Source organism: Luteimonas galliterrae, assembly GCF_023374055.1.
Lineage (GTDB): Bacteria > Pseudomonadota > Gammaproteobacteria > Xanthomonadales > Xanthomonadaceae > Luteimonas_C > Luteimonas_C galliterrae.
In genome coordinates this window covers 1200919-1254996 of the sequence record NZ_JAMBEP010000001.1, presented here as the reverse complement: position 1 = coordinate 1254996, position 54078 = coordinate 1200919, and the positions used below count along the sequence as shown (strand labels likewise).

Here is a 54078-nt window from a genome sequence, read left to right as displayed (position 1 = left end):
CTGCGTCCGGCACGGCCGCCTATCCCGCGCCGCAGGTCAAGATCGATGCGCAGGCGCAGACCGCGACGTTCTCTGTGCCGCAGCCGCTGCCCGTCGGCCAGTACAAGCTGTCGATGGACTACACCGGCAAGATCGGCACCCAGGCCAACGGCCTGTTCGCCATCGACTACGACACCCAGGCCGGCAAGAAGCGCGCGTTGTACACGCAGTTCGAGAATTCCGACGCGCGAAAGTTCGTGCCTTCCTGGGACGAGCCCAACCACAAAGCCGTCTTCGACCTGACCGTCACCGTGCCCGCCGCGCAGATGGCGGTGAGCAACATGCCGATGGCCGAAAGCGCCGATCTGGGCAACGGGCTCAAGCGCGTGCGCTTCGCCGCCTCGCCGAAGATGTCGACCTATCTGCTGTTCTTCGGCTTGGGCGATTTCGACCGCGCCACCGCCAAGGTAGGCGATACCGAAGTCGGCGTGGTCACGCAGAAAGGCAAGGCCGACCAGGCCGCCTTCGCGCTGGAAGCGTCGCGCGTGGTGCTGAAGGAATACAACGACTATTTCGGCACGCCCTATCCCCTGCCCAAGCTCGACAACGTCGCATCGCCGGGCCGCAGCCAGTTCTTCGCGGCGATGGAGAACTGGGGTGCCATCTACACTTTCGAGTACGCGATGCTGATGGATCCCAGCATCTCCACCCAGGCCGACAAGCAAGGCATCTTCTCGATCGCCGCGCACGAGATCGCGCACCAGTGGTTCGGCGACTTGGTGACGATGAGCTGGTGGGACGACTTGTGGCTCAACGAAGGCTTCGCGTCGTGGATGGCCAGCCGCACCACAGAAAAACTGCATCCGGAATGGAATACCAAGCTCTATAGCGTAGGTTCGCGCGAATCCGCGATGAACCGCGATGCGGTCGCCACCACGCATCCTGTGGTGCAGCACGTGGAGACGGTGGAGCAGGCCAGCCAGGCTTTCGACGCGATCACCTATTCCAAGGGCGAAGCGGTGATCCACATGCTGGAAGGCTACGTCGGCGCCGACGCCTGGCGCGAAGGCGTGCGCCGCTACATGAAGGCGCATGCCTACGGCAATACCGTGTCCGACGATCTTTGGAAGCAGATCGAAGCCGCGGCCGACAAGCCCATCCTCGCCATCGCCCACGACTTCACCCTGCAGCCGGGCGTCCCGCTGATCCGGGTCGAGTCGGCGCAATGCAGCGGCGGCAAGACCGCGCTCAAGCTGAGCCAGGACGAGTTCACCAAGGACCGTCCCGACAAGAAACCGCTCGCCTGGCGCGTGCCGGTGATCGCGCAAACGCTGGGCGGCGCGCCGGTGCGCACGATCGTCGCCGGCGGCAAGGCCGACATGGCATTGCCCGGTTGCGGCCCTGTCGTCGTCAATGCGGGCCAGAGCGGCTACTACCGCACACTGTACGCGCCGCAGCCGTTCAAGGCGGTGAGCGAAGGTTTCGCCAACCTGGAACCCATCGACCAATTGGGCCTGATGAACGATGTCTGGGCGTTGGGCCTGGCCGGATTGCAGCCCGCATCGGATTATCTCGACCTGGCCAAATCGACCCCCATCGATGCCGACCCGCAGATCTGGGCCGACATCGCCGGCAGTTTCGCCAGCCTCAACGCCTACTATCGCGGCGACAATGCCCGGCAGGCCACATTCCGGAAATTCGCGATCGCGCGCCTGGCGCCGGTGTTCGAACGCGTCGGCTGGGAAGTGCGCGCCGACGAAGGCGACCCGACCACGATCCTGCGCGCGCAGCTGATCGAAACGCTGAGCGATCTGGGCGACGAGAAAACGATCGCCGAGGCGCGTCGCCGCCACGCTGCCGAGAAGAGCGACCCGAAGGCGGTGCCGGCCGAGTTGCGCAAGACCATCCTCAGTGTGGTGGCCAAGCACGCCGATGCCGCCACCTGGGACGAATTGCACGCTGCGGCGAAGGCCGAGAAGACGCCGCTGGTGAAGGATGAGTTCTATTCCTTGTTGTCGTCGGCAGACGACGACATGCTGGCCAAGCGCGCGTTGGACCTGGCGCTCACCGACGAGCCCGGCGCCACCAATAGCGCGGACATGATCGCCACGGTGTCTTACGGACACCCGGACATGGCCTTCGACTACGCCGTCGCCCATCGCACGGACGTGGACAAGCTGGTCGATTCCACCTCGCGCAGCAGCTGGTATCCCGCGCTGGGCAACAGTTCGCTGGATCCGGCGATGGCAGGCAAGATCAAGGCCTACGCCGACGCCCATATCGCGGCCGGCTCGCGCCGCGCGGCCGAAACGGCGATCGCCAACATCGCCTACCGCAGCAAGGTGCGCAAGGAGCGCCTGCCGGAAGTGGATGCCTGGTTGAAGAAGAACGGCGCCTGAAACCACGGACGCTTTCGGCATGAAAAAGGCCCCGCGTCGCGGGGCCTTTTGTTTGCGTGCGAGCGGCTTCAGTCGATGGCGACCACGCCCTCGGATGCCATTCCGGCGGCGGAAGACGCTATCGGCAGCGAGTGGCGGGGCAGGTCGATGGTGAAGACGCAGCCTGTGCCGGGAATATTGCGGACGCTGAGTATGCCGTCGTTGGCTTCCACGCTGCGGCGCGAAATGGACAGGCCCAGCCCCAGGCCGCTTTTGTCTTCGCCGCTCTGCGTGAAGGGCAGGAACATTTTTTCGGCGTCGCCCGGCGGCAGGCCGCCGCAATGGTCTTCGACATCGATCAGGATGCGGTCGGCCATCGCGTAGGCGTTGAGCGTGACCTCACTGTGCGCATGCGTGAATTTGAAAGCGTTCTGCAGCAGGTTGCCCAGCGCCGACAGAAGCAGATCCCGGTCCGCGTCGACGGCCAGCAACGGATCGACCACCGAGACGGTCAATACGCAACCCTTGATCTGCGCCTCGAGCGAGGCGGAAAGCTTCACTTCGGCGATGAAGTCGGCGAGCGAGAACAAGCGGTGCTGCAGCGGCATTCCCGCCGTCATCCGCACCTCGGCCAGAGAGCGGTCTATAAGGTTGCCCAGGCCTACCAGCGCGCGGTCCAGCACCGCACCCGTGGCGCCGGTCAAGCCCACGTTGCCTTGCTTGATGACAGAAAGCGCGAGCGTGGCCGTGCACAGCAGGTTGCGCAATTCGTGCGCGAAGAACCCCAATCGTTCGTTCAACGCGTCGGCTTGCCTGTCTGCGACGACGAAATCGTGCTGGTAGCCGAACTCGGTGACGGCGTTGGCGATGGCATTGTCCAGGCAGCGATTGAGCGTCCTGAATTCGTCGATCTCGATCACGGCGCCTTGTTCGAAGGCCAAGTCGGTGATCGACTGGCAGAGGTCGCCGTAGTCGTGGACGACTTCCTCGACAGTGAAACCATGCAGCAGCAGTTCCTTGCCGTGCTGCGCCGCCGATTCGCCGATTTCCGATAAAGCCGGTTTGCCTCCGCCCGTGGGCCCGGACACTTTGCGGCTGAGCATCGGCTGCGATGTCTGCTCCACCTGCAACGTCTTGATGAGTTGTTCGAGAAAAACGGTTATGCCGTGTTCCAGTTCTTTCTCGGGCACGCCGGGCGGCGCGCGCTGGGCCACCTTCGCCCTGCAACGGGCAATCAGCTCGCTCCGGTTCTCGGTAAGGAAGTGATGCATCATCCAGGCACCATACGCCCCATTTGGGTCGGTTCCCCGCCATCGTCCCGGTTTGGGCTGGCGGGCCGATCAACGGTACCGAGAGGCGCCTCGCGGGCCAGTCTTGCTGAACGCGCCGGTCTGGGCTGGCGATCGCGCTCGCTGAGGATGGCCAGGGTCGCCGTGAGCATGGAGGCGGATGCCGGTGGGCTGGGGCGGCCGGACCCTCACATACCGCGCGCAGCATGCGGGCTGCGCCTGCTTTTCGCCTCGAAGGCCGCGTATAGCGCCGAGGCGGCGATCAGCGGCGCCAGATAGTAGAACGCGCGATAGACCAGCAACGCCGCGACCAGTTGCGGCTGCGCGACGGTTTGGCCGAGCAGGGCGATGAAGACGGCTTCGAGCACGCCGATGCCGGCGGGAATGTGCGCGATCGCCGTCGCCACCGCGCCCAACAGCAGCACGCCGAGCACCATCGCGTAATCGACCCGGTATTGCAGCAGCAGGTACAGGATCGCCGCCATCGCCGACCAGTTGGCCGCAGCCAGCGCCAGTTGCAGCAGGGCCAGGCGCGGCGACGGCAGACGGAAATGGTGGCCGCGCACGTGGAAGACGCGGTCGTGCGACCACCAGCAGGCGATGAGGTAGGCCAGCACCGTCGCCAGCATCGCTACGCCCAGCGCCTGCAGCCCGGCCACGCCGATTTTCCAATCGGCTGGCAGCGCCACGCTGCGCGTGCCGAACAGCGCGCCGGCAAGCAGCAGATAACCCAGCCAGTTGCTCGACACGCTGAAGGCGACGATGCGGTTGATCGTGCCCACGGCCAGACCCGAGCGCGAATAAAGCCGGTAGCGGAAACCGGCGCTGCCCACTGCCGCGCCGATGTTCAGGCTGAAGGCATAGCAGATCGCCGCGATCAGCATCACCCGGCGCGCCGAAAGCGCATGGTGCGCATAGGCGCGCGCGCACAGGTCGTAGCCGCCGTAGATCAGGTAACTCGATAGCGCCAGGGCAACGGCCATCGCCAGCGTGGCGGCATCGTAGCCGGCGATCGCATCGGCCACGGCGTTCCAGTCGATCGAGCGCGCGTAGCGCACCAGCAACACGGTCACGACGACCAGGAATGCGATGAAGGCGATCCGGCCCGCGCGCCGCCAATAGGGGTGGCGGGTCTTCATGGCGTTCGGCCGTTATCCGCGTCCGCAGGCGCGGCCACCAGGCGGGTCTTGGGCGTGTGCGCGGGCAGCCAGCCGGCCCAGTCGGGAAAATGGCGCAGGCAGTGGAACAGCAACGGCCGCGTTATGGATTGCAGGACGCTGTACGGCGGCACATCGGCCGGATCGACGGCCTGGCAATGCTGCGTCATCAAGTCCTGCAGCTTGCGGCGCAGCTCGCCGACGAACGCGGCATCGCGGATGAAGACATTCGCTTCCAGGTTCAGCGACAGGCTCAACGGATCCAAGTTGCTGGAACCGACCGTGCACCAGTCGTCGTCCACCAACGCGACTTTGCCATGGAAGGGGCGCTCGCAATACTCGTAGATGCGCACGCCGGCGTCGACCAGATGCCGGTACAGCGACCGCGCCGCCGTCAGCGCGAGCTGCGTATCCGGCTCGCCCTGGAAGATCAGCGACACCGCCACGCCGCGGCGGGCGGCGTGGCGAAGCTCGCGAAGGAAGCCGTAACCGGGGAAAAAGTACGCGTTGGCGATCAGCGCTTCGCGACGGGCGCCGCGTATCGCGCGCCGGTATTCCTGCTCGATGGCGTCCGAGCGGCCAGCGTTGTCGCGCAACAGCAGCATCGCCCTGGCGTCGCCTGCCGCGGCGGCGCCGGCTTCCGGCGCGGGATTCCAGGATGCGCCAACGCCGCGCGAGGAGATCGAGGCATGGACGAAGTCGCGGATGTCGGCCGCTACCGGCCCTTGCAGCTCGACGGCGTAATCCTGTTTGGCCGTCGGCCCGAAATCCGCCAAGTGGTCGGCCGAAAAATTGATGCCGCCGGCGAACGCCAGGCGGCCGTCCACGGCCAGCAGCTTGCGGTGCATCCGGCGGAAAACGTGCAGCCGGACGCCCAGCAGCGGACGGTGCGCGTCGAAACTGCGGAAGCTCACGCCGGCAGCGGAAAGTTCCGACAGGAATTCCGGCGAGAATCGCGGCGACCCGTAACCGTCCACCAGCACTTCCACGCGTACGCCGCGGCGCGCCGCGGCGACCAGCCGGCGATGCAGCGCCAGGCCGACCTTGTCTTCGAAAAGGATGAAGGTTTCCAACAGAATTTCGCGTTCGGCGGCTTCGATCGCTGCGAAAGCGGCTTCGAAGAATTCTTCGCCGTTCTCCAGCAGGCGCACGCGGTTGCCGTCCCGCCAGACGCCATTCCGGGCGGTCGTTTGCTTCACAGTGCGACCCCTGCGAACAGCGGCGCATGGTCGGACAGGTGCGACCACGGCCGCGAGGACAGCACGCGCGGCGCCACAGCGCGTGCGTTGCGCAGGTAGATGCGGTCCACCGGCAGCACCGGCCAGCGCGCCGGGAACGTGCGGGCGACGCGCCCCTGGGCTTCCTCGAAGGCCTCGTGCAGGCCGCAACGCAGCATCAGCGCATGGCCGCGCACGCGCCAATCGTTGAAGTCTCCGGCGACGATCAGCGGCGCGTCCGCCGGGATTTCCCTGTCGACGATTTCGCATAACAGGCCGAGTTGGCGGCGGCGATGGCTTTCGCGCAAGCCCAAATGCACGCAGACAGTGTGCAACGCGGTCTTCGATGCGGGGATTTCGACCACGCAATGCAGCAAGCCGCGTTCCTCGTGGCCGTGCAGGGAGACGTCGCGGTTTTCGTACGACAGGATCGGAAATTTTGACAGCGTCGCGTTGCCGTGGTGGCCGTGCGGATACACGGCGTTGCGGCCGTAGGCGAATTGGCCCCAGATGCTGTCCGCCAGGAATTCGTACTGGGGTCCCTGCGGCCAGTTCAGATGGCGTTGCGCATGTCGGGCATGTTCGCCGAGCACTTCCTGCAGGAATACCATATCCGCCGAGACGCCGCGTATGGCCTCGCGCAATTCCGGCAGGATGAAACGCCGGTTGAGCAGGTTGAAACCCATGTGGGCGTTCACGGTCAGCACGTTGAGCGCGGGCATGCGCGGGCCTTCGCCGGGATCCGTTGCGCATTGTCGGCAGGCGGGCGTGATGGCCGCGCCATGCCGGTTGTTAGGCTTTTCGTAGGAGCGGCTTCAGCCGCGAGCTTTTTTCATGCGCATATCGCGGAAAAAGCTCGCGGCTGAAGCGGCTCCTGCGAAGAGCGGGTCGCGATAAAAAAAGCCCCGCGATGCGGGGCCCGAAAAATCGGTGGTTGAACCGACCAATCACATCACGTTCGGCTCGCTGAACGCCTCGATCTCGCCGGCAAAGGCTTCGATCGGCACGCAGCTGCAGAACACGTTCTTGTCGCCGTAGACGTTGTCCACGCGCGCCACCGGCGGCCAGTACTTCTGCTGCTTCAGGACCGGCAGCGGGAAGGCGGCCAGCTCGCGCGGATAGGCGTGGTTCCACTCGCTGCCTGCGACCATGGTGGCGGTGTGCGGGGCGTGCTTGAGCGGATTGTCTTCGCGGTCGAGCTTGCCTTCCTCGATCGCGCGGATCTCGTCGCGGATCTGGATCATGGCGTCGATGAAGCGGTCCAGTTCGTGCAGCGATTCGCTTTCGGTGGGCTCCACCATCAGCGTGCCGGCCACCGGGAAGCTCAGGGTCGGCGCATGGAAGCCGAAATCGATCAAACGCTTGGCCACGTCCTCGGCGCTGATGCCGGTGGCGTCCTTGATCGGGCGCAGATCCAGGATGCATTCGTGCGCGACCAGGCCGTTGCGGCCGGTGTAGAGCGTTTCGAAATGCGGCGCCAGGCGCCTGGCGATGTAGTTGGCGTTGAGCAGGGCGACTTGCGTCGCCTTGCGCAGGCCGCTGTTGCCCATAAGCGTGACGTACATCCACGAGATCGGCAGGATCGAGGCCGAACCGTACGCGGCGGCACTGACCATGCCCACGCCAAAAGCCGTACCCTCACCTTCGTTCGCTGCGCTAACATTTTCCTCTCCCGCAAGCGGGAGAGGAGCGGTGCGCGGCAAGAACGGTGCCAGGTGCGCCTTGACCGCGCACGGGCCCACGCCCGGGCCGCCGCCGCCGTGCGGGATGCAGAAGGTCTTGTGCAGGTTGAGGTGCGAAACGTCCGAGCCCCACTTGCCGGGCTTGGCGACGCCGACCAGCGCGTTCATGTTGGCGCCGTCGGTGTACACCTGGCCGCCGTGCTTGTGCACGATCTCGCAGATCTCGACGATGTCTTCTTCGAACACGCCGTGCGTGGACGGGTAGGTGATCATCAGCGCGGCCAATCGGTCGCCGTATTTCTCGGCGGCGCGGCGGATGTCTTCGACGTCGACGTTGCCGTTGGCGTCGCACTTGGTCACCACCACGTTCATGCCGCACATCTGCGCCGAGGCCGGGTTGGTGCCGTGCGCCGATTCGGGGATCAGGCAGATGTCGCGGTGGCCTTCGTTGCGCGAACGGTGGTAGGCGCGGATCGCCAGCAAGCCGGCGAACTCGCCCTGCGCGCCGGAATTGGGCTGCAGGCTGACCGCGTCGTAGCCGGTGCACTCGACCAGCATAGCTTCGAGCTCTTCGACCAGTTGCTTGTAGCCGGCGGTCTGCGTGGCCGGCGCCAGCGGGTGCATATTGCCGAATTCCGGCCAGGTGACCGGGATCATCTCCGCCGTGGCGTTGAGCTTCATGGTGCAGGAACCCAGCGGGATCATGGTGCGATCCATCGCCAGGTCCTTGTCGGCCAGCGAGCGCATGTAGCGGAGAAGTTCGTGCTCGCTGTGGTGGGTGTTGAAGACCGGGTGCTGCAGGAACTTGGAAGCGCGCAGCAGGCCGCCCGGCAAGGCGTCTGCGGTGGCCGCGTCGAGCGCGTCGATATCGTCGATCTGCGCATCGAACAGGGCCGCCAACGCGATCACGTCCTCGCGCGTGGCGGTTTCGTCCAGGCTGATGCCTACGCTGCGCGCATCGATCTTGCGCAGGTTGATGCGCGCCTTCTCCGCCTTGACGTGGATTTCGGCGGCGTCGACGTCGATCACGTGCAGCGTGTCGAAGAAATCCGGGCCGACGGTGACGCCGCATTTGCGCAGCGACGCGGCCAGGATCGCGGCCAGTCGGTGCGTGCGGCGGGCGATGCGGGTGAGGCCTTCGGGGCCGTGGTAGACGGCGTACATGCTGGCCATCACGGCCAGCAGCACCTGCGCGGTGCAGATGTTGCTGGTGGCCTTCTCGCGGCGGATGTGCTGTTCGCGGGTCTGCAGGGTGAGGCGATAGGCCGGCTTGCCTTCGGCATCGATCGATACGCCGATCAGGCGGCCGGGCATCGAGCGCTTGAACGCGTCGCGGCAGGCCATGAACGCGGCGTGCGGGCCGCCGAAACCGAACGGCACGCCGAAGCGCTGGGTATTGCCGACCACGATGTCCGCGCCCCATTCGCCGGGCGCGGCGATCAGCGTCAGCGCCAGCAGATCGGTGGCCACCGCGACCAGCGCGCCGCGCGTGTGCACCGCGTCGGCCAGCGCCTTGTGGTCGTGGATCTGGCCGTAGGTGTCGGGATATTGCAGCAGCACGCCGAAACTATCGGTATTGGCCGCTTCGCTGTCGTCGCCGACGCGCAGTTCGATGTCCAGGCCGTCGGCGCGCGTGCGTAGCACTTCCAGCGTCTGCGGATGCACGTTGCGCGATACGAAGAAGACGTTGGACTTCGACTTGGCCGAACGCTTGGCCAGCGTCATCGCTTCGGCGGCGGCGGTGCCTTCGTCCAGCAGCGAAGCGTTGGCGATCTCCATGCCGGTGAGGTCGGCGCACAAGGTCTGGAAGTTGATCAGCGCTTCCATGCGGCCCTGCGAGATCTCCGCCTGGTAGGGCGTGTACGCCGTGTACCAAGCCGGGTTTTCGAGGATGTTGCGCAGGATCACGTTCGGCGTATGGGTGCCGTAATAGCCTTGGCCGATGAAGCTGCGGAACACTTCGTTCTTGTCGGCGATGGCACGGATCTTGGCCAGCGCTTCGACTTCGGTGACCGGGTCGGGCAGGGCCAGGGGCGACGGCGACTTGATCTTGCCCGGGACGATGGCATCGGTCATCGCATCCAGCGATGCGTGGCCGACGACGCGCAGCATCTGCGCGATCTCGCCGTCGTTGGGGCCGATGTGGCGTTCGATGAACGCGGAATGGTGTTCGAGCTCGCGCAGGCTGGGCGTAGCGTTCTGGGGCATGACGGGCGTCCGGTGGTGACGTGCAAGCTGCACGTAGGGCGCCCCTCTGTCCTTTTGCCTGAGAGTTTCAAAACGCAGGGGGAGGGTCCGCGTTTCTTGCCCCTTCGGCGCCGGATTCAACCGGTCTCTCCAGAGTGTGTGGCACGCGGCGGTCTGGGGCCTGAGCGATTACGGGCGTTGCGCCTTCGGCAGCGGCCCGGCCCATCCGGGCTGGCCGCTTCTCCCACCACGTGCAGCCCGGCGATTATACCTGCCCGGGCGCCGTGTCGCCGGGCCGGTTCAGGCGCGGCGTTTAACATGGCGGTCCGTCTTCCGGAGCCGTTCCATGAGCATTCCTTTCCGACTGCAGCAGATCGACCACATCGTGCTGCGCGTGCGCGACGTTGCGGTCATGCAGGCCTTCTATTGCGACGTGCTCGGCTGCAGCGTCGAGCGCGATCAGGCGGAGATCGGCCTGCTGCAATTGCGCGCGGGAAGCTCGTTGATCGACCTGGTGCCGGTCGACGGCAAGCTAGGCCGCATGGGCGGGGCGGCGCCGGGCGCCGAAGGCCGCAATCTGGACCATCTGTGCCTGCGCGTGGACCCGTTCGACCGCGACGCCATCGTCGCCCACCTGCGATCGCACGGCGCGCGTCTGGGCGATTTCGGCGCCCGCTACGGGGCCGAAGGCAAAGGCCCCTCGCAATACTTGTTCGACCCGGAAGACAACATGGTCGAGCTAAAAGGTCCGCCCGCCTAAGCGACCGGCAACGTCCGCCCTCTAGAGCGGAGCTCTCCCCGCTGCCTAGGTCTTGCTCTGACTTTTGCTCCGCCTTTGTAGAACGGGGCTTGCCCCGCTGCTCTTGCTCTTAAGCCCTCCGCTCTTAAGCCCTTCGCTCTTAAGCCGTTGCTCTTAAGCCGTCATCCCAGCGAACGCTGGGACCCATGTTGCTCTGGCGCTTGCCCCTTAAGCCGTCATCCCGGCGAAGGCCGGGATCCAGGCCCGCGTCCTGGCGGCTTGCGCTGCGACTCGCGCCATGGATAAAGGCTTCCGCGCTGCGCGCGGGTCACTTTCTTTGCTGGCCCAAAGAAAGTAACCCAAGAAAGGGCCTGAACTGCGGTGCGATGGGTCGCACCTGAAAGTTCGCCAGCGGACCTGCTTTCGTCGTGGGTGACCTTCTTACGCAGGTACTAGATTTTGATTCGCAGCGTATGGGTGACGTGGCTTTTGCGGAGTTGCGCTAAGGAGTAGTTCTGGTCGATCGCCTCGGATCTAAATATCGAAGCGACGGAGGAATCCCGAGGGCCGGCGAGAAGGGCTAAGAACACGGGGTAGTCCCATCGCTGGGATCCCTTCCAAAGGCCCTTTTTCTTTGGTGACTTCTCTTTTTGGGCGCCTCAAAAAGAAAGTCACTCGGCCGCGGTTTTAGCGGACGAAACCCCGGCCTGAAAGGCCGGCAGATCGCGAGAACCCCAACAGCCAAGGCAGCGGGGAAAGCTCCGCTCTACACAGAGCAAGGGCAAATCTTCCCCGGCCGCTGTTTTCCAAGGAGGGGAGACAAGCAAAGTCCTTTCGATTCTCGCCACGCTCGACGGTCAGAGCCAATGCCACGCCAAAGCCAGAGCCAATGCCATGACGCTGTCGACTATCGGCGTTCCGTGTTCGGCCTTATCCTTGCATGGTGAACGATCCGAAATCCACGCCGGAAACACCCAGCGCCGCGCCGAGGATTTCGCTGCGTAGCCTGGCCCTGCTGTTGGGTGGGCTGGCGATGTTCGGTCCGTTCTCGATCGACACCATCTTCCCGGCGTTCGAGCACATGGGCCGGCAGCTGGGCGCCGACAAGGTGGCGATGCAGCAGACGATCAGCGTCTACCTGCTGGCCTATGCGCTGATGAGCGTGGTGCACGGACCGCTGTCCGACGCGATCGGCCGGCGCAAGGTGATCATCGGCGGACTGATCGTCTTCACATTCGCATCCGCGGGCTGCGCGCTGTCGCGCGATCTGCCCACCTTGCTGGCGTTCCGCGCGCTGCAGGGACTGTCGGCGGGGGTGGGCCTGATCGTAGGCCGCGCGCTGATCCGCGACGTGCTGCACGGTCACGATGCGCAGCGTCTGATGAGCCAGGTCTCGATGATCTTCGGCGTCGCGCCGGCGATCGCGCCGATCATCGGCGGCTGGATCCTGGGCTGGGGGCACTGGTCGGCGATCTTCTGGTTCCTGGTCGGTTTTTCGCTGCTGCTGCTGGTCGCGGTGTGGATCGCGCTGCCGGAAACGCATCCGCCGCAGGCGCGGCTGTCGCTGGCGCCCAAGCGTCTGTTGCGCGACTACTGGGCGATCTTCGTCAATCCGCGTTTCCAGCGGCTGGCCGCGTCGGGCACGTTCAATTTCGGCGCGCTGTTCTTGTACATCGCTTCCGCGCCCGCGTTCGTGCTGGACCTGTTGCGGTTGAACGAGCGCCAGTTCGCCTGGTTTTTCGTGCCGATGATCGGCGGGATGATGCTGGGCGCGTACACGTCCGGCCGCACGGCCGGCAAGATCAGCGGCGCGCGGCTGGCGAACATCGGTTTCGCTTTTTGCGGCCTCGGCGCGGTCGCCAACGTGGCCTACAACGCGTTCGTGCCGGTGATTTCGATCCCGTGGGCAGTGATGCCGATGATGATCGGCTCGTTCGGTATCGCGCTGGTGTTTCCGATCCTGACCCTGGCGGTGCTCGACATGTATCCGCGCCAGCGCGGCTCGGCGTCGTCGCTGCAGGCCTTCACCAGCCTGGTGATGAATGCCATCGTCGCCGGCGTGCTGTCGCCGCTGCTGAGCCACAAAGGCCTGCATCTGGCGCTGGGCGCGGCAGCGTTCTCGCTGCTCGGCTGGCTGTTCTGGCGATGGGAGACGCGGTCGGGGCAGGGCGTGCCGGAATCCGCGCCGGAAGCGGCGGCGGCATTGGAACCGACCGAACGTTTCTAGGCGGCTTCGTTGCGCGGCCGGCGGTTGCGCCACTGGTTCAGCCAATGGAACGGCAGGCCGAACAGCACCAGCACGGCGCCCCACAACAGCGCTTCGGCGCCGGTGCCGATCAAGGCGTACACGCTGTAGAGCAGGGCGAGCGCGGCCACGATCCGGCCGCTGCCGTCGTTGCGGCGCAACCACGCCGCACTGCTGACGACGTAGGGCAGCAGGCAGGCCGCCGTCGACAGCAATATCGAAAACGTGAACAGGTGCACCAGCGAACGCGTGTAGTTGGAGATCACCAACGCACTGGCCAGCGCGCTGCTGACCACGACGCCGAACGCCGGCGTGCCGCCCTTGTCCAGGCGCGCGAACCGCGCCGGAAGAAGTCCGTCGCGCGCCGCCGCGAGCGGCACCTGCGCCGATAGCAGGACCCAGCCGTTCAGCGCGCCGAAGCACGACACCGCGGCCACGGCGGCCACGCCGATCGCCGCGCCCGGGCCCCACAACGCACGTGCGGCCTCCGCCATCGGCGCCGCGGAATCCTTCAACCGGTCGGCGGGCAGCAGGCCCAGCACCGCAGTGCAGGTGAGGATGGTGGCGACGCCGGCGATCAGCGTGCCGATCACCGTCGCGCGCGGAATGGTGCGCTTGGCGTCGGCGATCGACCCCGCCGGCACGGTAGCCGCTTCCAGTCCCAGGAACGCCCACAGCGTCAGCGCCACCGTCGCCTGGATCGCATGCGGCAGCGACTCGCCGCCTCCGGTTTCCGGCAGGCGCAGGTTGTGCGCATCCATGAACCAGATCGCGATGCCGCCGAACAGCAGCAGCGGCACCACTTTCAGCAGCGTGGTGAGCACCTGGGTGAAGCCGGCTTCGCGCACGCCGACCAGATTGATCGCGGTGCAGATCCACAGCGCCGACAATGCGCAGATCGCACCGCGCGCGGGCGTGGAAACCAGATCCGGGAAGATCGCGCCGATACTGCCGGCGAAACCCACCGCGATCGCCGCGTTCGCGCACCAGATCGAAATCCAGTAGCTCCACGCGATCAGGAATCCCGGCGTCTCGCCGAACGCATTGCGCGCGAAGGCATAAGGCCCGCCGGTTTGCGGCCAGTGCGTCGCCAGCCGCGCGAAAGTCAGGGCCAGCAGTAGCGCGCCGCCGAGGGTGATGCCCCAGCCGATCAGGCTGACCGCGCCGTACGGCGCCAGCGACGCCGGCAGCAGGAACACGCCGGAGCCGATCATGTTGCCGACGACCAGCGCGGTCGCGGCGAGCAGCCCCAGCGGTTTGGCCGGATTCATTCGGCCTGCGCTTGCCGGTAGGCGTCGCGCAGCAATTCCTGGAAATGGTGCACGGCGTTTTCGCGCAGCGGGTTCAAGCGTCCGGGCACATAGGAGCCCGACGCGAGCCCGCGCTGCACGTCCTCGCAGATGCCCAGGTCCTCGTGCTGCACTTCGTCGCTGAAGCCCAGGTCGGCCTCGCGCTTGGCGCGCGCTTCGCTGGAGTCGTCCAAGGGGTAATAGAAATCGAACTCGACCCGGCAACGGTCCACGCCCTTGGGCACGATGCGATTGGTCTGCAAGCGGCCCGGCAGGATGTTGAGCGTGGTGTTGGGCCATAGCCAGTAGTACAGCGCGTCGCCGCTGCCATACAAGCCCTCGCTGCTCTCCAGCGGGCTCCACTGCAGCGAATGCCACTGCGCGGTTTCGGTGACGTAGCTGCGGTAGTCGAGCATCCGATTCAGTGCCGGATGCACGTGCGGCACGTGGTAGCCCTCCAGGTAATTGTCGACGTAGACCTTCCAGTTGCAGGCCACGTCGTAGCCGACGCGCTGGTGGTGGCCGTAATCGGCCAGGCCGCGTTCCGCGCCGATGCGCGCATCGATGCCGGCGACGAGATCGTCGAACGGCATCGGATCGTCGCCGGTGCAAGCGAATACCAACCCTTGCCACAGGCGCGCGGGCAGTTGCGGCAGGCGCACTTGTGCGACATCGAAGTCGACGGCCGTGCGCATTTCCGGCGCGGACTTGAGCACGCCGTCCAGGCCGTAAGTCCAGCCGTGGTAGCGGCAGCGCAGCGATTTGGCCGCCAGGCCGTCGCACTGCGCGATCGGGCCGGCGCGGTGACGGCAGACGTTGTGCATCACGCGGATCTCGCCGTCGGCGCCGCGCACGGCGATCACCGGCAGCCCGGCCAGATCCGCCACCACGTGGTCGCCGGCGTCGCGCAGCTGGCAGACGTGCGCGACGACTTGCCAGCCGCGATCGAAAATCGCGCTGCGGTCGATGGCGGCCATCGCCGGATCGGCATAGAAGCGCGCGGGCAGGGCGGTCGCCCGCTCCAGCGGCTGCGGTGCGAGATCGGCGGGCGTATCGGCGGCAGTGGGACGGTCCATGCCTGAAGTATGCCGCTTGCGGGCCGCTTCGGGAAAACCAAAAGGCCGGCTGGCGCCGGCCTTTTTATCCGAAGTGGCCAGCACGGCAGCCAAAAAAGGCCCTCTGATTGAAGGGGGCGAGCCGCCTTTCGCCGATGTGTGGCCGCATGACCGGGCTTGACATTAGATCCGAGGCGATCGACCCGAACGCCTCCTTAGCGCCCATCCGCAAAAGCCACGTCACCCATAGGCTGCGAATCAAAATCTAGTACCTGCGTAAGTAAGGTCACCTACGACGAAAGCAGGGCCGCTGGCGGACTTTCAGGTACGACGCATCGCACCGCAGTTCAGGCCCTTTCTTGGGTTACTTTCTTTGGGCCAACAAAGAAAGTGACCCGGCGCAGCCGGAAGCCTTTGCCCATGGTGCGAGTCGCAGCGCAGCTGGCCAGGACGCGGGCCTGGATCCCGGCGTGCGCCGGGATGACGGCTGAGGGGCAAGGGCAAAAGCAAGATGGGTCCCAGCGTTCACTGGGATGACGGCCTAAGAGCGAACGGCCTAACAGCGAACGGCCAAAGAGCGAACGGCCAAAGAGCGAACGGCCAAAGAGCGAACGGCTAAGAGCGAAATGCAGCGGAGCAAGCTCCGCTCTACAAAGCAGAGCCAGAGCAAATCTCTCCCGGCCCTCTTTTCGATGAGGAGGGCAGGCAAAAGCAGTGGAGCAAGCCCGCTCTACAAAGCAGGGCAAGCCTCAAGAGGGGGCAAGCAAAGGCAAGGGCGAAGGGGGTCCCAGCGTTCGCCGAATACGATGGCTACTGCACCCGCGCCGTGCTGCCGACCCTGACGGAGACCGTCTTGGGCGCGCTGAAGCTGCCGTCGGCATGCTTGATCACCACGGTGTAGTCGCCCAGGGGAATGCGGCGCATCTGGTACTTGCCGTCTTCCTTGAGTTCCATCTCGCGGTGGAAGCCGTTGTCGGGGCCGCTGATGATCACGGTGTCCCCGGCTTTGCCTTCGCCGATGAGGTTGCCGGAACTGGATTGCGCCATGGCGGCGGCGGAAAACGCCAGTCCGAAAACCGCGATGGCCGCGAGTTGGTTGAACCCTTTGCGCAAAGCTCCCCTGTTCATGCGTTTTGTCTCTGGTCGGTGGTCGGAAAACGCCGGTAGATCCGGCCGAGTCTAGGCCGCACGGAAAACCGGGCAACCGTGCCGGAAGTCATTGTCGTGTAGGTCGGAGCAACGTCCCCGACGCCCGGCGCGGCATTCGAATCGGCCGCACGTCGGGCACGTAGGCCCGACCTACGATTCCGCGGCGGGTTTCGTCTCCGATGCAGCCGGGCCGGGCGCCGGTGTCCGCCAACCGCACTGCTGGCCCTCGTTCTGCTGCTTCAGCCAGGTCTGCAGCGGCGCGAAGTATTCCAGCATCGGCGCGGCATCCATCTTCTGGCCGCCGGTCAGCTCCTGCAGGGTGTTCTGCCACGGCTGGCTCGCGCCCTTGCCGAGCATCGCCCAGAACTTCGCGCCGGCGGCCTTGTTGCCGTAGAAGCTGCATTCGTTGAGCGGGCCCTTGTGGCCGGCGGCGTCGCACAGCGCCTTGTAGAACTGGAACTGCAGCACGTGCGACAGGAAATAACGCGTGTAGGGCGTGTTGCCCGGCACGTGGTACTTGGCGCCCGGGTCGAAGAACTCCTCGCCGCGCGGCGTAGCCGGCGCCACGCCCTGGTATTTCGCCTTCAGGTCCCACCACGCCTTGTTGTATCGATCGGGCTTGATCGATCCGTCGAACACGCCCCAGCGCCAGCGGTCGATCATCAGGCCGAACGGCAGGAACGCGACCTTGGCCAGCGCCATCCGCATCTGCGAATTGATCAGCGCTTCGTCGCTCTGCTGCTGGGCGCCGACCAGGCCGATGGAATGGAGGTACTTCGGCGTCATCGCCAGCACGATGGTGTCGCCGATCGCTTCGTGGAAGCCATCGTTGGCGCCGCCCTGGAACATCGGCGGCAGCTTGTTGTAGGCCATGTAGTAATAGACGTGGCCCAACTCGTGGTAGATGGTGGTGAAGTCCTCTTCGTTCGGCTTGGTGCACATCTTGGTGCGCACGTCGCCGGCCATGTTCATGTCCCAGGCGCTGGCGTGGCAGACCACGTCGCGGTCGCGCGGCTTGATGAACTGGGTTTTCTGCCAGTAGCTTTCCGGTAGTTTCGGCATGCCGAGCGAGGCGTAGAAATCCTGCGCGCGTTCGGTCATCTGCTTGGCCACGTCCAGCTGCGCGGCGTACTCGAGCTCGACCTGCTGCTCGGGCTCGGGTTCGCCGGCGAACTGGCGCTGCCGTTCCCGATAGTCTTCCTGGTACATCGTTTCCAGTGCGCCGCTGATGTCGAGGTTGCCGGCTTGCGCCTCGCTGTACGGCGCCAGGATGTCCCACAGGTTGCCCCAGTCCTGTTGCCAAAGGTTGCCCATCAGGTGCGCGGGCAGCAGGCCGCCGGCGACTTCGCCCTTGCCGGCGCCGTATTTGGCGTTGAGCTTGGTGCGCGCATAGCAATGCAATTGTTCGTACAACGGCTTGACCTGGTTCCACAGCCGGTCGGTTTCGGCGGCGATCTCGGCGGGCGGCATGTCGTAGCCGGAGCGCCACATTTCGCCGGCGTCGGCGAAGCCCAGGTCGCGCGCGCCCTGGTTGGCCAACTCGGCGAAGCGGGTGTACTCCTTGCGCATCGGCACCGAAATCGTGTGCCAGCCCTGCCAGGCGTCGAGTTGCGCGTCGTAGTCGCGGTTCTTGCGCAGCACGTCCTCGAGTTCGCCGATCTGGCGGCAACGTTTTTCGCCGTCCTCTTGCTTGCAGTAGGTGCCCGCGCCGTACATGCCTTCGAGCTTGGTGGCGATCTGGGTGAGCTCTTCGAGCTTGGCCGGGTCTCGCGGCGGCGGCAGCGACGTGGACAGCTTGAGCAGCCGGATCGTACGCGCGGTATCGGGCGACATCTTCTGGCCTTCGAATTTCTTGGCCTGTTCGATCCAGCTGTTGAGCTGGCTCAGCCAGCGCTCGTTGGCCTTCGAGGCCAACAATTGGCTGTCGTCGTTGATATAGGTGTTGGACAGCCACTGCGCCGCGCTGAGCTCCGGGTACATCTTACGGAATTCATCGTTGACCCGGGCAATGAACTGGTCCGCCGTTTCGCCTTCCGGCGTGGCCTGCGCAGGCGTGCGCGTATCGGCTGCGGGCGTGGGCGTCTTCTTGCACGCGGCGAGCGGCAACAGGCAGGCGACGACGGCCAGGGCGAGCAGGGCGTGGCGATGGATCACGGCGGCGTTTTCCCGGATGGCATGAAGCGGGCAGGCTAGTGCGCGCGGCGCGGTGCCGCAAGTTTTCACTCTCTGGCGACGGTCGTGCGGCGATATTCGGCGCGAGTCTTCGCCTGCGGCGGGCGCAGATCGCACGATCGGTCTGGCGGACCGCCGCGGACGGGCCCACGACCCATCCGCAGTCAGGAGTCCCCGATGCCCAGCAAGACCACCAAGAAGCGCGCCGCCAAGGCCAAGCGCGAAGGCAAGTCGCCCAGCACGCAGGCGGGCGAATACGTCCACGAAGAAATCGAGCACGTCCGCGAGGGCAAGCACGGCGCGCGTTCGGCCAAGCAGGCGATCGCGATCGGCTTGTCCAAGGCGCGCCGGGCCGGTGTGAAAGTGCCTGCCAAGAAAGGCGCGAAAAAGGCGACCCGCAAGAAAGCCGCGCAGGACAGCGCAGCCGCGAAGAAACCGCGCAAGAAGGTATCCAAGAAGCGTTCGACCGCGGTCAAGAAAGCGTTGAAGCGCGAGGGGCGCAGCGCCGCATCCAAGACCGCACTGTCGCGCCAGGCGCGCAAGGCCGCCAAGAAGCGGACGGCGTCGAGCCGGTCGGCCGCGGCCAAGAAAGCGGCGCGCACCAAGGGCGCAAGCGCCCGTTCGGCCGCGGCGAAGAAGGCGGCACGGACCCGCAAGCGCAAGGGCTGAGCCGATGGCCACCCGGAAGGCGAGCCGGTCCGGCGAGCGTTGGTCGCAGCGCGTTACCGAGACCAGCGACGCGCTGGACCTGCGCGAGGGCGTGTTCGAATTGGACGATCCCGCCGCGATCGCGCGTTCGCTGAAGCGTTCGGCCGAGCGCAGCCGGCGGCGCAAATCGGAACCTTTCCGCTCGGCGATGTCGATGCTGACGTTCTACACCAACCGCGCCGGCAAGCGGTTGCCGGCGCGGCGGCGCAAGAAACTGGAGACCGCCAAGGACGAGTTGCGCGAGCTGTTCGGCCGGCCGCGACGCGGCTGATCCCGGATCTCGCCCAACGGGCCGCTTCATGTTTCGCTCTTGTAGGTGCGAATTCATTCGCACGCTTCTGCGCTTTCGGCATAGAGCGTGCGAATGAATTCGCACCTACGAAAAGCAGCGGAGCAAGCTCCGCTCTACGGAGCCGCTGGCGGCGGCGCCAGGCGACGGTCCTCGGTCGCCAAGCCGCGTGCGATGAGCCAGGACCAGGCGGCCTCGGCATCCCGCTGCACATAGGCGCGCGCGCTGCCGAGGCGGAAGGTGTAGCCCCACGCGTCCATGTCGGCCAGTACGCGCGGGCTGCCGACGCCAGGCAGGACGTCGGCGAGCAGCGACTGCAATACGCAGACGGCGTCTTCTTCCTCCACAGAATCGGTGGCATCGGTATGCACCTGCGCACGGCGTTCGGGCGGCAGCACGATCAGGTGCGCGGCCTCGTGCAGCAGCGAATGCACCGGCGTGTCGTTGCGGGCGTAGACGGTGTCGCCGATCAAGCCCGCTTCGGGTTCGCCCCAGAAACTGCCGGGGATCGGTGCGCCGTCGTCGACGCGCGCGAGCTTGATGCCGTAGCGGACGAGCAGGGCGGCGGCGTCGGCGAATGCGATGTCGCGCAACAGCAACACGCCGTCTTGTTCTTTTGTAGGAGCGGCTTCAGCCGCGAGCTTTTGATGTTCCATGGCGCTGACCGAAAAGCTCGCGGCTGAAGCCGCTCCTACAAATCAATAGCGGCTCAGGCCGCGCTGGCGCGGCCGTCGGGCAGGGCCACCGAGATGTCGAGCACGTCGTGCTCGCCTTCCTTGACCAGGTCGACCTTCACCGCTTCCACGTCGACATTGACGTATTTGCGGATCACTTCCAGCAGCTCGCGGCGCAGCAACGGCAGGTAATCCGGTCCGCCGTGCGAGGTGCGTTCCTGCGCGATGATGATGCGAAGGCGGTCCTTGGCGATGGAGGCGGTGTTCTTCTTGGCCTTGAGGAAATCGAAGAGTCCCATGCCCTCAACCCCCGAAGAGCTTGCTGAAGAAGCCCTTTTTCTCGAACTGGGTGAAGCGCATGGGCCTGGATTCGCCCATAAGACGCGCGACGGCGTCGTCGTAGGCCTGGCCGGCCGGGGATTCCATGTCCAGGATCACGGGTTCGCCCTTGTTCGATGCGTTGAGCACGTCCGGCGATTCGGGAATCACGCCGATGGTCTTCAAGCCCAGCACTTCCTCCACGTCGCCGATCGACAGCATTTCGCCGCCTTCGACGCGTTGCGGGCTGTAGCGGGTCAGCAGCAGGTGTTCCTTGACGCGCTCGCCGTTCTCGGCGCGGCGCGTCTTGCTCGCCAGCAGGCCGAGGATGCGGTCCGAGTCGCGCACCGAGGACACTTCCGGATTGACCACGACCACCGCTTGGTCGGCGAAATACATCGCCAGGAACGCGCCCTTCTCGATGCCGGCCGGCGAGTCGCAGACGATGTAGTCGAAGCCGTCTTCGGCCAGGTCGTCGAGCACCTTCTGCACGCCTTCCTTGGTCAGCGCGTCTTTATCCCGGGTCTGGGAGGCGGCCAGCACGTGCAGGGTGTCGAAGCGCTTGTCCTTGATCAGCGCCTGCTTGAGCGAGGCCTCGCCCTGGATCACGTTGACGAAGTCGTACACCACGCGCCGCTCGCAGCCCATGATCAGGTCCAGGTTGCGCAGGCCCACGTCGAAGTCGATCACGGCCACTTTCTTGCCGTGGCGCGCCAGGCCGCAAGCCAGGCTCGCGCTGGTGGTGGTCTTGCCTACGCCGCCCTTGCCTGAGGTGACTACGATGATTTCGGCCAAAACACTTCTCCTTTGATGCGCCTAATCAAGCGCGGCGATGTTGAGTTGCTCGTTTTCGAGCCAGATCTGCACGGCCTTGCCGCGCAACTCCTTCGGGATTTCTTCGAGCACTTTGTAGTGGCCGGCGACCGCGACCAGTTCGGCGTGGAATTCGCGGCAGAAGATGCGCGCCTTCTCGTTGCCTTGCGCGCCGGCGAGGGCGCGGCCGCGCAGGGCGCCGTAGATGTGCACCGAGCCGTCGGCCAGCACTTCGGCGCCGGCGCCGACCGAGGTGAGCACGGTCAGGTCGCGGTTGTCGGCGTAGATCTGCTGGCCCGACCGCACCGGCGCTGTCTGGATCATGCCGGGCTGGCCGCCGTGCGGCGCGGGCGCTGCGGCAGCCGCTTTTGCGGGCGGGGCGTCTGCGGCGGCATGGTCGCGGCGCGCGGCGGGCGCTGTCGGCGGCTCCGTCGGCGCTCCGCCTGGCGTTTCGTACTGCGCGCGGAACTTGGACAACAGCGGCAGGCCGAGTTCGACCGCGAGTTTTTCGTTGTCGCTGCTGCCGTAAGCCAGCGCCACCGGTATCACGCCTGCGCCGCGCAGCGCATCCAGCAGCGCGCGAGCTATGGCGGCGTCCGGCGTTTGCGCCAGGCCGCCGAAGTCGACGATCACCGCCGCGCGTTCGAACAGCTTCGGCGCGCGCTGCACGCGTTCGCGCATTTCCTGCGCCAGTTGCGCCACGTCGAGCGTGCGCACGCGCAGGTTGGCGATGCCGACCTGGCCAATCTTGAGTTCGCCGGCCTGGGCGTAGTCGATCTGCGCGGCCGCCATGTCAGGTGCCCGTCGGCCGCTGTTCGGCGCGCGCGACGCGGCGCGACTGGCCGGTCCAGGGCACTTCCGGCAGCGCGTCGCCGTAGGTGTCGCGCACCCAGGCGTAGCTGCACAGTTCCTTCATCAGCATGCTGGCGCGGACGCCGACGTCGGGCATCACGTTCTGGCCGACCTCGCGGAAGCCGAAGCTGCCGTGGAAGAGCAGGGCGGGATCCGCGCCGTGGTCGAGGAACACTTCGCAGGCCAGTTGCGGGCAACGCAGTTCGGCATAGCTCTGCACATCGGCGTACAGCGCGCGGCCGACGCCGCCGCCGCGGCGCCGGCTGGCCACCACGATGCGGTCGATGTAGAAGAAGCTCGGGAAGCGCTCGCGGAACCACGCGAAATTGCTGCTGTCGTGCTGCGCCTCGGAACCGAAGCCGACCAGGAAGCCCGACAGGTTGCCGTCGCGCTCGGCGACGCGGAAATATTCGGCGGAGTCGTAGAACTGCCGCAGCTTGGCCGCATCGAGCGGCAGGATGGCGGGGCCGGCGGCGTTGTTGAGGGCAAGGACGGAATCCAGCTCGTGCTCGCGCACGTCGCGGACAACAATCGACATTACTGACTCCGTTTTGTTCTTGTTCGTGCTGCTTCGTACTGCAATTCGGCGGCCGTCGGCGCGACCTTGGGGCGGATTATCGCATGGGCGGGCCGCCCTGGGCATGCCGAAGCCGGCTGGAACATGACTTTCGGTGCGTACGGCCGGCGCCGTATTGGGCCTAAGATGGCGCCATGTTCGGGCGCCTCAGCCATACCCGTTTGCTGCGCTACGCCGGCCTCTTCACCTGGGCTCTGGTGGGCGTGCCCTTGATTTATACCGCCCTCTTCTTGGGGGGCGCCCAGGACGCCTCCCAGGCGCCGCAGATGAACTGGCAGGGCTGGATGGCCTATGCGGTGTTCGGCGCGCTCTATGTCTGGCTGACCCGCGCCATGGACGGCCGCCGCATCCGTCGCGCCGACTATTTGCTGCTGCTGATGCTGACCGGTTCGGCGATCGCGGTCAGCTATTACAGCCTGAGCGGCCTGGGCAGCATCCTGCTGATGGTGGTGGCCTGCGTCTTGCCTTGGCTATTGCCGTTGTCGCTGGGCATCGCGGTGTTGCTGCTCAGCCAGTTCGCGATAGCGCCCGTCTACGTGATGGGCCTGGAGTTCGACCTGGCCTCCGCGATACTGCAATCGGCGTTGTACGCCGGCTTTTGCGGCTTCATCTTCGTCACCAGCCTGGTCGCCCGCCAGCAGGCGCAGGCCCGCGACGACCAGCGCCGGCTCAATTCCGAATTGCGCGCCACCCGGGCGCTGCTGGCCGAAAGCGCCCGCGTCAACGAGCGCACCCGCATCTCGCGCGAGCTGCACGATCTGCTCGGCCACCATCTGACCGCGCTGAGCCTGAACCTGGAAGTGGCCAGCCACCTGTCCGAAGGCAAGGCGCAGGAACACGTGCGCCAAGCCCATACCTTGGCACGGCTGTTGTTGACCGACGTGCGCGAAGCCGTCAGCCAGCTGCGCGAAGGCGGCGCGATCGACGTCGGCGCGGCGTTGCGGCCGCTGGCGGAGAACGTGCCGGCGTTGGACATCGAAATGCAGATCGACGAGCCGCTGACCATGGACGACCCGGAACGCGCTCACGTGCTGCTGCGCTGCACGCAGGAAATCATCACCAATACCGTGCGCCACGCCAATGCCGGCAAACTGTGGATCGGCGTGCACCGCGAAGAAGGCCAGATATCGATCGAAGCCCGCGACGACGGCGACGGCGTCGAAATCATCCTGCCCGGCAACGGCTTGCGCGGCATGCGCGAGCGCCTGCAGCAATACCAAGGCACGTTGCAGGTGGAATCGCACCCAGGGCAAGGCTTCCGGCTGCGCGTCTGCCTGCCCGCCAATACCGTCCAGAGCATCGCCGAAGGAGTTCCCGCATGATCCGTGTCTGCCTGGTCGACGACCAAACCCTGGTGCGCCAGGGCATCCGCTCGCTGCTGGCGCTCGCCGACGGCATCGAAGTCGTGGCCGAAGCGGCCGACGGCAAACAGGCGGTGGAGCTGATCCCGCAGATCCGCCCCGACGTGGTGCTGATGGACATGCGCATGCCGACCATGTCCGGCCTGGAAGCGTTGCAGGCCCTGTCGCGGGCCAACGCCCTGCCGCCGACCATCATCCTGACCACCTTCGACGACGACCAGCTGGTGCTGGCCGGCCTCAAAGCCGGGGCCAAGGGCTATTTGCTGAAGGACGTGTCGCTGGAGCAGCTGGTCGGCGCGATCCAGACCGTGGCCGAAGGCGGCTCGCTGGTGCAGCCGGCCGTCACCCAGCGCCTGCTGTCGGGCCTGGAGCACATGCGCAACGAGTTCGTCAGCCTGGACCGGCCCGATCCGCTCACCGACCGCGAGACCGAAATCCTGCGGCTGATGGCCAGCGGCTTCTCCAACAAGGAGATCGCCAATTCGCTGGGCGTGGCCGAAGGCACCATCAAGAACCACGTCTCCAACATTCTTTCCAAGTTGGGCGTGCGCGACCGCACCCGGGCGGTGCTGAAGGCGTTCGAGTTGCAACTGGTCTAGCGGCGCGCCTTCGCACTTCCTTCTCCCTTCGGGAGAAAGGTGCCCGAAGGGCGGATGAGGGTACGGTGTGCGATGGCTGTGCCGTGCTCGCGCCGAACCCTCATCCGGCGCTGCCGCGCCACCTTCTCCCGATGGGAGAAGGGACAGCACGCATTCCGCGCTGCGTTAAATTTTCGAAAAGGTCAAGGGCCAATTGCGGCCGCGAGTGCGAAGCCGCGCGAAAAGCCGGCCCCTCTCCCTGGCCTTCGGCCTGTCCCTCTCCCGCAAAGGGGAGAGGGAAAATCGGTTGGCGACTGCCGAATCGTGCCGGCCGCGTCGAAGTCGCTCGCCCGATCGCGGGTCTGTTTGTTACGATGCGAAATTCGCGACCTGACCCGCGCCTGGCCCCGGCCAGCTCTGGAGAACCCTGAATGACCCGTGTTATCGAGTTCCTGATTTCGCTGGCGATCGTGGCCGTACTGTTCCTGATCGTCGGTCTGCTGTTGCCGTCTTCGCGTCATCTGGTCGAGAAGACCGAGACCAACCGCAAACTGACCATCGTGTTCGACACGCTGAACAGCTTGCGCCGCTTCGACGACTGGAACCCGCTGGTGCTGCGCGATCCGCGCCTGCAACTGAAACTGTCCGGCCCGCCGTCCGGCGTCGGCGCGCGGTTGGATTATTCCTCGCAAGAAAAGGGTTTGGGCGAAGGCAGCTGGACGATCACCGAGAGCGTGCCGAAGCGCCAGATCACCTATGCGGTGGAAAATCCGGAGCGCGGCCACAACAAGCGCTTCACCTTCAGGCTCGAGCCCACCGGCCGCAACAACCGCAACGTCGAAATCACCCAGATCTACGATGTGGACTACGGTTGGAACATCCTCGGCCGCTATTCCGGCATGTACGTCAGCCGCTACGTCGGCGACGACATGAAGATGGGCCTGGGCCGCCTGACCAACGTGCTGGCGACCGTGCCCAACGTCGACTACGCCGTATCCGGCAGCAAGCTGGCCAACCTGGGCGTGGTCGAACTGCCGGCCGAAGACATCCTGTTCGTCAATTCCGGCGCCATCCAGCGCGGCAACGAGCCGATCCAGGCGTCGATGAACGCGAACATGGAATGGATCAAGCGCACCATGGCCGCCAACGGCCTGCAGCCGGCCGGTCCGATGCGCATCATCACCAACGATCTGGGCCGCGTCACCTACAACTTCGACGTCGCCCAACCGGTCCGCAAAGGCGGCCCGGCGCCTGCGGCCGACGCCAAGCCCAAGGCGGACGAAGAAGGCGAGGCCGATGCCGCGACGACGCCGACCCCGGCCGTCGCACCGGTCGACGCCGGCGCGCAGCCCGAGCTGACGCTGACCATGCAGGGCCCGGTGAAGTACATCCGCACCCAGCCGGGCCGTTACGCGCATGCCAGCTATACCGGTTTCATGCCGGAGCTGGAGAACGTGCGCAACGCGCTGCGCGCCTGGGCGCTGACCCAGGGTTACGAAGTCACCGACCGCGCGTTCGAGATCTACAAGAGCGGCGTGACCGATTCGTTCGGCGCGGACGGCCAGTTCGAGGTCTACTGGCGGATCAAGTAAGCTCCGCTCCACGCCGCACACGCTTCGCACGCGCCGCGCTCATCCCGCGGCGCGTTGCGTTTGGGAATCACGGATACGCACGGGCGCCTCATGACGATGATCGACTCCGATCGCAAGCCGGGCCGTTGGCTGGCCGCCAACGGCGCCGTGTACGCCGCTGCAGCGGTCGCTTTGTCCGCGTACGCGGCGCATGCCGTGCAGGGGCCGGCGCAGGCGCGGCTGCAGACCGCGGCGTTGTTCGCCTTCGGCCATGGCGTGGCGCTGGCCGCCCTGTCGCGGCAATCCCAACGCATGCCCGCCCGTTTCGGATTGGCGATGCTCTACGCAGGCGTGCTGCTGTTCTCCGGCAGCCTCGCGTTCAATGTGCTCGCGCAATGGCCGACCACGCTGGCGCCGTTCGGCGGCTGTCTGCTGATCGCGGGCTGGTTGCTGTACGCCGTCGATGCGGCGAGGCGCTGACATGCCCCGTCATACGCGCGGATTCGATACCGAAGCGGCGTTCGAGCACCTGTCGCGCCGCGACCGCAAGCTCGGCGCCTGGATGAAGCGACTCGGCCCGATCGAAGCCGATCCGCGCTGGCGCAAACGCTTCGATCCGGTCGACGCGCTGGCGCGCGCGATCCTGTACCAGCAGCTCAGCGGCAAGGCTGCGGCGACGATCGTCGGCCGCGTCGAGACGGCGATCGGAAGCGAACGCTTCCATTGCGACACGCTCGCGCGCATCGACGATGCGGCCCTGCGCGCCTGCGGCGTATCGGGCAACAAGACGCTGGCTTTGCGCGATCTGGCTTTGCGCGAATCGCAAGGCGAAATCCCCGACCTGCGCCGCATGTCGACCATGGCCGAGGACGAGATCGTCGCCGCGCTGGTACCGATCCGCGGCATCGGCCGCTGGACCGTCGAGATGATGTTGATGTTCCGCCTGGGCCGCGCGGACGTGCTGCCGGTCGACGATCTGGGCATCCGCAAAGGCGCGCAGACGGTCGACAAGCTCGATGAGATGCCTACGCCGAAGGAACTGGTCGCGCGCGGCGAACGCTGGGGACCGTACCGCACCTACGCCAGCATGTATCTGTGGCGGATCGCCGATGCGGCGGTCAAAGCCAAGACGCCGACCAAGCGCTCGCAGGACTAGCGGAGTGTTTTGCGGGAGCGGCTTTTGTGGGAGCGGCTTTTGTGGGAGCGGCTTCAGCCGCGAGCTTTTTTCTTGTCATCCCTCGCTACGCTCGGGATGACAGCTAAGAGCAAGAGCTCGCGGCTGAAGCCGCTCCCACAAAAGCCGCTCCTACAGAAAAGAGGCTATGCAAGCGTGCGCTCGTCGTCGAGCGCGAAGGTGACGTACACCATCTCCTGTTCGGCGCCGCCGACCGCGGCGTACATCCGGCGCGCGGCGCGGTTGTCGCGCTCGGTGCAGACCCAGGCCTCCCGGCAGCCGAGCGCGCGGGCGCGTTCGAATAGCGCACGCAGCATCGCGCGGCCCAATCCGCGGCCCTCGTGGGTCGGCGCGACGCCCACTTCGTTGACCCACATTTCGGCAGGCTTGTCCGGATGCACGTAATGCACGGCCGATGCCATGCCGACGACCGTGGGCCCATCGAAAGCCGTGGCCATATGGTGGCGCGGGTCGGACAGGAATTCGGCCGCCAGTGCGGGATCGACTTCGTGGTCGAACACTCCTGGCGCGGCCGAAACCAACGCCTCCGCATCCGCAGGCGTCAACAACCGGATCGCGATGCCGGGCGCCATCAGGAACCTATCGCGCCGGCGCGGTAGCGCGTGTCGTACCAGACCAGGCGCCAGGCGGTGGGCTCCTCGACATAGTCGTAGGCGCTCCACGCCGCGCGCGGCGGCTCCGATCCGCCGCCGTCGGACGCGGCATAGTCGTAGCGGGTCTCGGCACGCGTCATCGGCGCCGCCGGCTGGCCGGCGATCAGGAAGTTCGGGCAGCCGTAGCGGATGGTCGTCGGCACCCAAACGCCGGTCTTGGGCACAAGTTCGTCGGTTTCGACGACGAGCGCGTCGTCGGGTGCCGGCGCGGGCCCGCTTTCCTGCGGCGGCGCGTCGGCCAACAGCGTCTGATAGGACCATCGCGCGGCCAGCGTGGTGCTGATGCGGCCGGCCATGCCCCCCAGCTTTTCGGCGATGCCATCGAGCGGCGGGCCGATTTCCTCGGCGGCGAAACGCAGCGAGAAATGGCGTTCGTCGCGCGGGTCGGTCGGCTCCAGTCCGTCCCGGGTCGCCAGCGCGATCGCCGCATACGCCGCCGCGGTGTAGCCCGCGTCCAGTAACGCCATGCCGCGTTCGAAAGCCGCACGCTGTTCGCGCAAGGCGGCCGTCCATTCGGCCAACGTGAAATCGCCGAGCCGTTCATGGGCCTGCGGCCATCGTTCGAACGCGTCGCACAGCCGGCCGAACAGCGTCGCCGACTCGACGAGATATTCCTTGGAGGTGTACAGACGCAAAAGGGCGCAGGCGCCGGCGACGGTGGCCGCATCGGCCTGCTGCTCGTTGCCGCTGAGTTCGACGACGGTCGGCGCGTCCTCGTATTCGATGTCCGGTTCGTCGCTCATCGCTGTCGGTTAGCCCACCAACGCACCCACCACGACGATCAGCACGAACAGGGCTGCGATGACCGCCAGCGCCAGCGCCAGCCATGGCAATTTGCCGTAATAGGCCATCGCGAATGCCGGCGCCATCAGCAGCAAGGCCAGGATCGTGCCGATGGCGACGTAGGCGTAGGCCATGCCTTGTCCGGCCGCATCGCTCTTCACTCCGGTCAACCAGAGCTTCAGCAGGCCCAGCGCCAGCAGCAGCGCTTCAGCGCCTACCAGAATCATCACCGCCTGCCTCATGCGACCTCCGATGCGCCGTGCGTTTCCGGGCCTGGGAATACGGGCTTGCCGGCGACAGGATCGGGCAGGCCCATCAGCGCATCGTGGCACAGATCGCAGACCAGGCCGTGTTCCTGGCCGTCGTGGGTGCCGCGATGGGTGTGGTCGCGTACGGCTTCCGGCAAGCCGAAGCGTTCGCGTATGCGGCGCGTGTCGAGATAGCCGTCGAAGTAAACCCACTCGCGGCAGTTCTCGGACCAGGCCTGTCCGCGGAACGTTATTGCGATGCCGCAATCGAGCAGGGCGCCTTCTACGGTCGAAAGATGTTCGCAGACCATGCTGTCCTCCGGCAGGCAATGCCGATTCGACTCTATTGGACGCAGAACGACAAAAAATATGGCCATGCAGCCGGTTCGGAGGCTAGGCCATGTTTCGGGGCGCAGGCAAGTGGCGCGGAACCCGGGCCTCGAGCAGGCGCACGAGTTCCGAATCCATGTAAGCGAACTCGTCCGGGATGTCGAGGCAGATCACCCGCTTGCCGTCCAGTTGGGCCTTGAACTTCGCCGACAGCTTCGAGCGATGCGCGCATCGTGTGCGCCCATGCCACCAGTTCGGGAGTCAATGGATTTTCCGCATCGTTGTTGAGTCCGGCGGACGAAGTCTCGACGCCGGGCCAGTCGGTGAACACTTGCTCGGCGGTAGGGCTGCGCCGACGGTTCTGGCTGCACACGAAAAGAACGTTTTGCATGGGCGGCGTCAGTTCGCGAACTGATAGCGCACCAGCGCCAGCGACAGTGCGAAAAGATAACCGTACGAGAACCGATCGATGCGGAAAACGGCTTGTCCGCGCCTTGCCCGCCATGCGCCGAACGCTGCCATCAATAAACCTGCGGCGATAGGCGTCGCGATCAGGTTGGCGAGGCGCCAGGTGCCGGAGGGCATGAAATGCTCCGGGAACAAGAACAGGCTCGCTGCGCCCAGCGCCGCGCCGAAGATCGCATAGCCGAAGGCGGCGAGCCATGGGTTGGGAGGACGTTTGAAGGGCTCTTTCAACGAATGGAAGCCGAGCTCGACGAATACTTCGATCACCGCCTGCAACAAGAACTCGCCGATGAGGTGAAATAGGATCTCGAACACTCGGCATCGTCCTGTCGGGTCTCGGCCACGTGCGCCGCGAAGCGGAAATCTATTCGCCTGGAAGGCGGCAGTACCAGTGCCACGGCTCGTAAACGATGCCATGCGGATTGCCGCGCGGATAGCTCATCGCGAAACCGTAGTCGCCGGCCTTCGCGCCCAGCCAGCCGAACGCGGCGGTGTCTTCGAACGATTCCTCCGCGGGCGGTTCGTCGGGCGCGCCGATGTCGAGCGCGCGGCCGGAATGGTGTTCGGAGTAGCCGGGCGCCGCGTTGACGGCGAGGATATCGTCCACGGTCAGGCCGCGTGCGAGTTTGCGCTCGAAGATGCCGAGCTGGTAGTCGTGGCTCCGGTAGCCGGAGATCGCTTCCAGCACGATGCCGTCGCGATAGGCTCCTTCGCGCATCGCGTTCCAGGCGCGCGCGGCCTGCGGATGCAGCCAAAGCGGCCTGCGGTAACGGTCGAAGCCGGCCAGCGCCAGCCGATCGGGTTCGGCGACCAGCGGCAGGCCGGTGCGTTCGCCGTAGCCCTCGTCCAGGCCGAGCGATTCCAGCCGTTCGAGCAATTGCGCGAGCGGGAGTTCGCCGACCACGTCCAGGCCCATGCGGCAAGGCTCGGCAACGCTTTCCAGCGCATCGAGCGCTTCGTCGACGCCCGGTTCGCGCATCAGCCGCTGTACCAGCGGCAGCAGGCCTTCGGGCAGGTCGGCGGCCAGGTAGCGGCCGTCGCGCTTGCGGCGCAGCACGTGGCGCGCGCGGGCGAGGGCGCGCGCGTCGCGGTTGGCGCGCGCGCGCAGCAGGCCGCCCGGCCAGATTTCGATGTCGGCGGTGTTGATCAGCCAGTGGCCGGTGCTGCGCATGCGCGCAGATTAACGGCTGCCGCGCGCAGCCGCCACGTCCGCGGATCGCGCTTCGCGACTCTCAGCCGCGGCGCAGCATGCGCGCGCCCCAGAACGCCAGCGCGCCTGCGGCGATGAAGATCAGCCACGAGGCCGCCACCGGTACCGGATAAGGGCCGAGCTGGACCGCGAAGCCGGTCAGCGCGCGCACCAGTTGCACGAGCGCGACCAATGCGAATGCCGCGGTCGAAATCGACACGAAATGGCGTATCCGACTGTCCATGGGATCCTCCGGTCGTCGGGTAGGGTTAGTTTCCTTTCCTTCGCAACGCATCCAGCAAGGCCTGCGGTTGCTGCAGGCTCAACAGCAGCGTCCTGCCGGATTTTTCCGGCAATACCAGCACCCGCGTGCGGTCGGTGAGCATCAAGAAGGCCTTGCTGCGGTTGCGCAACCGGAAATGGCCGGTGGCGTAGCCGGGCAGGGCGGTGCCCATCGTCTTGAGCATCGGCTTGAATTCGGTGCGCTCGCGCAGGTCGACGATGCGCGCGCCGTCCAGGTCCAGATCGCCGACGGCGACGCGCCGCGTATTGAAGCCGGCCGCAATGGTGAGCGTTCCCGCTTCCAAGCCGACGCGCAGGCGGCGGAACGCGAAGGTGAACACGCCTGCGAACAACAGCAGGATCGGCAGCATCCATGCCATCAGATACTCGCCGCGCGACATGACGACGATAGTGCCGATCACGCCGGCGGCGAAGCCGATGCCGAGCGGCAAGAACGCGTACGGGCCGGCCGGGTGGACGGCGAATTCGCGGCTCGCGTTCCGCTTCCGAAGGGAAGATCGTGCGCTCACTGCAGCAGCAGGCCCACGCCGATGGCCAGCGCGCTGGCGGAAAGCAGGGCCAGCGCCGCGACGTTGCGTGCGGAGCCGTTCGGGAAACGGCGTTCGAGCAGATGGACGATGTGCAGCATCGAAGTCTCCTTGTCGGAATGCGTCAGGTTTCTTTCTTGAACACCAGCACCGCCGGAACGAGGGTGTTCGCCATGATGACGTTGACCAGCTCCCAGCCTTGCGCGCCGTGCCGGTTGAGTTCTTCTTGCAGCTTGTCGCGCTTGATCGTACCGGTCCAGGTGATGCTCGTTTTGACTTCTACGGTCAGATAGGTCCAGCGCTTGCTCATGACTCGTTCTCCTCGCCTTTTTCGCGTTCCGATTTCGGTAAACGCCCGGCCTTGCGCAGCGCGTCGCGCAGCACGTATTCGATCTGCGCGTTCAGGCTGCGCAATTCGTCGTCTGCCCAACGCTGCGCCGCGGCCAGCACGTCGGCGTTGATGCGCAGCGGGTAGGCTTTCTTATCGGCCACGTCGCGCTCAGTACAACGAGCCGGTGTTGACGATCGGTTGGGTGGGGCGGTCGGAGCACAGCACCACCAGCAGGTTGCTGACCATCGCGGCGCGACGCTCTTCGTCGAGCTCGACCACGCCCTTTTCCTTGAGCTGCTCGAGCGCCATTTCGACCATGCTGACCGCGCCGAACACGATGCGCGTACGGGCCGCGACCACGGCATTGGCTTGCTGGCGCTGCAGCATGGCCTGGGCGATTTCCGGCGCATAGGCGAGGTGGCTGATGCGCGCGTCGATCACGGTCACGCCGGCATCGGCCAGGCGTTCGTCGAGCTGGTCCTTCAAATGCTGCGAGATTTCCACTGGATGGCTGCGCAGCGCGATCTGGCCTTCCTCGTGCTGGTCGTACGGATAGCTGGTGGCCATCGCGCGCAATGCGGACTCGGATTGGATGTGCACGAAGCCTTCGTAATCGTCGACGTTGTAGACGGCCTCGGCCGAATCCACCACTTGCCACACGATCACCGCGGCGATTTCGATCGGGCTGCCGTCGAGTTCGTTGACTTTCAGCTTGCCGCTTTCGAAGTTGCGCACGCGCTGGCTGACCTTCTTCTTGGCGTAGAAGGGGTTGTTCCAGCGCAGGCCGTTCTCCTTGACCGTGCCCACGTACTTGCCGAACAGGCTCACCACCGCGGCTTGGTTGGGCTCGACCATATACAGCCCGAGCAGGCAGAACGCCGTCGCCAGGCCCAATACGATGCCGAAGACGACAAGCATCGGCCGACCGGTCTGGATGCCGTGGAACAGCAGCCAGGCGCAGACGGCTTCGGCGGCGAGCAGGCCCAGCAGGACCGGAATGCCGGCGGCGGAACGGAGCGGATTCTCTTTCATGACGCGTTTCTCGCGGATGCGGCCGAATGGCCGTGAAATAGTGATATCAAAATGATATCTATTTTGCAAGAGGCTGCCGATGAGCGGTTGCCCGCTCTTCGTAGAGCGGCTTCAGCCGCGAGCTTTCTCGCCCGCCAGCGAGATCAAGAGCTCGCGGCTGAAGCCGCTCCTACAAAAGCCGGGCCTCAGGGCTGCAGGTAGACCAACGGCGCCGGCGCGAATTCGCCGGTGGCGTACAGCGCACGGCCGTTGCGGGCCCAATCCAGGGCCTCGGGTTGCGGCAGCCAGGGCAGTTCATGGCTTTTCGGCTTGTGGGTCACGGCACGGGCCCAGCTTTCTTCGCCGCGACGCGGGTACAGGAGCAGGTCGTGATAAGTCAGCACGGCCAGCGTGCGCCGGTCCGGCGATACCGCGGCGGCGGTGATCTGGCTGCGCCGCCGCGCGAGCGCCGCGTTCTCGCGCTGGTCCTCGGCGCTGGCTTGCGGCACGCCTGCCAAGCGGCCGATCAGACGCGCGGTCTGCAATCCGCTGGCGGGCTGCAGCGGGAGCACGAACAATTCCGGCGGTTGCCGCTTCTTGCTGATCAGCAGGATTTCGCCGCGCACCGCATCCACCGCCACCGCTTCGGCATCTCGTGCGCCGTCCGGCCAGCGGAATGCGATCGACCAGGCCGGACGCAGCGCGCCGTCCTCGACCCGCGCGGGTTCTTCCACGATGTGCAATTGCAGCGTCTTGCGTAGGCCGCCGTTGTCGCCGGTGTCGGCGATCAGCAGGTAACGACGGCCGTCCAAGTCGAACGCGGCCAGGTCTTCCCAGTCGGTCTTGGTCACGCCTTCCACGGCGACGGTGGCGAGCTTGCGCCCACGGCGGCTGACCGCGAACAGCCGCGCCGGATTGCCGCCGTCGTCCAGCAGCCAGAGCACGTCGCTGTGCCGGTGCGACGCCGCCAAGCCGCTGATTTCGTCCAACTGCGAATCCAGCAGCAGTCCGGCCAGCTGCGCGAACGGCGGTTGCGGGCGCGTGCAGCCGGCCGCCGCGAGCAGCGCCGCAGCGATCAGGCCGGCCATCATCGAGGCGGCGGTCGACAGGGGGCGTGGACGTCGCTTCAAGCCGGCAGAATGACATGCGCGGCCGCGTCGGGACAGTCTAGGGCCTATCCCAATAGCGTTAACAGGCTCTAGTCAGCCGCCCGCAAGCGTCCGCGCCCGCACAAACGCTAGACTTGCGCGTCTTCGCCCGCACGGATCTTCTGAATGCTGTCCATCGGTACGCCCCTGTCACCCTCCGCGACCCGCGTGCTGCTGCTGGGCTCCGGCGAATTGGGCAAGGAAGTCGCGATCGAGCTGCAGCGTTTCGGCGTGGAGGTGATCGCCGCCGACCGCTACGCCGACGCGCCGGCGATGCAGGTGGCGCATCGCAGCCATGTGCTGGACATGCTCGACGGCGCCGCGATCCGCGCGCTGATCGAACAGGAAAAGCCGCACCTGATCGTGCCGGAGATCGAGGCGATCCATACCGAAACGCTGGTGCAGCTCGAAAAGGAATTCGCCGAGCGGGGCAGCGCCACGCGCGTGATCCCGACCGCGCGCGCGGCGCGGCTGACCATGGACCGCGAAGGCATCCGCCGCCTGGCCGCCGAAACCCTGCAATTGCCGACGTCGCCTTACCGCTTCGTCGATACGCACGACGAATACCGCGCGGCGGTGGCGGCACTCGGCCTGCCTTGCGTGGTGAAGCCGGTGATGTCCTCGTCGGGCAAGGGCCAGAGCCTGGTGCGCACGCAGGACGAGGTCGATGCGGCCTGGGACTACGCGCAAAAAGGCGGCCGCGCCGGCGCCGGGCGCGCGATCGTCGAGGGTTTCATCGATTTCGATTACGAGATCACGTTGCTGACCGTGCGCCACCGCGACGGCACCGCTTTCTGCGAGCCGATCGGCCACTTGCAGCGCGACGGCGACTACCGCGAGAGCTGGCAGCCGCAGCCGATGTCGACGCGCGCGCTAGCGCTGGCGCAGGGCATCGCGCGGCAACTCAGCGACGATCTGGGCGGCTGGGGCGTGTTCGGCATGGAGTTCTTCGTGAAGGGCGACGAGGTCTGGTTCAGCGAGGTTTCGCCGCGCCCGCACGACACCGGCCTGGTCACGCTGGTATCGCAGGATCTGAGCGAATTCGCGCTGCATGCCCGCGCGATCCTGGGCCTGCCTATTCCCTGCATCCGGCAACTCGGGCCGTCGGCGTCCTGCGCGGTGCTGGCGCAAGGCCATGGCGTGCCGGTGTTCAGCGGACTGGAGGCGGCTTTGCACGTGCCCGATACCGCATTGCGCTTGTTCGGCAAGCCGCGCGTGGAGGGCCATCGCCGCGTCGGCGTCACGTTGGCGCGCGGCGAAAACGTCGAGGACGCGCGCGCGGTCGCGCGCGATGCGGCTGCGGCGCTTACCATAGAGCTGCGCGATGCCCGATAGTGCGCGCAGCTGCCCGACCCACAGGATCCTTGCATGAATGGCACCGACGGTTACGCCGTGTTTTTCTTCCCGCAGGCGCTGGAAGCGCTGGGCGAGGCGATCAAGCCCTATCTGATGCCGGGACCGGAGCCGTGGGTGCTGTGCAACGAGATCGACACCGGCGGCGCGCTGATCGAGATGACGCTGCAGGGGCAGAACAAGGACGGCAAGCCGGTGCAGATCGAACTGATGGTGCCCAGCGGGATGGTGCGGATGATCGTTTCGGCGCATAGCGACGGCGTTTTCGGTTTCGGGCCGCAGGGCTTCGAAAAACCGACGACGGTGATTGCGCCTGCTTCTTCGCCGGCGGAAGAAAAACCGAAAGTTTGAGATTGAAGCCGTCTGGCTCGGTGGAGCCGGCTTGTTCCGCTGCCCTTGTCACGCCGTCATCCCAGCGAACGCTGGGACCCATCTTGCCCTTGCGTTTGCGCCTCAGCCGTCATCCCGGCGAAGGCCGGGATCCAGGCCCGCGTCCTGGCGGCTTGCGCTGCGACTCGCGCCATGGATAAAGGCTTCCGCGCTGCGCGCGGGTCACTTTCTTTGCTGGCCCAAAGAAAGTAACCCAAGAAAGGGCCTGAACTGCGGTGCGATGCGTCGCGACTAAAAGTACGCCAGCGGACCTGGCTTTCGTCGTGGCTGACCTTCTTACGCAGGTACTAGATTTTGATTCGCAACGATTGCGGTGACGTGTCTTCTTTGGATTGGCGCACTAAAGGCAGCGGAGCAAGCTCCGCTCTACAGAGTCGGCGGTAAAGTTAAACGCATGAAGCCGTCAGACGACGCATCACCGCGTCAAATCGACCCACACCAAATGATGGTCGCTGCCATCGGCTATCGTCGCATCGGCATCTCCGGCCGCAGGCCAGAACACGCCGCTATCGCGTACGACCAGACCCGCCGAAGGCAATACGTAATCCAAGCGCAACGTGCCGACTTTCGGGCCGAAATCGCCGGTGGCGTGCGCCGGCGAGCCGCGGCGGGAAATGCCGGATTGCGCGTACGTTGCGGCAAGATCGACAGCGCCGACGCTGCGCGGCGTCGCATAGCGCAGCACGCGCGGATGCTCGAGCAATTCGACGATCGCCTCATGCCTGCCGTCGCCGTCGGCCGGGTCGTTGTTGAGATCGCCGGCGATCACGAATTTGGCCTCCACAGCGAGGCCGCCGCAACGGCCCCGGTCGTCGCATAGCCACGGTTTGTCGCCGGGCGAGACGTATTCGCGCCATAGCCTGATCTCGTCGGCGTTGCGCGCGCCGTTGCGGTCTTCGGGGCCGTCGAACACCGGCGGGGTGGGATGCGACGCCAGGAAGTGCAAGGTGCCCAGCGGTGTGCGCACCGGTACGTCCCAGTGCGATTTGGAAGACAGCCGCAACCGTTGCCAAACCGCATCCGGATAATGGGAGCCTCCGGACGCCGGATCGACGGGTCGCAACGCATCGGGCATCGCGCTCCACTTGAGCCGCTGGAACGTGCGCACCGCAGCCGTATCGATCGGATAGCGCGACAGCACCAGCATCCCGTATTGCCCCGGATGCAGGCCGTAGCCCCAGGCGTCGTTGCCGCGTTCGCGTCCGCTGCCGCCGGTCTCGCCGTTGCCGTCCAGATCCAATCCGCTGGGCACGCCGGTGTTGACCGGCGCCAGATAGCGGTAGGGATAACGCAGCGCTTCGCCGCCGCCGGCTTGCGCGACTTCGAGATAGCGACGCTGGAACAGGTCGGCGGCGCGTCCCGCGTCGTCGTAGTCGAATTCGTTCAACAGCACCAAGTCGGGCCGCACGCGCTGCAGCACGGCCGCGATCTTGCGCGCGCCGGGATCGTCGCCCTGCAGGCGCCGGATCAGACCGCCATCGTCGTCGCTGTAGAGCGAGGTGTTGTAGGTGGCGACGCGCAGCGCGGCATCAGGCGCCATCGCCGCCGGATCGCCGTGCACGTTGACGCGTACGCATCCGGCGCAGGCCACCAGGGCGAGCAATGCGATGGAGACTGTTGTGCGCAAGGTCATGCATCCTCTCCGGACTCCATGCGCCGCCATTCGCGGCCGGTGAAGGCTTCCAGCGGCCGGAAGCGGCGTTTGTAATCCATTTTGCGATGGCCCTCGATCCAATAGCCCAGGTACAGATAGTCGAGCCCTTCGCGCCGCGCCCATTCGATTTGATGCAGCACGGCCAGCGTGCCCAGCCCGCGCGAAACCTGATCGGGGTCGTAGAAGGTGTAGACCGCCGACAGCGCATTGTCGGCGCGATCGGTGACAGCCACCGCCAGCAGCTGGCCATGGCTGCGGAATTCGAGGAAGCGGCCGCTGGCCCAGGCGCCGACCAGGAACTGGTCGTACTCGCTGGCGCCGTGGTCGTCCATGCCGCCGCCCGGATGGCGCGCGGCGAGATAGCGCTGGTACAGGGCCAGCTGTTCGTCGGTGCGGATGGCGGCGACGACGCGCATCTCGACATCGGCGTTGCGCCGCAGGCAGCGGCGCTGGCTGCGGTTGGGCGCGAACTCGTTCACCGGCACGCGTACCGCAATGCAGGCACGGCAGCCTGCGCAATGCGGCCGATAAACGATATCGCCCGAGCGGCGGAAACCCCAGCTCAGGGCCAGCGGGTACAACTGCGCCAGGCGCGGATCGCGCGGATCCAGCACCAGGTCGCGCGCCGTGCGGTCGGGCCAGTAGCCGCAGGGGTGGGCGCCGGTGTCGAACAGGCGCATGCCTTCGGTGTCGTGTTGCGGGTCGGTGCGCACGGCTTATCCCGCCATGCCCGGCAGTAGACGCCAGAACAATCCGCCCGCCAGCGCGCCCGCTGCGGCGCCGGCAGCCACGTCGCGCGGCATGTGGCGGGCGAGCGCCAGCCGCGACCAGGCCACCGCGGCGGCGAACAACGATGCGATGGCGCAGGCCTGCCAGGACAGGTTCGCCAGCAGTAGCGCCGCGAACACCGCGAAGGCCACGTGCAGCGAAAGTTTGCACCAGCGCACGGACGACATCGCCACCGCGATCAGAAGCGCGGACAGCGCCAATCCCAGCGCGAACTCGTGCTGGCCGCCCGTCCAGGCGATCGCGGCTGCGGCCGCGAACGCCGCCAGCAGGAATCGGTTCAGCGTGCGCCGTTCGTGGCGCGCGCTGGCATCGACGTGATCCCAGCGTCCGCGCCGCACCTGCCACCACGAATAGGCCAGCACCAGCACGGCCAGGCCGCCCAGGCCGAAGGCCAGGCGCGACAGGCCGGGAGCGCCGGCCTTCGCAGCCAGCAACAGCGCGGCCGCCGGCAACACCAGCAGCGGATGGCCCAGGATCGACAGCGCGCGGGCGAGGGCGTTCGTCATGCGGCAAGGATACCGCCCCGGTTCGCAATCGCCGCGACTGTCCGGGTGCTGAACACGGCGACAGCCTTGTCATCCCTGCGCCGGTCCGGGCGTTGACGGCTGCAGTGGCGGCACCGTCGCCGCCCGAATGGAGATATCGATGAACCGCAAGATACTGTATGCCGCCGTCGCGCTCAGCCTGATCGCGGCCGGCGCCGCCGTCGCGCAGCAAACGGCGGCCCCTGTGCCGGGGGCGCAGCACGAAGGGCGGATGAAGTTGGACGCCAACGGCGACGGTGCGATCGACCGCAGCGAAGTCGGGAAATCCGAAAGGTTGGCCGCCCGTTTCGACGAGATGGACAAGAACAAGGACGGCAAACTGACCGCCGACGAGCGCCCGCAGTGGCGCGGCCGTCATGGCGGCCGCGATGGCCGCATGATGAAGGCCGACACCGACAAGGACGGCCGCATCAGCCAGGCCGAAGCCGCCGCCGATCCGAAGCTGGCCGAACGCTTCAAGGACATGGATGCGAACAAGGACGGCTACGCGGATAGCGCAGATCGCGAGTTGCGCGGCCGCCAGCACCGCGAAGAGTGGTTCTCCTCGGCCGACACGAACAAGGACGGCAACCTCACCAAGGCGGAAATGGATGCCTCGGCGCAGGCGCACCATGCCGAGTTCCAACAAAAGCACGAGGCGCGCAGCGCCGAACGCTTCCAGAAGATGGACAAGAACGGCGACGGCGTCGTCAGCCGCGTCGAGATGCAGGACGCATCGCAGGCGCATCGCTGATACGGATTCCGGCGAGGTTTTCCGTGGGACAGCCCGGCCGGACGGCCGGGCTTTTTTTGCCTCCGCTTTTGTAGGAGCGGCTTCAGCCGCGAGCTTTTTCCATCACGGTTGCCGGGCCACAAAAGCTCGCGGCTGAAGCCGCTCCTACAAAGCCGGCTTCCGTCGCCGATTCCGGGGTTTCGTCGCCTGGGTGGCGACGGGACAGAGTGGCCCGGCTATGCTCCGCGGCACATCCGAAACGCCGGTAGCGCCGTGATACGCAGCCTCTTCTTCGTCATCCGCATCGCCAGCGCATGGCTCCTGGGGTTCTTCCTGGCCACCCTGTTGATCGCCGGCTTGTTCGGCGGCATGCAGGACGGGCCGCCCTTGCCGTTCGTGCTGATCTTCTGCGCGACCATGGCCCTGGTGGTCACCGGGGCGTTCTCGCACTTGCGGCGGGTGCGGCTGATCGCGGGGCAGGTCGACGCGGCCACGCTCGCCAACCGCCAGCGGCGCCAGGTCGAGATCCCGTTCGAAGCGGGCGAAGCCTTCGACCTGGTCGATGCGGCGATCCGCGAACTGCCGCGCACCGAGGAAATCGAAAGCGCGCGCGACAGCCTGCAGGTGCGGGCCAAAGTGCAGCGCATCGATCCCTACAGCAACAAGTCGCCCAGCCGCTACAACCCGCTGAGCTGGCTGGGCAACAAGCGCAACCAGATCCTGGCCACGGTGACGCCCGGCGAAGGCACTGGCAGCCTGACCTTGATCTGCGAGCCGGAAAGTGCAGCCTGGACCGATTGGTTCAAGGTCGACGACGGCACCAACCTGGAGAATGCCGAAGCGATCACGCGCGCCATCACCCGCCGCGTCGCCGAGCGCCGCCGCAGCGAGCAGGCCAAGGCCGCGCAGACCGTCACCGAAAAGGAACTGACGGTCGCCAAGCTGAGCCTGCTGCATGCGCAGGTCGAGCCGCATTTCCTCTACAACACGCTGGCCAGCGCGCAATACCTGACCCGCAGCGATCCGCAACGCGCCGACGAGATGCTGGGCAACCTGATCACTTACCTGCGCCATTCGCTGCCGCGCACCGAAGATTCGTTGTCCACTCTGGGCGAAGAGCTCGAACGCGCCCGTGCCTACCTGGAAATCCTGCAGATCCGCATGGGCGCGCGCTTGCAGCTGCAGATCGATGTGCCCGAAGCCCTGCGAGGGATGCCGTTCCCGACCATGATGCTGCAGACGCTGGTGGAGAACGCGATCAAGCACGGGTTGGAACCGAAACCGGGCGGCGGCACTGTCTGGATCCTCGCGCGCACCAACGATCAGGGCGTAGCGGTCACCGTGGCCGACGACGGGCAAGGCTTCAGCGCGGGCAGCGGCGGCACCGGCATCGGCCTGAAGAACGTGCGGGAACGGTTGCGGCTGGCTTACGGCAACGCCGCAAGCTTCGCCATCGTCGCCAACTTCCCCAACGGCGTCGCGGCGACCATCGTCGTGCCCGCGGTCGCCGACGAGGGTCCCGGCCATGCTTAAGTGCGTGATCGCAGAAGACGAAACCTTGCTGCGCCAGGCGCTGATCGCGATGTTGCGCGAAGTGTGGCCGCAGCTGGAGATCGTCGCCGAATGCGAGGACGGCGGCGAGGCTTTGGAAGCGATCGCCGAGCATCGGCCCGATGTCGCCTTCCTCGATATCCGGATGCCCGGTTTGACCGGCCTGGAAGTCGCCGCCGCGATGGCCGATGCCAGCCCCAAGACGCAGGTGGTGTTCGTCACCGCCTACGATCAGTACGCCATCGACGCTTTCGAAACCGGCGCCGTCGACTATCTGCTCAAGCCGATTTCGCGCGAGCGGCTGGAAGCCACCGCGCAGCGGCTGCAGGCGCGCGCAGCGGCGGGGCAGCCGGATGCGGCCGTGCTCGCCGCGCTGATCGAACGGCTGGGCGCGGCGCCGCCCGCGCCCAGCGAGCCGCTGGTGTGGATCACCGCCAGCGCGGGCAAGGAAACGCGGCTGATCATGGTCGACGACGTGGCCTATTTCCGCGCCGACCACAAGTACACCGTGGTGATGACGGCGGAGGGCGAATCCTTACTGCGCAAACCGATCCGCGAACTGCTCGAGGCGCTGGATCCGGCCATCTTCAAGCAGATCCACCGTTCCACCATCGTCAACCTGAAAGCGATCGCCTCGATCGCGCGCGACGACACCGGCAAGGGGATCGTGAAGCTGAAGCAGCGGCCGGAAACGCTGACCGTGAGCCAGCCGTTCATGGCGCTGTTCAAGAACATGTGAGGACGAGGCGATGCGCGGACTGCCGAAAGACCTGGTACGCATCGCGATGGCGGTGCTGTCCATCCTGCTGACGGTGATGGGCTGCGACGGGCCGCGCACGCGGGTGGTCTCCATGTCGTCGAGCGGCCCGCAAGGCGCCAATGCCGCGAAGGCGACCATTCGCGACGGACTGGCCACGTTCCAATGCATCGACAGCGTCGCCGGCGCCTGCACCTATGTCCTGTTCCTGCGCGATTGCCGCGCGGGCGCCGGCGATCCAGCCTGCGCGTTCAAGCCGATCGAAGAATTCACCCTCAAGAAGGGAATGTCGAAGCGGATCGTGGCCTTGCCGCAGGATTTCGAGTTCTGCGTGGGCCACGGCGCAAGGCCGACGATTCCCGATTGCCAGTAGGGTGGGCCAAGGTCCGCCCTACGGTTCCGGTGCTACAGGCGCCCCGATGCGATCAGGCCGCCGATCAGGCCGCCCAAGCCGCCGACGGTGCCGAAGAAGACGCCGATCCAGCATTTGATCTTTTCCTTGCGGCGTTCGCGCGCTGCGGCAATCGGGTCGCGCGCGGCTTCCATCGCATGGCGGCGCGCCAATACGCGCGGCTGCACCACCAGGCTCTGGTAGAAGATCGTGGCCATGAACGCGACGGTGGCCAGCACAGCCGGGACCCAGCCGGTCGTCGCCTTGGCGATCGCCAGCAATGCCGCCACGAAACCGATCGATGCCAAGGCGTTGATCACGGCGCTGCGGATCAATCCATGGCGTTCGCGTTCGTCGATCGCGCCGCGCAACTGGCTGCGCAGGCCGAGATAGATCGCGGTGAAGGATGCGACGACGGCGAAGCCGATGCTGCCTGCGGCGCCGAGCAGGATCTTGCCGAAGGTCTTGGCGCCGACTGCGGCGCCGGCGGTCAGGATGCCGGCCGCGGCGGCGGCCGGGCTCGCCACTGTCAATGCGGTGGCGACCATCGTGGTGAATGCGACGCCCGGCGCCGAACTGCGCGCGAACTCGCCGAATCGCTCGAGCAGGTCCCGCCGCAGATCCTGTCGCGCGCGCGACAGGCGCTTGCGCACGGCCGCGTCCGACAGGCCCAGCAACGCGGCGACCTGCTGCGAACTTTGGCCTTCGCGGTAATACAACAGCAGCGTTTCGCGGCTTTCCTCGGGCAGCGCGGAGATCAGTTCGGCGGCGGCGCGCTCGCGTTCGTCTTCGATGATCTTCTGCACCGGCGTAGGCGAGGGGTCCGCGGCGAGGGCGATGGCGATCTCCGCGGTTTCGCCGTCGAGCGGGCGATGCCGGCTCGCGCGCAGGTGGTCGCGCGCCAGGTTGCGCGCGATCTGCCGCAGCCAGGGCAGGAAGCTGGCCGGATTCTGCAGCCGCTTGAGATGCTGCCAGGCCGACAGGAACGCCTCCTGGGCGATGTCCTCGCTGGCCGGCACGTCGTGCGTGATCGCCAGCGCGACGGCGGTGACCGTGTTCTGGCAGGCGGCGACGATGCGCCCGTACGCATCGCGGTCGCCGCGCGCGGCGGCGGGCAGTTCTTGGCGGATCAGCAGGTCGACGGCTTCGGCGTTCATCGGGTCCCGCTCGCAGGATCTAGATACCAGGACGGCGCCGGGCGGGCAATGTGACCGGCCCTTTTTGCAGGCACGGCTTTTGTAGGAGCGGCTTTTGTGGGAGCGGCTTCAGCCGCGAGCTTTTCGGGACGAATCGAAAGCAAGATCAAGAGCTCGCGGCTGAAGCCGCTCCCACAAAAGCCGCTCCCACGAAGCAACCGCTATCCGCATCAAGCGGAGACATGCTTCAAGGTGCGCCCGATCCGCCATTGGCCATCGACCTGTTTCACTTCCAGCGTCTTGTACGTGGCGCGCAGACGATGGCGGTAGGCGCTGTACTGCACTTGCATGGAGCCGTCGGGCAGGGTGCGGAAGCCGTTGATCTCCACCAGCACCGCCGGAGCGCGCGTCGCGCGCGAATAGCTGCCGCTGCCTTCGGCGGCCACGCGCACGCAGCTCGAGCCGGGCGCGACCGCCAGGTTCGGGCGGATCAGTTTTTCGATCAGCGGCAGCGGCGCGTCCTTGCCGTCGATGCTCAGGCAGGCGACCTTGGCGTCGCCCGGCACGATTTCCTCGGCGAAGAGCGCTTGCGCCAGGGCCTCTGGCATCGGCGCTGCGCCGGGTTGCGCGGGCGCCGCCGGTGGCGACGTCCATCGGCCCAGATTCTGGAACATCATCAGGCCCAGGATGGCCGCGATCACCAGCAGGATGCCGACCTTGAGCTTGAACACGCGGTTCTGCGGCGCGCGCATCGCCCTGGCCGGCGTCACTTCGATGAAGGTCGGCGCGGCCGCGCCTTCCGACGCGCGCGTGCTGTCGATCAGGCCGTGCTCGCGCAGGATCGCGCGCGCGCGCGGCTGGTCTTCCGATTTGACGATCCACACCGCCGGCTGCGGCCCTTCGTTGCTGCCCTCGCGATAGCTGAAATTGCGGCGCACCGAGCCCTTGTACGAGCGGCCGTTGGTGATCCGCACTTCGATGCCGTCGTCTTCCAGCATCTTGGCGACCGCTTCCACGTTCTCCAGCCGCGCGCTGGTGAATACCTGTCTCATCGCATCATTCCTTGGCCGGCACTTGCGAGGCCGCCTCGGCATCCTTCACCACGCGGATCAGGCCTTCCTGCGCGGTGCTGGCGACGAGCCTGCCCTTTCGGTCGTAGATCGAGCCGCGCGCCAAGCCGCGCGAATCCTGCGCGCTGGGGCTGTCGATCGAATACAACAGCCAGTCGTCGGCGCGGAACGGGCGGTGGAACCAGAGCGCGTGGTCGAGCGAAGCCATCTGCACGTTCGGCTGGTAATAGCTGATGCCGTGCGGAAATGTCGCGGTGCCGAGCAGATGGAAATCCGAGGCGTAGGCGAGCAATGCGCGGTGCAGTTCGGGCGCGTCGCCGACCTTTTCCGCCAGCCGGAACCAGACCTGCTGGAACGGCGGCCGTTTGGGGGGATTGAGCTCGTCGCGCGGGTACACGTGGCGGAACTCGAACGGGCCCATGCGGCTGAGCCAGCGCTGCACCTTGGTCGGCAGCTTGGCCAGCACTTCCGGCGGCACCGCATGCGCGGGCTCGATGTGGTCGGGTTTGGGCACTTCCGGCATCGACAGCTGGTGCTCGGCGCCGGGCTCGGCTTCCTGGAACGAGGCCGCGCAGAAGAAGATCACCTTGCCGTGCTGGATCGCGCTCACGCGGCGCACGGAAAAACTGCCGCCGTCGCGGGTGCGGTCCACGTCGTAGACGATCGGATGTTCGATGTCGCCCGCGCGCAGGAAATAGGCGTGCAGCGAGTGCGCCTCGCGCGGCTGCGTCATCGTCGCCTGCGCCGCCGACAGGGCCTGGCCCAGCACCTGCCCGCCGAACACGTACTTGGTGCCGATGTCGCGGCTCTGGCCGCGGAAGAGGTTGTCCTCCAGCCGTTCCAGCGACAGCAGTTCGATCAGTTCGGAGACGGCGGAGGTCATGGTCGGGCAACCGATGGCGATGCCGTAATTATAGGGGACGCCGCTGGAGCCCTTGCTCTGTAGAGCGGAGCTTGCTCCGCTGCCCGGCTAACTACGAAGAGCAACATCCGGGTAGCGGAGCGAAGTCCGCTCTACAGAGCAGTGAGCCGGAGGAGGGGGGCGGCCTGGAGCACTTGCGGCCATGGGAACAGCGGACCCGGATCGCGCTTGCGGCGCACCTTGCGCGCCGGATCGTCGCTGGCTTCGACTTCGGTGGTATCCAGCTCTTCATGCCCTGCGATCAGCCTCAAACTGGGAATATCTTTGCGTAAACCGTTCAGGAGATCGATCAATGCGTCGATTTGCACCGGCGCATAAGCCTCGTTCATCGCCTGATGGCGCGAATCCAGCCAGTGCGGATAGCGTCCGGCATTGACCAGTTCGATGCCGATCGAGCGCGGGTTGTAGCCTCGGGTGTGATGCGCGATGCGGTCCGGCGCGACGTAGCGATGCACCGCGCCGTCGCGGTCGATATAGAAATGGCCGCTGTTGCCGGTGCCGCCAGCCGCATCCGGCTCGGGGTAGAGCACGCGCTCGCCGTAGTCGCGCGCCATGGCCAGATCCGGCAGCTCGGTGCAATGGATCACGACCAGGTCGACGGCGGACAGCGGACGCATCTGCAGGCGGGTTTCGTAGGGCAAGGGATCGATCAGCACGGCCTGGCCTGGGGCGGAACGGGCAGCGGCGATGCTAGCATTCGCGCATGGCCACGCTGTCCCCCGATTCCGAGCTGTACCGGCTGATGACGCAGTTCCCGCGCCGCGGCCAGGTGCGCTGGATCGGCTTGCGCCCGGCGCGAGACGTGGACATGACCCCGGTCGAATCGGTCCAGGCCGTGGCCGGCAAGGGCCTGGAAGGCGATCGTTACATGGCCAACAACGGCAGCGGCAAGCGCGGCATCACCCTGATCCAGGCCGAACACCTGCCGACGATCGCTGCCCTCAGCGGGCACGACGCCGTGCCGCCGGCGCTGTTGCGGCGCAATGTGGTGGTGTCCGGCATTCCCTTGATCGCTTTCAAAGGCCGCCGGTTCCGCATCGGCGACGTGCTGCTGGAAGGCACTGACAGTTGCGATCCGTGCTCGCGCATGGAAGCCGCGCTGGGCCCGGGCGGCTACAACGCGATGCGCGGCCACGGCGGCCTGTGCGCGCGCATCCTCGAAGGCGGCACGCTGCATGTGGGCGACGAGGTCGTCGCGGTACCGGATTAGCGCGCGCCCTCCGCGCCGGCCATCGCCGCAACCTCTTTTTTCCGTGCGCGCCGCGCACGCCCTCCACGACGATCCTTGAACATGCGCGGACACTGCATCCTTTCCCACGGTTTCGAAAGCGGTCCCGACGCCACCAAGGTCACCGCGCTGGCCGAAGCCGCCGAGCGGCTCGGCTGGACGCACGAGCGCCCGGATTACACCGATCTCGACGCCAAACGCGAAGTCAGCGAGCTGGGGGACGTGCCGGCGCGCCTGCAACGATTGCTGGCATTGGCGCAGGCCGCCGCCGCGCGCGGTCCGTTGCTGCTGGCCGGCTCCAGCCTGGGCGCCTACGTCTCCGGATTGGTTTCGCTGCAGGTGCCGGTCGCCGGCCTGTTCCTGATGGCGCCGCCGGTCCGCATGGGCGAAGCGCCCGCGCTCGATGCCGCGCTGGTGCCGACGAGCATCCTGCATGGATGGAACGACGAGCTGATCCCGGCCCAGCAGGTAGTGGACTGGGCGCATCCGCGCCGCGCGCGCTTGTTGCTGGTCGACGACAGCCACCGCCTGTCCGCGCACGTCGCGGCATCGGCGGACGCATTCGCCGAATTGCTGAGGTCGTTGTAAGCGATGAAATTCTTCGCCAGCTGCGCCAAAGGCTTGGAATACCTGCTCGCCGACGAGCTGGTGGCGCTCGGCGCGTCCAAGGCGACCGCCGCGGCGGCCGGCGTCAACGTCGAAGGCGAATTGGCCGATGCGCAGCGCGCGGCGCTGTGGTCGCGCCTGGCCAGTCGCGTGCTATGGCCGCTGGCCGATTTCGAATGCCCCGACGAGCATGCGCTGTATGCCGGCGCGGTGGCGATCGACTGGTCGCGGCACTTGTCGCACGAAATGACGCTGGCCGTCGACGCGCACGTATCCGGCGCCGCGATCACCCATGCGCGCTACGCGGCGCAGCGCACCAAGGATGCCGTAGTCGATACCCTGCGCACCGCGGACGGCGCGCGCCCGTCGGTGGACGTGGAATCGCCCGACCTGCGCCTGAACCTGGTGGTGCGCAAGGGCAGGGCGATCCTGTCGGTCGACCTGGGCGGCGGCCCCTTGCACCGGCGCGGATGGCGCCAGGCGCAAGGCGAGGCGCCGTTGAAGGAAACGCTGGCAGCGGCGGTGCTGATGCGCGGCGGTTGGCCGCGCATCCATGCCGAAGGCGGCGCCTTGCTCGATCCGATGTGCGGCAGCGGCACGCTGCTGATCGAAGGTGCGCTGATGGCCGCAGATGTCGCGCCCGGTTTGTTGCGTTATGCCGATGCCGCGCCGAGCCGATGGCTCGGTTTCGATGCCGCGACATGGCGAGCCCTGCTCGATGAGGCGCGGCGGCGCGAAACAGCCGGCCGCGCTGCGCTGCGGCCGGTATTCTTCGGCAGCGATTCGGATCCTCATGCGATCCGTTCGGCAGAACAGAATGCGTGGATGGCGGGTGTTTCCGATGCGATCCGGTGGCAGGTGCTCCCGATCGAGCGCTTGTCTGCCGTTGCCTTAAGCCGTCATCCCCGCGAAGGCGGGGATCCAGCGACTTTGGATTTTCAGGAAGGCGCAGAAGCGAAGTCACTGGATTCCCGCCTTCGCGGGAATGACGGCCTAAATGCGAATGCAACCGAAATGGGTGGTTTGGCCGTCTGCAATCCACCCTACGACGCCCGTCTGGCCGCCGACGCCACGCTCTACCGCCAACTCGGCGACGCCCTGAAACGCACCGTGCCCGCCTGGCGCGCCAGCCTGCTCTGCGGCGACGCCGAACTGGCGCACGCCACCGGCCTGCGCGCGCAAAAGAAATACCAGGTGTTCAACGGCGCCTTGGAATGCGCGCTGATCGTGTGCGATCCGATCGCGACGCCGATCCGCGAGCCGGCGGCGCCGCGCGAGTTGTCCGAAGGCGCGCAGATGGTGGCCAATCGCCTGCGCAAGAATCTCAGGAATTCCAAATCCTGGCGCGAGCGGGAAGGCGTGGGCTGCTTCCGTGCCTACGACGCCGACCTGCCCGAATACGCCGCCGCCATCGACGTCTACACCCAGGCCGACGACCCGGACGGCCGCTGGCTGCACGTGCAGGAATACGCCGCGCCGGCCGAGATCCCCGAGGCGGATGCGCGGCGCAGATTCCGCGAGCTGCTCTCCGCGGCCCAGGACGCCTTCGCGCTGCCGCGCGAGCGCATCGCCGTAAAAACACGCGAGCGCGGCAAGGGCGGCAGCAAGTACGGACGCATGGACCAGCGCGGCGAATGGATCCTGGTGCGCGAGGGCGGCGCGCGGCTGCGCGTGAACCTGTTCGATTATCTCGATACCGGATTGTTCCTCGACCACAGGCCGCTGCGCCTGCGCATCGCCGAAGAAGCCGAAGACGCCCGTTTCCTCAATCTGTTCGGCTATACCGGGGCGGCGACGGTGCACGCGGCGCTGGGCCGCGCGCGGCAGACGACCACGGTCGACCTGTCCGCGACCTACCTGCAATGGTGTTCCGACAACCTGCGCGAGAACGGATTCGGCGGCGCATCGCACCGATTGGTGCAGGCCGATGCCATCGCTTGGCTGCAGGCCGACCGCGGCCAGTACGACCTGGTCTTCTGCGACCCGCCCACGTTCTCCAATTCCGCGCGCGCCGACGACTTCGACGTCCAGCGGGAACACGTCCGCCTGCTGCGCGCCGCCATGGCGCGATTGGCGCCGGGCGGCGCGCTTTACTTTTCGACCAATTTCCGCCGCTTCCGGTTGGATACGGAAGCCGTAGCCGCATTCGGGCACTGCGTGGATATCACCGCGCAGACGGTTCCGCCGGATTTCGCGCGCAATCCGCGCATCCACCAGGCCTGGCGCTTGAGCGCGTAATCCCCGCTTTTCGTAGGTGCGAATTCATTCGCACGCTTTTTTCGCAGGTGACAGCAAAAAGCGCGCGAATGAATTCGCACCTACGATGGCATTCGCCTAGCGGGCGACGGGCTTCACGGTCGGCGCAGAATCCAGCAACGCATTGGCCGAGCCCGAATCCCGGCCGAACACGCTCTCGAACGTGTTTTCGTCGATGCGGCGGATGCTGCCGATGCGGCAGGGGATTTCCAAGCCGTTGCGCACGCCGCTGACCGGCACCACCGCGTCGCCCAGATCGCCGCAGATGCGGCCATCGGTCGTGACCGGGTCGCTGCCCACGCCGCGGCGGAATCCGCGGCCGGAGCCCAGCGGCGAAGGCCGCAGGCCGTCGCGGAATGTCAGATACGGCCGCCGATTCAGATCGCGGCAGCTATGGCTGAGTCGGATATCGTAATAGCGCTTGCCCAGGCTCTTGACCACGAGCCGGCGATCGTCGACCACGCCCCAGTCGAGCACTTGCCGCGCAACGAGGCATTCGCCGGTGGGGCGGATAGGGGCGGATTTCGCGGCCGGTCCCGATGCGCCGGCGATGCCGGCGCCCAGTGCCAGTGCGGAAGCCAGCAAGGCGAGTAGAGGCGTTTTCATGGCGATCACCGAGGCGGCCGGGGCACAGCGCAAACGATCCGCCCGTGGCGCTTAACGAAGCCGGAATACGGCAGCCTTCATGATGGGGGGTATGACCACTCTCTTAAGCGATGCCTTGCCGCCTTGGATGTTGATGCTGCGCCAGTGGCTGAAACATCCGCGCCGCACCGCCGCGATCGCGCCGTCTGGCCCCGAACTGGCCACCGCCATGGTGGCCGAACTGCCACCCGATACGCGCCGCGTGATCGAACTTGGCGGCGGCACCGGCGCCTTGACCAAAGCCCTGTTGGCGCACGGCATCGCCGCCGCGGATTTGCTGGTCGTGGAATTGAACGAAGCCATGCACGCCAGGCTGCAGCGACGCTTTCCGCAGGCGCGCAATGTGCTCGGCGACGCGCGCCAGCTGCGCGAAATCGCTGCGGCGCAGGGGTTCGTGGGCGAGGGGGCGGCCGATGCCATCGTGTCGGGCCTGGGCATGCTGTCCATGGACCGTAAACTGCAGCGCGATATCTATGCCGCCGCTTTCGACTGCCTGCGCGGCGATGGCCGGCTGATCCAGTTCACCTATGGCCCGCAGCCGCCGCTGGCCGACGAGGTGGCGCGCGAACTGGGGCTGGCCGCGATGCGCGGCGCCTTCGTGTTGCGCAATGTGCCGCCGGCCACGGTCTACGTCTATCGCCGGACAGAGGCGGCCGGCGCGTAACCCTGCGTTCCATCGGCGGTGCTGTTGGCCGCGCGGCGCGGCCGCATCTGTGGGTAATCCCGAAGGAGGACCCGTCCCTATGAGCACCACCATCGCCCCCGGCTACGCCACGATCGCCCGCACCGTTCGCGGCCAGGCGGCCTCCGATGGCGCCGGCGTCAAGCTGACCCGTGTGATCGGCGGCAATGTGCTGCCCGACCTGGATCCGTTCCTGCTGCTGGACGAATTCGGCACCGATCGCGCCGAGGACTACATCGCCGGCTTCCCCGAGCATCCGCACCGCGGCTTCGAAACCGTCACCTACATGCTCGACGGCCGCATGCGCCATCGCGACAACCACGGCAACGAAGGCCTGCTGGTGCCCGGCAGCGTGCAGTGGATGACTGCCGGCCGCGGCCTGGTGCATTCGGAAATGCCCGAACAGCAGGAAGGCCGCATGCGCGGCTTCCAGCTCTGGGTGAACCTGCCGGCGAAGGACAAGATGACGGCGCCGCGCTACCAGGAATTCGCGCCGGCGCAGATCCCGGTCGCGCAGCCGGCTGAAGGCGTGACGGTGAAAGTGATCGCCGGCAGCGTCGGCGACGTGCGCGGTCCGATCGACCAACCGGCTACGTCGCCGCTGTACCTGGATATCGCGCTCGATGCGGACGCCGCATGGGAATACGCGTTGCCCGCGGGCCACAACGCATTCGCTTACGTGTTCGAAGGCCATGCGGCGTTGGGCGACGGCGGCGAAGCGCGAGACCTGGGCACGCACGAACTGGGCCTGCTCGGCGGCGGCGACACGCTCAAGCTGAAGGCCGGCGCCGATGGCGCGCGGTTGATCCTGGTCGCGGGCAGGCCGCTGCGCGAACCGGTCGCGCGCCACGGGCCGTTCGTGATGAACACGCGCCAGGAATTGATGCAGGCCTTCGTCGATTTCCAGGAAGGCCGTTTCTAGTCGCTTGCTCTTGTAGAGCGGAGCTTGCTCCGCTGCCGTTGCTCTTCGTAGGAGCGGCTTCAGCCGCGAGCTTTCACGGCATCTCGAAAATAGAAGCTCGCGGCTGAAGCCGCTCCTACGGAAGAAAAACCTGTCAGCGCCCGTCGCCGACGATATCCGGCCGGTCATTGCCGAGCCACTTGTAGATCACGCCGCCCAGCAGTCCGCCCAGGATCGGCGCCAGCCAGAACAGCCACAACTGTCCCAACGCGCCGCTGCCGGCGAACAACGCCACGCCGGTCGAACGCGCCGGATTCACCGAGGTATTGGTCACTGGAATGCTGATCAAATGAATCAGCGTCAGCGCCAGGCCGATCGCGATCGGCGCGAAGCCCACCGGCGCGCGCGCATGGGTCGCTCCCATGATCACCACCAGGAACATCGCGGTCAGCACCACTTCGCACAGGAATGCCGCCGCCACCGTGTAGCCGCCCGGAGATAGCGCGCCGTAGCCGTTGCTGGCGAAGGCGCCGGCCGCGTTCGTATCGACTGCGAAAGTCGCAGTGCCGCTGGCGATCTGCCACAGGATCCAGCCGGCCAGGATCGCGCCCAGCACCTGCGCCACGATGTAGGGCAGCAGGTCCTTCAGCGGAAAACGTCCACCGGCCCACAGACCCAGGCTTACCGCGGGATTGAAATGGCCGCCGGAAATATGTCCGAAGGCGTAGGCGCCGGTCAGCACCGTCAAGCCGAAGGCCAGCGACACGCCCAACAAGCCAATGCCGAGCGGATTGCCGTCGCCGCCGAAATTCGCCGCCAGCACCGCGCTGCCGCAACCGCCCAAAACCAGCCAGAACGTGCCGAGGAATTCGGCGCCGAGTCGTTTCAACATAAGCTCCCTCCCGATCGTCGGCCGGCTCCCCCGGCCAGGGGCAACGCTAGGCCACGCCGGTTAAAGCCATGTGATTGCGCGGCCGCTGCCGGCCGCGCACGCGATCATTTGCTGCTGAGCATGTTCGCGTCGAAGCGCACGGCCTGCACCGTTCCGATCAGCTGCGTCAATTCGGCATCGGATCCGGCCTGCAGCCAGATATGCACGCTGCGCCCGTCGGCGAGTTCGAACATGGTTTCGCGCACTTGCACGCCCGGCTGCGTCGCCAGTTCGCCGCGATACCAATACACGCTTTGCTCGCCCACCGTGCCGGGTCCGAGGCGGTTGCTGCGCCTGAGTTCGTACGGCGCGTCGGGCGTGATCGAAACGCCGAACGCCTCGCTGCCGTCTTCGCGGATGGCGCGGCAGAGCAAGGTATCGCCGCGGTCGCGCTGCTCCCAACTCAATTGGACAGTGGGCAGCCGCGGGCATTCGCTGGCGTTCTGGGCATGGACCGAGCCGGCCAGCCCCAACAGCAAAGGGAGTGAAAATAGGAGTTTCATGGGTTTTCCCCTGGTTTGCGGTCCCCACCGCAACCCGACCATAAACAACCCTGGCTCCATCCGCAAATAAAACAGCTCGAAAATCAGTCTCACCGCTCCGGGAGAGGGATGAATTCGCTCTCGTCGCCGGGAATTTTGCCGAAACGGCCTTCCAGCCAGTCCTGCTTGGCCTGTTCGATGCGCTCGCGCGACGACGAAACGAAGTTCCACCACACGTGGCGGTGCGCATCGAGCGGCTCGCCGCCCAACAGCATGGCCTTCAGCGGCGTCTTCGCGCGCAAGGCGGGCCGCGTGCCGGGATCGAGCAGCACCAGGTGCTGCTTGGGGATGTCGGCGCCGTCGAGTTGCGCTTCGCCGTCGAGCACGTAGAGCGCGCGTTCGATGTGGCTGTCGTCGATCTTCACTTCCGCATCCGGTTGCAGGTCGACCGCGACGTTGAACGTGTCGGCGAAGACGCGCACCGGCGATTCCATGCCGAAGCCGCGGCCGGCGATGACGCGCAGCAGGCTGCCGTCGCGCTGCAGCTGCGGCAGCGTGGCGCCGGAATGGTGATGGAATTCCGGTGCGACTTCCTCGTCGGGCTTGGGCAACGCG

The 54078-nt window shown here is 66.5% G+C and carries 59 protein-coding genes, 1 pseudogene and 2 riboswitches (2 of these 62 cut by a window edge); of the genes and pseudogenes, 21 read left to right on the top strand and 39 right to left on the bottom strand.

The window, feature by feature from the left end; genetic code table 11:
* Positions 1-2378, top strand: partial view of a M1 family metallopeptidase gene (locus tag M2650_RS05795; RefSeq protein WP_249472394.1) — the 3' portion only. Its footprint begins 280 nt before the window's first position; 2378 of the gene's 2658 nt are visible here — the last part of the coding sequence; its start codon lies beyond the left edge, outside the window; it ends in the stop codon at positions 2376-2378.
* A gap of 68 nt (positions 2379-2446) precedes the next feature.
* Here the strand turns inward: M2650_RS05795 and M2650_RS16515 are convergent, their stop codons facing one another.
* The 5 genes from M2650_RS16515 to gcvP form a co-directional block, all read right to left on the bottom strand.
* On the bottom strand, positions 2447-3571 hold the full coding sequence (locus M2650_RS16515; protein ID WP_249472392.1) for a sensor histidine kinase: 1125 nt from the start codon (positions 3569-3571) through the stop codon (positions 2447-2449).
* Between the two features lie 263 nt (positions 3572-3834).
* Entirely contained in the window at positions 3835-4785 is a 951-nt protein-coding gene (locus tag M2650_RS05785) for a lysylphosphatidylglycerol synthase transmembrane domain-containing protein (RefSeq protein ID WP_249472390.1), read from the bottom strand.
* Complete coding sequence (clsB, locus tag M2650_RS05780; RefSeq protein ID WP_249472388.1) at positions 4782-6002, bottom strand: cardiolipin synthase ClsB; 1221 nt, start codon at positions 6000-6002, stop codon at positions 4782-4784. Before clsB ends, M2650_RS05785 begins: the two co-directional genes overlap by 4 nt.
* Positions 5999-6742 carry an endonuclease/exonuclease/phosphatase family protein gene (locus M2650_RS05775; RefSeq protein WP_249472386.1) on the bottom strand — a complete coding sequence of 248 codons (744 nt, stop codon included), beginning with the start codon at positions 6740-6742 and terminating at the stop codon, positions 5999-6001. The genes clsB and M2650_RS05775 overlap by 4 nt, the downstream gene beginning before the upstream one ends.
* A 225-nt stretch (positions 6743-6967) precedes the next feature.
* Positions 6968-9910 carry an aminomethyl-transferring glycine dehydrogenase gene (gene gcvP / locus M2650_RS05770; RefSeq protein WP_249472380.1) on the bottom strand — a complete coding sequence of 981 codons (2943 nt, stop codon included), beginning with the start codon at positions 9908-9910 and terminating at the stop codon, positions 6968-6970.
* A 42-nt stretch (positions 9911-9952) separates the two neighbouring features.
* A riboswitch (glycine riboswitch) is annotated at positions 9953-10047 on the bottom strand.
* Positions 10048-10049: 2 nt separating this feature from the next.
* Positions 10050-10146: riboswitch (glycine riboswitch) on the bottom strand.
* 89 nt (positions 10147-10235) lie between these two features.
* On the opposite strand from gcvP, the gene M2650_RS05765 reads away from it, so the two are divergent.
* Both M2650_RS05765 and M2650_RS05760 read left to right on the top strand, forming a co-directional pair.
* Positions 10236-10649, top strand: coding sequence for a VOC family protein (locus M2650_RS05765; protein ID WP_249472378.1), 414 nt, complete (start codon positions 10236-10238; stop codon positions 10647-10649).
* 919 nt (positions 10650-11568) lie between these two features.
* The gene (locus tag M2650_RS05760; RefSeq protein ID WP_249472376.1) at positions 11569-12855 is read left to right on the top strand and encodes a multidrug effflux MFS transporter; all 1287 of its coding nucleotides are present in this window, start codon (positions 11569-11571) and stop codon (positions 12853-12855) included.
* Here the strand turns inward: M2650_RS05760 and M2650_RS05755 are convergent.
* The 4 genes from M2650_RS05755 to M2650_RS05740 all read right to left on the bottom strand — a co-directional run bounded on the left by M2650_RS05755 (position 12852) and on the right by M2650_RS05740 (position 18520).
* Positions 12852-14144, bottom strand: a complete 1293-nt coding sequence (locus M2650_RS05755) for an amino acid permease (RefSeq protein WP_249472374.1) — start codon at positions 14142-14144, stop codon at positions 12852-12854. The two genes, M2650_RS05760 and M2650_RS05755, sit on opposite strands and share 4 nt — an antisense overlap.
* Entirely contained in the window at positions 14141-15238 is a 1098-nt protein-coding gene (locus M2650_RS05750; RefSeq protein ID WP_249472373.1) for an aromatic ring-hydroxylating oxygenase subunit alpha, read from the bottom strand. Before M2650_RS05750 ends, M2650_RS05755 begins: the two co-directional genes overlap by 4 nt.
* Before the next feature lie 789 nt (positions 15239-16027).
* Positions 16028-16345 (bottom strand): carboxypeptidase-like regulatory domain-containing protein, encoded by a 318-nt coding sequence (locus tag M2650_RS05745; protein ID WP_249472371.1) that lies wholly within the window; start codon positions 16343-16345, stop codon positions 16028-16030.
* Between the two features lie 171 nt (positions 16346-16516).
* Positions 16517-18520: a M2 family metallopeptidase gene (locus M2650_RS05740; RefSeq protein WP_249472369.1), complete on the bottom strand. Its 2004-nt coding sequence runs from the start codon at positions 18518-18520 to the stop codon at positions 16517-16519.
* A gap of 195 nt (positions 18521-18715) precedes the next feature.
* On the opposite strand from M2650_RS05740, the gene M2650_RS05735 reads away from it, so the two are divergent.
* Positions 18716-19207: a DUF6496 domain-containing protein gene (locus M2650_RS05735; protein WP_249472367.1), complete on the top strand. Its 492-nt coding sequence runs from the start codon at positions 18716-18718 to the stop codon at positions 19205-19207.
* 4 nt (positions 19208-19211) lie between these two features.
* The gene (locus M2650_RS05730) at positions 19212-19517 is read left to right on the top strand and encodes a DUF3175 domain-containing protein (protein WP_249472365.1); all 306 of its coding nucleotides are present in this window, start codon (positions 19212-19214) and stop codon (positions 19515-19517) included.
* Positions 19518-19651: 134 nt separating this feature from the next.
* Here the strand turns inward: M2650_RS05730 and M2650_RS05725 are convergent, their stop codons facing one another.
* From M2650_RS05725 to M2650_RS05705, 5 genes are read right to left on the bottom strand one after another with little or no spacing between them, the layout of a single operon-like run.
* Positions 19652-20191: a hypothetical protein gene (locus tag M2650_RS05725; protein ID WP_249472363.1), complete on the bottom strand. Its 540-nt coding sequence runs from the start codon at positions 20189-20191 to the stop codon at positions 19652-19654.
* Positions 20192-20244: 53 nt separating this feature from the next.
* Positions 20245-20508, bottom strand: a complete 264-nt coding sequence (minE, locus tag M2650_RS05720; protein WP_249472362.1) for a cell division topological specificity factor MinE — start codon at positions 20506-20508, stop codon at positions 20245-20247.
* 4 nt (positions 20509-20512) lie between these two features.
* Entirely contained in the window at positions 20513-21322 is an 810-nt protein-coding gene (gene minD, locus M2650_RS05715) for a septum site-determining protein MinD (protein ID WP_249472361.1), read from the bottom strand.
* Between the two features lie 21 nt (positions 21323-21343).
* A complete protein-coding gene (gene minC / locus M2650_RS05710; RefSeq protein WP_249472359.1) occupies positions 21344-22132 on the bottom strand; it encodes a septum site-determining protein MinC in 789 nt (262 codons plus the stop codon).
* A 1-nt stretch (position 22133) separates the two neighbouring features.
* Positions 22134-22730, bottom strand: a complete 597-nt coding sequence (locus M2650_RS05705) for a GNAT family N-acetyltransferase (protein ID WP_249472357.1) — start codon at positions 22728-22730, stop codon at positions 22134-22136.
* A gap of 173 nt (positions 22731-22903) precedes the next feature.
* On the opposite strand from M2650_RS05705, the gene M2650_RS05700 reads away from it, so the two are divergent.
* The 5 genes from M2650_RS05700 (at position 22904) to M2650_RS05680 (ending at position 27435) form a co-directional block, all read left to right on the top strand.
* Positions 22904-24091: a sensor histidine kinase gene (locus tag M2650_RS05700; protein ID WP_249472355.1), complete on the top strand. Its 1188-nt coding sequence runs from the start codon at positions 22904-22906 to the stop codon at positions 24089-24091.
* On the top strand, positions 24088-24729 hold the full coding sequence (locus tag M2650_RS05695; protein WP_249472353.1) for a response regulator: 642 nt from the start codon (positions 24088-24090) through the stop codon (positions 24727-24729). Before M2650_RS05700 ends, M2650_RS05695 begins: the two co-directional genes overlap by 4 nt.
* Before the next feature lie 410 nt (positions 24730-25139).
* On the top strand, positions 25140-26300 hold the full coding sequence (locus tag M2650_RS05690) for a polyketide cyclase (protein ID WP_249472351.1): 1161 nt from the start codon (positions 25140-25142) through the stop codon (positions 26298-26300).
* 90 nt (positions 26301-26390) lie between these two features.
* Entirely contained in the window at positions 26391-26759 is a 369-nt protein-coding gene (locus M2650_RS05685) for a DUF423 domain-containing protein (protein WP_425602504.1), read from the top strand.
* Between the two features lies 1 nt (position 26760).
* A complete protein-coding gene (locus M2650_RS05680) occupies positions 26761-27435 on the top strand; it encodes a DNA-3-methyladenine glycosylase family protein (protein ID WP_249472349.1) in 675 nt (224 codons plus the stop codon).
* Positions 27436-27599: 164 nt separating this feature from the next.
* Here the strand turns inward: M2650_RS05680 and M2650_RS05675 are convergent, their stop codons facing one another.
* The 14 genes and pseudogenes from M2650_RS05675 to M2650_RS05615 all read right to left on the bottom strand — a co-directional run bounded on the left by M2650_RS05675 (position 27600) and on the right by M2650_RS05615 (position 34444).
* Positions 27600-28046, bottom strand: a complete 447-nt coding sequence (locus M2650_RS05675) for a GNAT family N-acetyltransferase (protein WP_249472347.1) — start codon at positions 28044-28046, stop codon at positions 27600-27602.
* Positions 28046-28870 carry an Imm72 family immunity protein gene (locus M2650_RS05670; RefSeq protein ID WP_249472346.1) on the bottom strand — a complete coding sequence of 275 codons (825 nt, stop codon included), beginning with the start codon at positions 28868-28870 and terminating at the stop codon, positions 28046-28048. The genes M2650_RS05675 and M2650_RS05670 overlap by 1 nt, the downstream gene beginning before the upstream one ends.
* A gap of 9 nt (positions 28871-28879) precedes the next feature.
* Positions 28880-29140, bottom strand: a complete 261-nt coding sequence (locus M2650_RS05665) for a hypothetical protein (protein ID WP_249472342.1) — start codon at positions 29138-29140, stop codon at positions 28880-28882.
* Between the two features lie 8 nt (positions 29141-29148).
* Positions 29149-29469 carry a hypothetical protein gene (locus M2650_RS05660; RefSeq protein ID WP_249472339.1) on the bottom strand — a complete coding sequence of 107 codons (321 nt, stop codon included), beginning with the start codon at positions 29467-29469 and terminating at the stop codon, positions 29149-29151.
* Between the two features lie 82 nt (positions 29470-29551).
* Positions 29552-29879 (bottom strand): annotated as a pseudogene (locus M2650_RS05655) (low molecular weight protein tyrosine phosphatase family protein).
* An 8-nt stretch (positions 29880-29887) separates the two neighbouring features.
* Positions 29888-30268: a hypothetical protein gene (locus M2650_RS05650; protein WP_249472336.1), complete on the bottom strand. Its 381-nt coding sequence runs from the start codon at positions 30266-30268 to the stop codon at positions 29888-29890.
* Positions 30269-30317: 49 nt separating this feature from the next.
* Positions 30318-31124 carry a M15 family metallopeptidase gene (locus tag M2650_RS05645; RefSeq protein WP_249472333.1) on the bottom strand — a complete coding sequence of 269 codons (807 nt, stop codon included), beginning with the start codon at positions 31122-31124 and terminating at the stop codon, positions 30318-30320.
* 61 nt (positions 31125-31185) lie between these two features.
* A complete protein-coding gene (locus tag M2650_RS05640; protein ID WP_249472329.1) occupies positions 31186-31386 on the bottom strand; it encodes a hypothetical protein in 201 nt (66 codons plus the stop codon).
* 25 nt (positions 31387-31411) lie between these two features.
* Positions 31412-31876, bottom strand: a complete 465-nt coding sequence (locus M2650_RS05635; protein ID WP_249472325.1) for a PH domain-containing protein — start codon at positions 31874-31876, stop codon at positions 31412-31414.
* 74 nt (positions 31877-31950) lie between these two features.
* Positions 31951-32073, bottom strand: coding sequence for a hypothetical protein (locus M2650_RS16380; protein ID WP_283254622.1), 123 nt, complete (start codon positions 32071-32073; stop codon positions 31951-31953).
* 23 nt (positions 32074-32096) lie between these two features.
* The gene (locus tag M2650_RS05630; protein WP_249472322.1) at positions 32097-32282 is read right to left on the bottom strand and encodes a DUF4177 domain-containing protein; all 186 of its coding nucleotides are present in this window, start codon (positions 32280-32282) and stop codon (positions 32097-32099) included.
* The gene (locus tag M2650_RS05625) at positions 32279-32464 is read right to left on the bottom strand and encodes a type II toxin-antitoxin system antitoxin (protein ID WP_249472320.1); all 186 of its coding nucleotides are present in this window, start codon (positions 32462-32464) and stop codon (positions 32279-32281) included. The genes M2650_RS05630 and M2650_RS05625 overlap by 4 nt, the downstream gene beginning before the upstream one ends.
* A gap of 7 nt (positions 32465-32471) precedes the next feature.
* Positions 32472-33335 carry an SPFH domain-containing protein gene (locus tag M2650_RS05620; RefSeq protein WP_249472317.1) on the bottom strand — a complete coding sequence of 288 codons (864 nt, stop codon included), beginning with the start codon at positions 33333-33335 and terminating at the stop codon, positions 32472-32474.
* 185 nt (positions 33336-33520) lie between these two features.
* Positions 33521-34444 (bottom strand): hypothetical protein, encoded by a 924-nt coding sequence (locus M2650_RS05615; protein WP_249472314.1) that lies wholly within the window; start codon positions 34442-34444, stop codon positions 33521-33523.
* A gap of 144 nt (positions 34445-34588) precedes the next feature.
* Here M2650_RS05615 and purT point away from each other — a divergent pair, with 144 nt between their 5' ends.
* Entirely contained in the window at positions 34589-35797 is a 1209-nt protein-coding gene (gene purT, locus M2650_RS05610; protein WP_249472311.1) for a formate-dependent phosphoribosylglycinamide formyltransferase, read from the top strand.
* A gap of 33 nt (positions 35798-35830) precedes the next feature.
* On the top strand, positions 35831-36166 hold the full coding sequence (locus tag M2650_RS05605) for a hypothetical protein (RefSeq protein ID WP_249472309.1): 336 nt from the start codon (positions 35831-35833) through the stop codon (positions 36164-36166).
* A gap of 454 nt (positions 36167-36620) precedes the next feature.
* On the opposite strand, the gene M2650_RS05600 is transcribed toward M2650_RS05605, so the two are convergent.
* The 3 genes from M2650_RS05600 to M2650_RS05590 are packed head-to-tail and all read right to left on the bottom strand — an operon-like array spanning position 36621 to position 39154.
* Entirely contained in the window at positions 36621-37838 is a 1218-nt protein-coding gene (locus M2650_RS05600; RefSeq protein ID WP_249472306.1) for an endonuclease/exonuclease/phosphatase family protein, read from the bottom strand.
* Positions 37835-38539: an arginyltransferase gene (locus M2650_RS05595; RefSeq protein WP_249474228.1), complete on the bottom strand. Its 705-nt coding sequence runs from the start codon at positions 38537-38539 to the stop codon at positions 37835-37837. The genes M2650_RS05600 and M2650_RS05595 overlap by 4 nt, the downstream gene beginning before the upstream one ends.
* A gap of 36 nt (positions 38540-38575) precedes the next feature.
* Positions 38576-39154 (bottom strand): phosphatase PAP2 family protein, encoded by a 579-nt coding sequence (locus M2650_RS05590; protein ID WP_249472303.1) that lies wholly within the window; start codon positions 39152-39154, stop codon positions 38576-38578.
* Positions 39155-39293: 139 nt separating this feature from the next.
* Between M2650_RS05590 and M2650_RS05585 the strand changes: the two genes are divergently transcribed.
* From M2650_RS05585 to M2650_RS05570, 4 genes are all read left to right on the top strand, one after another.
* On the top strand, positions 39294-39926 hold the full coding sequence (locus tag M2650_RS05585) for an EF-hand domain-containing protein (RefSeq protein WP_249472300.1): 633 nt from the start codon (positions 39294-39296) through the stop codon (positions 39924-39926).
* Between the two features lie 252 nt (positions 39927-40178).
* Positions 40179-41438 (top strand): sensor histidine kinase, encoded by a 1260-nt coding sequence (locus M2650_RS05580; RefSeq protein WP_249472297.1) that lies wholly within the window; start codon positions 40179-40181, stop codon positions 41436-41438.
* Positions 41431-42195 (top strand): LytR/AlgR family response regulator transcription factor, encoded by a 765-nt coding sequence (locus M2650_RS05575; RefSeq protein ID WP_249472294.1) that lies wholly within the window; start codon positions 41431-41433, stop codon positions 42193-42195. The genes M2650_RS05580 and M2650_RS05575 overlap by 8 nt, the downstream gene beginning before the upstream one ends.
* 10 nt (positions 42196-42205) lie before the next feature.
* Positions 42206-42586: a hypothetical protein gene (locus M2650_RS05570; protein WP_249472291.1), complete on the top strand. Its 381-nt coding sequence runs from the start codon at positions 42206-42208 to the stop codon at positions 42584-42586.
* A 32-nt stretch (positions 42587-42618) separates the two neighbouring features.
* Here M2650_RS05570 and M2650_RS05565 read toward each other — a convergent pair whose 3' ends face one another.
* The 4 genes from M2650_RS05565 to M2650_RS05550 form a co-directional block, all read right to left on the bottom strand.
* Positions 42619-43761 (bottom strand): RNA polymerase sigma factor, encoded by a 1143-nt coding sequence (locus M2650_RS05565; protein ID WP_249472289.1) that lies wholly within the window; start codon positions 43759-43761, stop codon positions 42619-42621.
* Between the two features lie 209 nt (positions 43762-43970).
* Entirely contained in the window at positions 43971-44792 is an 822-nt protein-coding gene (locus M2650_RS05560; protein WP_249472287.1) for a DUF2007 domain-containing protein, read from the bottom strand.
* Between the two features lie 4 nt (positions 44793-44796).
* Complete coding sequence (gene tesB / locus M2650_RS05555) at positions 44797-45693, bottom strand: acyl-CoA thioesterase II (protein ID WP_249472285.1); 897 nt, start codon at positions 45691-45693, stop codon at positions 44797-44799.
* Between the two features lie 131 nt (positions 45694-45824).
* Positions 45825-46349, bottom strand: a complete 525-nt coding sequence (locus tag M2650_RS05550) for an N-acetylmuramoyl-L-alanine amidase (protein WP_249474225.1) — start codon at positions 46347-46349, stop codon at positions 45825-45827.
* 86 nt (positions 46350-46435) lie between these two features.
* Here M2650_RS05550 and M2650_RS05545 point away from each other — a divergent pair, with 86 nt between their 5' ends.
* The 3 genes from M2650_RS05545 to rlmKL all read left to right on the top strand — a co-directional run bounded on the left by M2650_RS05545 (position 46436) and on the right by rlmKL (position 49804).
* Positions 46436-46942 carry an MOSC domain-containing protein gene (locus tag M2650_RS05545; RefSeq protein WP_249472283.1) on the top strand — a complete coding sequence of 169 codons (507 nt, stop codon included), beginning with the start codon at positions 46436-46438 and terminating at the stop codon, positions 46940-46942.
* An 81-nt stretch (positions 46943-47023) separates the two neighbouring features.
* The gene (locus tag M2650_RS05540; protein ID WP_249472281.1) at positions 47024-47548 is read left to right on the top strand and encodes an alpha/beta family hydrolase; all 525 of its coding nucleotides are present in this window, start codon (positions 47024-47026) and stop codon (positions 47546-47548) included.
* A gap of 3 nt (positions 47549-47551) precedes the next feature.
* Entirely contained in the window at positions 47552-49804 is a 2253-nt protein-coding gene (gene rlmKL / locus M2650_RS05535; RefSeq protein WP_249472278.1) for a bifunctional 23S rRNA (guanine(2069)-N(7))-methyltransferase RlmK/23S rRNA (guanine(2445)-N(2))-methyltransferase RlmL, read from the top strand.
* A gap of 96 nt (positions 49805-49900) precedes the next feature.
* Here rlmKL and M2650_RS05530 read toward each other — a convergent pair whose 3' ends face one another.
* On the bottom strand, positions 49901-50428 hold the full coding sequence (locus M2650_RS05530) for a hypothetical protein (protein WP_249472275.1): 528 nt from the start codon (positions 50426-50428) through the stop codon (positions 49901-49903).
* A gap of 91 nt (positions 50429-50519) precedes the next feature.
* On the opposite strand from M2650_RS05530, the gene M2650_RS05525 reads away from it, so the two are divergent.
* Positions 50520-51131, top strand: a complete 612-nt coding sequence (locus tag M2650_RS05525; protein ID WP_249472272.1) for a class I SAM-dependent methyltransferase — start codon at positions 50520-50522, stop codon at positions 51129-51131.
* A gap of 79 nt (positions 51132-51210) precedes the next feature.
* Complete coding sequence (locus M2650_RS05520) at positions 51211-52071, top strand: pirin family protein (RefSeq protein WP_249472268.1); 861 nt, start codon at positions 51211-51213, stop codon at positions 52069-52071.
* Positions 52072-52204: 133 nt separating this feature from the next.
* On the opposite strand, the gene aqpZ is transcribed toward M2650_RS05520, so the two are convergent.
* The 3 genes from aqpZ to M2650_RS05505 form a co-directional block, all read right to left on the bottom strand.
* A complete protein-coding gene (gene aqpZ, locus M2650_RS05515; RefSeq protein WP_249472265.1) occupies positions 52205-52942 on the bottom strand; it encodes an aquaporin Z in 738 nt (245 codons plus the stop codon).
* Positions 52943-53046: 104 nt separating this feature from the next.
* Complete coding sequence (locus tag M2650_RS05510; protein ID WP_249472263.1) at positions 53047-53484, bottom strand: hypothetical protein; 438 nt, start codon at positions 53482-53484, stop codon at positions 53047-53049.
* A gap of 89 nt (positions 53485-53573) precedes the next feature.
* Positions 53574-54078, bottom strand: partial view of a pirin family protein gene (locus M2650_RS05505; RefSeq protein ID WP_249472260.1) — the 3' portion only. Its footprint extends 359 nt past the window's final position; 505 of the gene's 864 nt are visible here — the last part of the coding sequence; the start codon falls outside the window, past its right edge; the stop codon is at positions 53574-53576.

Excerpts from the sequence above, each read along its gene's own strand:
- M2650_RS05785 (WP_249472390.1), bottom strand. The coding sequence starts at position 4,785 with ATGAAGACCCGCCACCCCTATTGGCGGCGCGCGGGCCGGATCGCCTTC.
- M2650_RS05775 (WP_249472386.1), bottom strand. The coding sequence starts at position 6,742 with ATGCCCGCGCTCAACGTGCTGACCGTGAACGCCCACATGGGTTTCAAC.
- gcvP (WP_249472380.1), bottom strand. The coding sequence starts at position 9,910 with ATGCCCCAGAACGCTACGCCCAGCCTGCGCGAGCTCGAACACCATTCC.
- M2650_RS05765 (WP_249472378.1), top strand. The coding sequence starts at position 10,236 with ATGAGCATTCCTTTCCGACTGCAGCAGATCGACCACATCGTGCTGCGC.
- M2650_RS05760 (WP_249472376.1), top strand. The coding sequence starts at position 11,569 with ATGGTGAACGATCCGAAATCCACGCCGGAAACACCCAGCGCCGCGCCG.
- M2650_RS05755 (WP_249472374.1), bottom strand. The coding sequence starts at position 14,144 with ATGAATCCGGCCAAACCGCTGGGGCTGCTCGCCGCGACCGCGCTGGTC.
- M2650_RS05750 (WP_249472373.1), bottom strand. The coding sequence starts at position 15,238 with ATGGACCGTCCCACTGCCGCCGATACGCCCGCCGATCTCGCACCGCAG.
- M2650_RS05745 (WP_249472371.1), bottom strand. The coding sequence starts at position 16,345 with ATGAACAGGGGAGCTTTGCGCAAAGGGTTCAACCAACTCGCGGCCATC.
- M2650_RS05735 (WP_249472367.1), top strand. The coding sequence starts at position 18,716 with ATGCCCAGCAAGACCACCAAGAAGCGCGCCGCCAAGGCCAAGCGCGAA.
- M2650_RS05730 (WP_249472365.1), top strand. The coding sequence starts at position 19,212 with ATGGCCACCCGGAAGGCGAGCCGGTCCGGCGAGCGTTGGTCGCAGCGC.
- M2650_RS05725 (WP_249472363.1), bottom strand. The coding sequence starts at position 20,191 with ATGGAACATCAAAAGCTCGCGGCTGAAGCCGCTCCTACAAAAGAACAA.
- minE (WP_249472362.1), bottom strand. The coding sequence starts at position 20,508 with ATGGGACTCTTCGATTTCCTCAAGGCCAAGAAGAACACCGCCTCCATC.
- minC (WP_249472359.1), bottom strand. The coding sequence starts at position 22,132 with ATGGCGGCCGCGCAGATCGACTACGCCCAGGCCGGCGAACTCAAGATT.
- M2650_RS05705 (WP_249472357.1), bottom strand. The coding sequence starts at position 22,730 with ATGTCGATTGTTGTCCGCGACGTGCGCGAGCACGAGCTGGATTCCGTC.
- M2650_RS05700 (WP_249472355.1), top strand. The coding sequence starts at position 22,904 with ATGTTCGGGCGCCTCAGCCATACCCGTTTGCTGCGCTACGCCGGCCTC.
- M2650_RS05695 (WP_249472353.1), top strand. The coding sequence starts at position 24,088 with ATGATCCGTGTCTGCCTGGTCGACGACCAAACCCTGGTGCGCCAGGGC.
- M2650_RS05690 (WP_249472351.1), top strand. The coding sequence starts at position 25,140 with ATGACCCGTGTTATCGAGTTCCTGATTTCGCTGGCGATCGTGGCCGTA.
- M2650_RS05685 (WP_425602504.1), top strand. The coding sequence starts at position 26,391 with ATGACGATGATCGACTCCGATCGCAAGCCGGGCCGTTGGCTGGCCGCC.
- M2650_RS05680 (WP_249472349.1), top strand. The coding sequence starts at position 26,761 with ATGCCCCGTCATACGCGCGGATTCGATACCGAAGCGGCGTTCGAGCAC.
- M2650_RS05675 (WP_249472347.1), bottom strand. The coding sequence starts at position 28,046 with ATGGCGCCCGGCATCGCGATCCGGTTGTTGACGCCTGCGGATGCGGAG.
- M2650_RS05670 (WP_249472346.1), bottom strand. The coding sequence starts at position 28,870 with ATGAGCGACGAACCGGACATCGAATACGAGGACGCGCCGACCGTCGTC.
- M2650_RS05660 (WP_249472339.1), bottom strand. The coding sequence starts at position 29,469 with ATGGTCTGCGAACATCTTTCGACCGTAGAAGGCGCCCTGCTCGATTGC.
- M2650_RS05645 (WP_249472333.1), bottom strand. The coding sequence starts at position 31,124 with ATGCGCAGCACCGGCCACTGGCTGATCAACACCGCCGACATCGAAATC.
- M2650_RS05640 (WP_249472329.1), bottom strand. The coding sequence starts at position 31,386 with ATGGACAGTCGGATACGCCATTTCGTGTCGATTTCGACCGCGGCATTC.
- M2650_RS16380 (WP_283254622.1), bottom strand. The coding sequence starts at position 32,073 with ATGCTGCACATCGTCCATCTGCTCGAACGCCGTTTCCCGAACGGCTCC.
- M2650_RS05630 (WP_249472322.1), bottom strand. The coding sequence starts at position 32,282 with ATGAGCAAGCGCTGGACCTATCTGACCGTAGAAGTCAAAACGAGCATC.
- M2650_RS05620 (WP_249472317.1), bottom strand. The coding sequence starts at position 33,335 with ATGAAAGAGAATCCGCTCCGTTCCGCCGCCGGCATTCCGGTCCTGCTG.
- purT (WP_249472311.1), top strand. The coding sequence starts at position 34,589 with ATGCTGTCCATCGGTACGCCCCTGTCACCCTCCGCGACCCGCGTGCTG.
- M2650_RS05605 (WP_249472309.1), top strand. The coding sequence starts at position 35,831 with ATGAATGGCACCGACGGTTACGCCGTGTTTTTCTTCCCGCAGGCGCTG.
- M2650_RS05600 (WP_249472306.1), bottom strand. The coding sequence starts at position 37,838 with ATGACCTTGCGCACAACAGTCTCCATCGCATTGCTCGCCCTGGTGGCC.
- M2650_RS05595 (WP_249474228.1), bottom strand. The coding sequence starts at position 38,539 with ATGCGCCTGTTCGACACCGGCGCCCACCCCTGCGGCTACTGGCCCGAC.
- M2650_RS05590 (WP_249472303.1), bottom strand. The coding sequence starts at position 39,154 with ATGACGAACGCCCTCGCCCGCGCGCTGTCGATCCTGGGCCATCCGCTG.
- M2650_RS05585 (WP_249472300.1), top strand. The coding sequence starts at position 39,294 with ATGAACCGCAAGATACTGTATGCCGCCGTCGCGCTCAGCCTGATCGCG.
- M2650_RS05575 (WP_249472294.1), top strand. The coding sequence starts at position 41,431 with ATGCTTAAGTGCGTGATCGCAGAAGACGAAACCTTGCTGCGCCAGGCG.
- M2650_RS05570 (WP_249472291.1), top strand. The coding sequence starts at position 42,206 with ATGCGCGGACTGCCGAAAGACCTGGTACGCATCGCGATGGCGGTGCTG.
- M2650_RS05565 (WP_249472289.1), bottom strand. The coding sequence starts at position 43,761 with ATGAACGCCGAAGCCGTCGACCTGCTGATCCGCCAAGAACTGCCCGCC.
- M2650_RS05560 (WP_249472287.1), bottom strand. The coding sequence starts at position 44,792 with ATGAGACAGGTATTCACCAGCGCGCGGCTGGAGAACGTGGAAGCGGTC.
- tesB (WP_249472285.1), bottom strand. The coding sequence starts at position 45,693 with ATGACCTCCGCCGTCTCCGAACTGATCGAACTGCTGTCGCTGGAACGG.
- M2650_RS05550 (WP_249474225.1), bottom strand. The coding sequence starts at position 46,349 with ATGCGTCCGCTGTCCGCCGTCGACCTGGTCGTGATCCATTGCACCGAG.
- M2650_RS05545 (WP_249472283.1), top strand. The coding sequence starts at position 46,436 with ATGGCCACGCTGTCCCCCGATTCCGAGCTGTACCGGCTGATGACGCAG.
- M2650_RS05540 (WP_249472281.1), top strand. The coding sequence starts at position 47,024 with ATGCGCGGACACTGCATCCTTTCCCACGGTTTCGAAAGCGGTCCCGAC.
- rlmKL (WP_249472278.1), top strand. The coding sequence starts at position 47,552 with ATGAAATTCTTCGCCAGCTGCGCCAAAGGCTTGGAATACCTGCTCGCC.
- M2650_RS05530 (WP_249472275.1), bottom strand. The coding sequence starts at position 50,428 with ATGAAAACGCCTCTACTCGCCTTGCTGGCTTCCGCACTGGCACTGGGC.
- M2650_RS05525 (WP_249472272.1), top strand. The coding sequence starts at position 50,520 with ATGACCACTCTCTTAAGCGATGCCTTGCCGCCTTGGATGTTGATGCTG.
- M2650_RS05520 (WP_249472268.1), top strand. The coding sequence starts at position 51,211 with ATGAGCACCACCATCGCCCCCGGCTACGCCACGATCGCCCGCACCGTT.
- aqpZ (WP_249472265.1), bottom strand. The coding sequence starts at position 52,942 with ATGTTGAAACGACTCGGCGCCGAATTCCTCGGCACGTTCTGGCTGGTT.
- M2650_RS05510 (WP_249472263.1), bottom strand. The coding sequence starts at position 53,484 with ATGAAACTCCTATTTTCACTCCCTTTGCTGTTGGGGCTGGCCGGCTCG.